Source organism: Lachnoclostridium sp. An14 (assembly GCF_002160755.1).
GTDB lineage: Bacteria > Bacillota > Clostridia > Lachnospirales > Lachnospiraceae > Lachnoclostridium_A.
Genome location: NZ_NFLE01000020.1, coordinates 1 through 57671, shown reverse-complemented (window position 1 = coordinate 57671; position 57671 = coordinate 1). Strand labels below are relative to the sequence as shown.

Annotated in this window: 49 protein-coding genes and 2 pseudogenes (1 of these 51 running past the window's edge); 39 read left to right on the top strand and 12 right to left on the bottom strand. The window is 56.1% G+C overall.

Annotation, left to right across the window (positions count from 1 at the left end):
* From B5E84_RS12210 to B5E84_RS12195, 4 genes are all read right to left on the bottom strand, one after another.
* Positions 1 to 1278, bottom strand: partial view of a recombinase family protein gene (locus B5E84_RS12210; RefSeq protein WP_087223127.1) — the 5' portion only. The gene continues 324 nt to the left of window position 1, outside the view; 1278 of the gene's 1602 nt are visible here — the first part of the coding sequence; it begins with the start codon at positions 1276 to 1278; the stop codon falls past the left edge of the window.
* Positions 1245 to 2855 (bottom strand): recombinase family protein, encoded by a 1611-nt coding sequence (locus tag B5E84_RS12205; protein WP_242963363.1) that lies wholly within the window; start codon positions 2853 to 2855, stop codon positions 1245 to 1247. The genes B5E84_RS12210 and B5E84_RS12205 overlap by 34 nt, the downstream gene beginning before the upstream one ends.
* Positions 2791 to 4599, bottom strand: coding sequence for a recombinase family protein (locus B5E84_RS12200; RefSeq protein ID WP_087223123.1), 1809 nt, complete (start codon positions 4597 to 4599; stop codon positions 2791 to 2793). Before B5E84_RS12200 ends, B5E84_RS12205 begins: the two co-directional genes overlap by 65 nt.
* 92 nt (positions 4600 to 4691) lie before the next feature.
* Positions 4692 to 4916, bottom strand: coding sequence for a DUF6870 family protein (locus B5E84_RS12195; protein ID WP_242963360.1), 225 nt, complete (start codon positions 4914 to 4916; stop codon positions 4692 to 4694).
* Positions 4917 to 5610: 694 nt separating this feature from the next.
* On the opposite strand from B5E84_RS12195, the gene B5E84_RS12190 reads away from it, so the two are divergent.
* The 14 genes and pseudogenes from B5E84_RS12190 (at position 5611) to B5E84_RS12125 (ending at position 20286) form a co-directional block, all read left to right on the top strand.
* Positions 5611 to 7191, top strand: a complete 1581-nt coding sequence (locus B5E84_RS12190) for an ABC transporter substrate-binding protein (protein WP_087223161.1) — start codon at positions 5611 to 5613, stop codon at positions 7189 to 7191.
* Positions 7192 to 7283: 92 nt separating this feature from the next.
* Positions 7284 to 8219 carry an ABC transporter permease gene (locus tag B5E84_RS12185; RefSeq protein ID WP_087223121.1) on the top strand — a complete coding sequence of 312 codons (936 nt, stop codon included), beginning with the start codon at positions 7284 to 7286 and terminating at the stop codon, positions 8217 to 8219.
* A gap of 4 nt (positions 8220 to 8223) precedes the next feature.
* Entirely contained in the window at positions 8224 to 9108 is an 885-nt protein-coding gene (locus B5E84_RS12180; RefSeq protein WP_087223119.1) for an ABC transporter permease, read from the top strand.
* A 16-nt stretch (positions 9109 to 9124) separates the two neighbouring features.
* The gene (locus B5E84_RS12175) at positions 9125 to 10135 is read left to right on the top strand and encodes an ABC transporter ATP-binding protein (RefSeq protein ID WP_087223116.1); all 1011 of its coding nucleotides are present in this window, start codon (positions 9125 to 9127) and stop codon (positions 10133 to 10135) included.
* Positions 10125 to 11078, top strand: coding sequence for an ABC transporter ATP-binding protein (locus B5E84_RS12170; RefSeq protein ID WP_087223114.1), 954 nt, complete (start codon positions 10125 to 10127; stop codon positions 11076 to 11078). The genes B5E84_RS12175 and B5E84_RS12170 overlap by 11 nt, the downstream gene beginning before the upstream one ends.
* Before the next feature lie 160 nt (positions 11079 to 11238).
* Positions 11239 to 11937: an MgtC/SapB family protein gene (locus B5E84_RS12165; protein WP_087223112.1), complete on the top strand. Its 699-nt coding sequence runs from the start codon at positions 11239 to 11241 to the stop codon at positions 11935 to 11937.
* Positions 11938 to 11989: 52 nt separating this feature from the next.
* Positions 11990 to 13426 (top strand): NAD(P)/FAD-dependent oxidoreductase, encoded by a 1437-nt coding sequence (locus tag B5E84_RS12160; protein WP_087223110.1) that lies wholly within the window; start codon positions 11990 to 11992, stop codon positions 13424 to 13426.
* 11 nt (positions 13427 to 13437) lie between these two features.
* Positions 13438 to 14709 carry an NAD(P)/FAD-dependent oxidoreductase gene (locus B5E84_RS12155; protein WP_087223108.1) on the top strand — a complete coding sequence of 424 codons (1272 nt, stop codon included), beginning with the start codon at positions 13438 to 13440 and terminating at the stop codon, positions 14707 to 14709.
* Position 14710: 1 nt separating this feature from the next.
* Positions 14711 to 15079 (top strand): DUF1667 domain-containing protein, encoded by a 369-nt coding sequence (locus B5E84_RS12150; protein WP_087223105.1) that lies wholly within the window; start codon positions 14711 to 14713, stop codon positions 15077 to 15079.
* A 122-nt stretch (positions 15080 to 15201) separates the two neighbouring features.
* Positions 15202 to 15930, top strand: coding sequence for a glycerophosphodiester phosphodiesterase (locus B5E84_RS12145; protein ID WP_087223103.1), 729 nt, complete (start codon positions 15202 to 15204; stop codon positions 15928 to 15930).
* A complete protein-coding gene (locus tag B5E84_RS12140; protein ID WP_330374244.1) occupies positions 15927 to 16490 on the top strand; it encodes a glycerol-3-phosphate responsive antiterminator in 564 nt (187 codons plus the stop codon). The genes B5E84_RS12145 and B5E84_RS12140 overlap by 4 nt, the downstream gene beginning before the upstream one ends.
* A gap of 429 nt (positions 16491 to 16919) precedes the next feature.
* On the top strand, positions 16920 to 18761 hold the full coding sequence (locus B5E84_RS12135) for a cation:proton antiporter (RefSeq protein WP_087223100.1): 1842 nt from the start codon (positions 16920 to 16922) through the stop codon (positions 18759 to 18761).
* 81 nt (positions 18762 to 18842) lie between these two features.
* Positions 18843 to 18962, top strand: a pseudogene (locus tag B5E84_RS21410) (N-acetylmuramoyl-L-alanine amidase); the annotation flags it as partial.
* Positions 18963 to 19161: 199 nt separating this feature from the next.
* Positions 19162 to 20286 carry a DUF4317 domain-containing protein gene (locus B5E84_RS12125; protein WP_087223099.1) on the top strand — a complete coding sequence of 375 codons (1125 nt, stop codon included), beginning with the start codon at positions 19162 to 19164 and terminating at the stop codon, positions 20284 to 20286.
* Here the strand turns inward: B5E84_RS12125 and B5E84_RS12120 are convergent.
* Positions 20283 to 21230, bottom strand: coding sequence for a diguanylate cyclase domain-containing protein (locus tag B5E84_RS12120; protein WP_087223097.1), 948 nt, complete (start codon positions 21228 to 21230; stop codon positions 20283 to 20285). The two genes, B5E84_RS12125 and B5E84_RS12120, sit on opposite strands and share 4 nt — an antisense overlap.
* Before the next feature lie 114 nt (positions 21231 to 21344).
* Positions 21345 to 22352, bottom strand: a complete 1008-nt coding sequence (asnA, locus tag B5E84_RS12115) for an aspartate--ammonia ligase (RefSeq protein WP_087223095.1) — start codon at positions 22350 to 22352, stop codon at positions 21345 to 21347.
* A 273-nt stretch (positions 22353 to 22625) separates the two neighbouring features.
* Here asnA and B5E84_RS12110 point away from each other — a divergent pair, with 273 nt between their 5' ends.
* The 12 genes and pseudogenes from B5E84_RS12110 to B5E84_RS12055 all read left to right on the top strand — a co-directional run bounded on the left by B5E84_RS12110 (position 22626) and on the right by B5E84_RS12055 (position 33754).
* The gene (locus B5E84_RS12110; protein ID WP_087223093.1) at positions 22626 to 23696 is read left to right on the top strand and encodes an L-threonylcarbamoyladenylate synthase; all 1071 of its coding nucleotides are present in this window, start codon (positions 22626 to 22628) and stop codon (positions 23694 to 23696) included.
* A gap of 46 nt (positions 23697 to 23742) precedes the next feature.
* Positions 23743 to 24237 carry a deoxycytidylate deaminase gene (locus tag B5E84_RS12105; RefSeq protein WP_087223091.1) on the top strand — a complete coding sequence of 165 codons (495 nt, stop codon included), beginning with the start codon at positions 23743 to 23745 and terminating at the stop codon, positions 24235 to 24237.
* A gap of 8 nt (positions 24238 to 24245) precedes the next feature.
* Positions 24246 to 25946 carry a B12-binding domain-containing radical SAM protein gene (locus B5E84_RS12100; protein ID WP_087223089.1) on the top strand — a complete coding sequence of 567 codons (1701 nt, stop codon included), beginning with the start codon at positions 24246 to 24248 and terminating at the stop codon, positions 25944 to 25946.
* A gap of 15 nt (positions 25947 to 25961) precedes the next feature.
* Positions 25962 to 26603, top strand: a pseudogene (gene nth, locus B5E84_RS12095) (endonuclease III); the annotation flags it as partial.
* A gap of 152 nt (positions 26604 to 26755) precedes the next feature.
* Positions 26756 to 27484, top strand: coding sequence for a 3'-5' exonuclease (locus tag B5E84_RS12090; protein WP_087223085.1), 729 nt, complete (start codon positions 26756 to 26758; stop codon positions 27482 to 27484).
* A gap of 145 nt (positions 27485 to 27629) precedes the next feature.
* Positions 27630 to 29306, top strand: coding sequence for a VanW family protein (locus B5E84_RS12085; protein WP_087223083.1), 1677 nt, complete (start codon positions 27630 to 27632; stop codon positions 29304 to 29306).
* A 19-nt stretch (positions 29307 to 29325) separates the two neighbouring features.
* Positions 29326 to 29910, top strand: a complete 585-nt coding sequence (locus B5E84_RS12080; protein WP_087223081.1) for an AIR synthase family protein — start codon at positions 29326 to 29328, stop codon at positions 29908 to 29910.
* Between the two features lie 117 nt (positions 29911 to 30027).
* Positions 30028 to 30510 (top strand): Lrp/AsnC family transcriptional regulator, encoded by a 483-nt coding sequence (locus B5E84_RS12075; RefSeq protein ID WP_087223079.1) that lies wholly within the window; start codon positions 30028 to 30030, stop codon positions 30508 to 30510.
* Positions 30507 to 31685 carry an aminotransferase class I/II-fold pyridoxal phosphate-dependent enzyme gene (locus B5E84_RS12070; protein WP_087223077.1) on the top strand — a complete coding sequence of 393 codons (1179 nt, stop codon included), beginning with the start codon at positions 30507 to 30509 and terminating at the stop codon, positions 31683 to 31685. The genes B5E84_RS12075 and B5E84_RS12070 overlap by 4 nt, the downstream gene beginning before the upstream one ends.
* A 6-nt stretch (positions 31686 to 31691) precedes the next feature.
* Entirely contained in the window at positions 31692 to 32183 is a 492-nt protein-coding gene (locus B5E84_RS12065; protein ID WP_087223075.1) for a tRNA (cytidine(34)-2'-O)-methyltransferase, read from the top strand.
* Between the two features lie 5 nt (positions 32184 to 32188).
* A complete protein-coding gene (gene fliB, locus B5E84_RS12060) occupies positions 32189 to 33262 on the top strand; it encodes a flagellin lysine-N-methylase (RefSeq protein ID WP_087223073.1) in 1074 nt (357 codons plus the stop codon).
* Between the two features lie 96 nt (positions 33263 to 33358).
* Positions 33359 to 33754: a pyridoxamine 5'-phosphate oxidase family protein gene (locus B5E84_RS12055; RefSeq protein ID WP_087223072.1), complete on the top strand. Its 396-nt coding sequence runs from the start codon at positions 33359 to 33361 to the stop codon at positions 33752 to 33754.
* Positions 33755 to 33803: 49 nt separating this feature from the next.
* Here B5E84_RS12055 and B5E84_RS12050 read toward each other — a convergent pair whose 3' ends face one another.
* The 5 genes from B5E84_RS12050 to B5E84_RS12030 all read right to left on the bottom strand — a co-directional run bounded on the left by B5E84_RS12050 (position 33804) and on the right by B5E84_RS12030 (position 40210).
* A complete protein-coding gene (locus B5E84_RS12050; RefSeq protein WP_162612858.1) occupies positions 33804 to 35159 on the bottom strand; it encodes a permease prefix domain 1-containing protein in 1356 nt (451 codons plus the stop codon).
* Positions 35146 to 35493, bottom strand: a complete 348-nt coding sequence (locus B5E84_RS12045; protein WP_087223068.1) for a PadR family transcriptional regulator — start codon at positions 35491 to 35493, stop codon at positions 35146 to 35148. Before B5E84_RS12045 ends, B5E84_RS12050 begins: the two co-directional genes overlap by 14 nt.
* A 200-nt stretch (positions 35494 to 35693) precedes the next feature.
* Entirely contained in the window at positions 35694 to 37100 is a 1407-nt protein-coding gene (locus B5E84_RS12040) for a HAMP domain-containing sensor histidine kinase (RefSeq protein ID WP_087223066.1), read from the bottom strand.
* Positions 37100 to 37810, bottom strand: coding sequence for a response regulator transcription factor (locus B5E84_RS12035; protein ID WP_087223064.1), 711 nt, complete (start codon positions 37808 to 37810; stop codon positions 37100 to 37102). The genes B5E84_RS12040 and B5E84_RS12035 overlap by 1 nt, the downstream gene beginning before the upstream one ends.
* A 24-nt stretch (positions 37811 to 37834) precedes the next feature.
* A complete protein-coding gene (locus tag B5E84_RS12030; protein ID WP_087223062.1) occupies positions 37835 to 40210 on the bottom strand; it encodes an endonuclease MutS2 in 2376 nt (791 codons plus the stop codon).
* Positions 40211 to 40499: 289 nt separating this feature from the next.
* On the opposite strand from B5E84_RS12030, the gene B5E84_RS12025 reads away from it, so the two are divergent.
* The 4 genes from B5E84_RS12025 (at position 40500) to B5E84_RS12010 (ending at position 45538) form a co-directional block, all read left to right on the top strand.
* Entirely contained in the window at positions 40500 to 41804 is a 1305-nt protein-coding gene (locus tag B5E84_RS12025; RefSeq protein ID WP_087223060.1) for a S1C family serine protease, read from the top strand.
* 81 nt (positions 41805 to 41885) lie between these two features.
* Complete coding sequence (locus B5E84_RS12020; protein ID WP_087223059.1) at positions 41886 to 42830, top strand: 3'-5' exoribonuclease YhaM family protein; 945 nt, start codon at positions 41886 to 41888, stop codon at positions 42828 to 42830.
* 13 nt (positions 42831 to 42843) lie between these two features.
* Positions 42844 to 44226, top strand: a complete 1383-nt coding sequence (rlmD, locus tag B5E84_RS12015; RefSeq protein ID WP_087223057.1) for a 23S rRNA (uracil(1939)-C(5))-methyltransferase RlmD — start codon at positions 42844 to 42846, stop codon at positions 44224 to 44226.
* 286 nt (positions 44227 to 44512) lie between these two features.
* Positions 44513 to 45538: a PDDEXK nuclease domain-containing protein gene (locus tag B5E84_RS12010; protein ID WP_087223055.1), complete on the top strand. Its 1026-nt coding sequence runs from the start codon at positions 44513 to 44515 to the stop codon at positions 45536 to 45538.
* Positions 45539 to 45989: 451 nt separating this feature from the next.
* Here B5E84_RS12010 and B5E84_RS12005 read toward each other — a convergent pair whose 3' ends face one another.
* Positions 45990 to 46361 carry a winged helix-turn-helix transcriptional regulator gene (locus B5E84_RS12005; RefSeq protein WP_087223053.1) on the bottom strand — a complete coding sequence of 124 codons (372 nt, stop codon included), beginning with the start codon at positions 46359 to 46361 and terminating at the stop codon, positions 45990 to 45992.
* 120 nt (positions 46362 to 46481) lie between these two features.
* On the opposite strand from B5E84_RS12005, the gene B5E84_RS12000 reads away from it, so the two are divergent.
* The 9 genes from B5E84_RS12000 to B5E84_RS11960 all read left to right on the top strand — a co-directional run bounded on the left by B5E84_RS12000 (position 46482) and on the right by B5E84_RS11960 (position 57494).
* Complete coding sequence (locus tag B5E84_RS12000; RefSeq protein ID WP_087223051.1) at positions 46482 to 47039, top strand: flavodoxin family protein; 558 nt, start codon at positions 46482 to 46484, stop codon at positions 47037 to 47039.
* A complete protein-coding gene (locus B5E84_RS11995) occupies positions 47036 to 47602 on the top strand; it encodes a flavodoxin family protein (RefSeq protein WP_087223049.1) in 567 nt (188 codons plus the stop codon). The genes B5E84_RS12000 and B5E84_RS11995 overlap by 4 nt, the downstream gene beginning before the upstream one ends.
* A gap of 18 nt (positions 47603 to 47620) precedes the next feature.
* Positions 47621 to 48208 carry a TIGR04076 family protein gene (locus B5E84_RS11990; protein ID WP_087223047.1) on the top strand — a complete coding sequence of 196 codons (588 nt, stop codon included), beginning with the start codon at positions 47621 to 47623 and terminating at the stop codon, positions 48206 to 48208.
* Positions 48209 to 48391: 183 nt separating this feature from the next.
* Complete coding sequence (locus tag B5E84_RS11985) at positions 48392 to 50080, top strand: HsdM family class I SAM-dependent methyltransferase (protein WP_143469216.1); 1689 nt, start codon at positions 48392 to 48394, stop codon at positions 50078 to 50080.
* A complete protein-coding gene (locus B5E84_RS11980) occupies positions 50067 to 51167 on the top strand; it encodes a DNA cytosine methyltransferase (protein WP_087223043.1) in 1101 nt (366 codons plus the stop codon). The genes B5E84_RS11985 and B5E84_RS11980 overlap by 14 nt, the downstream gene beginning before the upstream one ends.
* A 3-nt stretch (positions 51168 to 51170) precedes the next feature.
* Entirely contained in the window at positions 51171 to 53219 is a 2049-nt protein-coding gene (locus tag B5E84_RS11975) for an McrB family protein (protein ID WP_242963359.1), read from the top strand.
* A 13-nt stretch (positions 53220 to 53232) separates the two neighbouring features.
* Positions 53233 to 54531 carry an LlaJI family restriction endonuclease gene (locus tag B5E84_RS11970; protein ID WP_087223041.1) on the top strand — a complete coding sequence of 433 codons (1299 nt, stop codon included), beginning with the start codon at positions 53233 to 53235 and terminating at the stop codon, positions 54529 to 54531.
* A 3-nt stretch (positions 54532 to 54534) separates the two neighbouring features.
* The gene (locus tag B5E84_RS11965; protein ID WP_087223039.1) at positions 54535 to 55482 is read left to right on the top strand and encodes a glycosyltransferase family 2 protein; all 948 of its coding nucleotides are present in this window, start codon (positions 54535 to 54537) and stop codon (positions 55480 to 55482) included.
* Positions 55483 to 55787: 305 nt separating this feature from the next.
* Positions 55788 to 57494: a DUF5722 domain-containing protein gene (locus B5E84_RS11960; RefSeq protein WP_087223155.1), complete on the top strand. Its 1707-nt coding sequence runs from the start codon at positions 55788 to 55790 to the stop codon at positions 57492 to 57494.
* Positions 57495 to 57671: the final 177 nt, after the last annotated feature.

The following is a 57671-nucleotide window of genomic DNA, read 5'->3' as shown; positions in this document are numbered from 1 at the left end:
ATTTAGTTCCCCTTTCCATGCCTTAAGCCGGCGGGAAAGCTCTTTTTCGCGGTGTCGGGGGAATTCTGCCCCATTCCAGTCCGCCGCCAGCTGAAACTGGGCCTTTAAAACGGAGCAGACAATGGATTTTAACACATCCTCCTGTATGGATTTGGCGGCGCAGGACTGGTTTTTTGTCTGCCGTGCCCTGGGGCAGTAGTAGGAGGCCCTTTCCGGCTGTTTGGAGCGGCTTTCCCGGCGCAGCCGGTTTCCGCATTCTCCGCAGAAGATTTTACCGCTGAAGGCGGTTTCATTTCCGGCCCGCCCTTTTTTACGGGATGGGGCTCGGGCTTTGATGATCGCCCTGGTTTTCTGAAAGGTATCTGGATCCACCAGGGCCGTGTGGGTGTCCGCGACGATCACAAAATCCGTTTCCGCCTGCCGTTTGAACCGGCGGGAGCCGATGGAAGTCACCTGTACCCGGTTGTTGACGGTGCAGCCGCTCATGGTGGGATCCTTTATGATTTTCAACACGGTGGAACCTGTCCAGCGGCTGTTTTCCATGGTTTCCTCCCTGTACCAGCGGTCCCGGAACCCAAATTCCCGGAAATTGCGCTGGACGGGAGTGGGCACCTTTTTCTCGTTCAGAAAGCCCGCGATCTCAGAGGGCAGTTTCCCCTCCAGCGTCATTTCAAACATGGCGCGCACCCAGGGGGCCGTTTTGGGATCGGGAATCAGCTGATACCGGTTGTCCGGGGAGATCAGATAGCCGAAGGGCGGTTTCGCGGCCACAAATTTTCCCTCCGCTTGCTGCATCCGTTTGACGGACAGCACCTTTTTCGACAGATCCTTGCTGTAAAAGTCATACAGGATATTTTTAAATGCCATATCCAGTCCCGGCGTCTGTCCCGGCGTTTCCCGGCTGTCAAAATGGTCGTTGACGGAAATAAAGCGCACTCCGAGAAAGGGGAAAACCTGCTCGATGTAATTTCCGATTTCTATATAATTGCGGCCAAAACGGGATACGTCCTTCACAATGACGCAGTGGAGGCGGCCGTTTCGGGCCAGGGCGAGCATTTCCTGAAGGGCCGGACGGTTTAAAGTGGTGCCGGAGTATCCGTCGTCCAGAAATTCCCGCAGCCGGTACGCGCCCAGATCTGGGTGGGACTGGATGTAGCCGCGGATCAGCTGGCGCTGGGCGCTGATGCTGTTGCTCTCTGCTTTCTGATTCCCGCTTTTTAAATCCCGGTCTTCCAGGGAGATTCTCAAATATGAAGCGAGGACTCGTCTCTGTTCCATGGCCGGTCACCTCCTTTCTCCGTGGGAACGGGTGGGGGAAATTCGTTTTGGAAGGAAAAGCAGATCTCTATTTCTTTCGGGCCGGAGACCTGGATTTTGGTAATGAGAAGGGTTGCCAGCCGCCTGTTTAATTCTCCCGTTTCCAGAAAATGGCGGAGCGGGGAAATGGCCGGTTCCCGCTCCGGGGCGCCGCTGTGGGGCTCCTGCGGTTCCTGCCGGGTTTGGGGATGTGGGGAAATGGCTTGGGGAGAGGCCTCCCAAACAGGCTCCGGCTCCCGGCGCTGTCCGCGGCAGCGGGCTTTTTCCGCCTGGAACTGTTCCGGGGACAGCCGCCCGTCCGCGTAGTCCCGGTACAGGCTGGCCAGGGCCAGGCCGCGGGCGGTTTCCTGCCACGGCCGCCCTTCGGAATGGGGAGACTGTCCTGGGGCCGGCGTTTGGCCTGGGGAGAAGGCCTGTCTGTCCCCTTTGAGCTCCTCCGGCTCCAAAAACATTTCCGCCAGCTTTTTAAGGGCTGCCGCCGCGGAGGATGTCAGCCTCTCCTCCTGGACGGACACGGCGGGAAAGGGGCTGCCGTCCGGAGATCTTCCCGCCGCCGCGCGGTAGCGGTATCTCATTTCGCCGGTTTTGCTCCAATATCTGGCGCGGTACATGGGGATTCCCGCCTGCCGGCTGTACACCAGGCCGCGAAAGACGTCTTCCGGGGCGGCAGAATCTCCGTGGCTGCCGCACCGCCTTCGGTTTCGCTCCAGCTCCTGAACCTGAAAAAACAGTTCCCGGCTGACGATGGCTTCGTGGGTGTGTTCGCGGACGGTCCACTGGCCGGGGGGCAGCTTTTTCGCAGTTTTTTGGTTGGCGGAGAGATTCTGCCGTTTCTTCCCCTGGGCCAGGTCGCCGGTATAGGTGCGGTTTTGCAGGATGGTCTTGACGGTGGATCGCTGCCAGCTGCTGCGTTTCCACCGCTCATGTGTTACGAGCCCCAGCTCGTAAAGGTATTTCATGGGAGATAAAATTCCCTGACGGTTCAGGGCGTTGGCGATCTCTGTGTTGGAAAGCCCTTCGGCCTTCCAGCTAAAAATCCGCTGGACGGTGGGCGCCGTCTGGGGGTTGACCACCAGACGGCGCGGACAGTCCGGGTCCCGCAGATAGCCGTAGGGGGCCAGGTTTCCGCAGTAGTTTCCCGCGTCTCGCTGGATTTTTTTCGCGGTGGCGATCTTTTTGGAAATGTCCCTGGCGTAGGCGTCGTTGGCCAGGTTTTTCAGCCACAGCACCATGGGCTCAAAGTGGCCGGAGGGGGCGGCGCTGTCATAGAAATCGTTCACGGAGATGAAACGGACTCCATGGAGGGGAAAGACGGTCTCCAGATAGTCTCCGGTTTCAATGTAATTGCGCCCCAGCCGGGATAAGTCCTTTACCACAATGCAGCGGATCTGCCCGTTTTGAAGGTCGTGGATCAGCTCGCTCCACGCGGGGCGGCAGAAACTGGTGCCGCTGAAACCGTTGTCCCGGTAGACCTTAAAAAGGGTCAGCTCCGGCCTTGTCTTTAAGTAGTTTTTCAGGAGGTTCTCCTGGTTTTTCAGCTTTTCGCCGCTCTCGAACTCCTCCGCCGAGAGACGGAGGTAGAGGGCTGTGGGCAGAGGGGATGGGGAGCTGGAGGGCAGGGGTGATTTTGTTTGGGAAAACGGCATGGCCGTCTGCCTCCTTTCTGTCTGCCTGTTTCGGCGCGGGATCTGGATGCCCGTTCCATTCATCCCGGCACCGGAAGACGATTTCCACCTGTTTTTTCGGGAAGACCTTTATGCTGTCTGTGAGGGTCAGGAGCAGAGGGCGGTCCAGGGCCGGGAGGATTTCTCCGGCCTTTTCCTGGTTTGGAAACCCGTCCTGCCATGGCGGCGCCGGTGAGCTGTCCAGGGCATTCTGCCGTCTGGCGTTCAGGACGTCAAGCCGTTTTCTCAGCCCCTGTACGCGCGTTTCATAGGTTTGCCGGAGGGAGAGGTATTCCTCCCGGTCAAGGATTCCCTCCCGGAAGTCTTCGCGTAGGGAACTGCTCAGGCGCTGGTATGTCTCCAGTTTCTGCTTACAGGCATCCACCTGGGAATCCAGGGTTTTTAAGGAGCGCTCCCGTGGGCGGGCCGCCTTTAATTCCTCCTCCATTCCGCTTAGTTGCAGCAGGACGGCGGCGTGCTTCCGGATAATCTGCAGCGTCAGCTGGGAAAGGGCCGTTTCGTTGATGGCGGCGCCACGGCAGCGGGCGCTCCGGTCCCGGTTGTAGCAGCCCCAGTAATGATATTTCCCCACGGTTTTTCTGGAGAGATGGCGTCCGCACAGCCCGCAGACCGCCAGGCCGGAAAAGAGGAGGGCAAAGTCCCGGCCGGCGGGCTGCTGGATCCCGGAGCCCTCCAGCCGTTTTACGAGCCGCGCGCTCTCCGGGGACACGATCGCCTCATGGGTGTGTTCACAGCGGATCCACTGTTCCTTTGGGACGGGGATCTGCCGGCGGATCTTGTAGCTGATCCGGCGGCTTTTCCCCTGAATCAGATGCCCCAGATACTGCTCATCCCTTAAAATGCGGCGGACGGTATAGGTGTGCCACAAAAGTCTGGGGGATGTCTGGAAATGGCAGGAAACCCGCTCCCCGTGGGCCAGCTTGTAGGCGAGGGGAGATGGAATCTCCTCGCGGTTCAGCCATTGGGCGATGGCCCTGTCGCTTTTTCCGGCGATCCGCAGGCGGTAGATGCGGCGAATGATTTCGGCGGCCTCCTCGTCGATCTCCAGCCTGTTTTTGTCCGCGGCGCTTTTTTTATAACCGTAGGGGGCAAAGGCACCGAGGTAGTCCCCCCTTTTTCGCTTTACGTCAAGGCTGGTGATGGTTTTGATGGAAATATCCCGGCTGTAGGCGTCATTCAGCAGGTTTTTAAAGGGCAGAAACATACTGTCCGCGGGGGACAGAGGGGAATGGCTGTCGTAATTATCGTTGATGGCGATAAAGCGGACGTCCAGGTAGGGAAAGATCTGCTCGATATAACGCCCGGCCTCAATATAGTTTCGCCCGAACCGGGACAGGTCTTTTACGATCACGCAGTTGATTCTGCCGTCCTTTATGGCCTCTAACAGTTTCAAAAACCCGGGGCGGTCAAAGCTGACCCCGCTGCAGCCGTCGTCGATGAATGTTTCTTTGATAAAAAGGCCGTGGCTTTCCGCGTAGGAATTGATGTAGGCTCTCTGGTTGTGGATGCTGTCGCTCTCCCGCTTATCGCCGTCCTCCTGGGATACGCGCAGATAAGCGGCGCAGCGGCAGGCTGTTCCCTCATTTTCTGTATACATAGGCTGTTTTCCTGAGTGGGCAGCCGGGCTTTCGCAGGCGCCTGGTTTCCGGGACGGCCTGTGAGGCCGCCTGGAAACACAGGCGCGGCAGGCTAAAAGGCGGAGTTCTCCCGGAAGTATTCCGTCAGCTTCTCCTCAAGGGTGCCGCCGGTGCCGGTGAAGGAAATCCTCACTTTTATGCCGCGGCACAGAAAGCAGTAGGGGTCGTGGATCTGCGCGAGAAAGTCGTTTATCCGCTCCTCCCTGCTTTTTGACGGATCTATGATTACAGAATCAATGTCCACCAGCTCTGTCTGCCCATTTTTCATATCTGCCATGGCTGCCTCCGTTTTTTTCAAGATATGTGGGGCAGAGGTTGTCCTATCACCAAATGAGGTACATCCCTGGCGGCCGTTTCCGGCGTCTCAGGGGCGGGGCCTGGCAGTGGAAACGGGGATTTTGGACTGGGAGAAACAGGCGGCCGGGACGCCGCGGAGCCGACGGATGCCGGGAGGGCGCGGCGGGTGAAAGTGTTTCAGATATGGCGTCGTATTTTGAAAGAAAATGATATTTTTAAAATATTCAGGAAAATTTACAATCTTTGATGAATTTATAGGGAGAAAAGAAAAAAATAGGATTTCCCAGGAGTGATCTTCGGGGGAGTGTCTTCAGTTTGTAATTTGTGTGAAAAATATACAGAAATTTATGGGGAAATTAGTGCATTTGAGAGACAAAAAAGGATAAAAAACGGGGAGGTTTCCTTCGTCAAATGTTACAGAATTGACGATAATTTTACAAAAAAAGACTTGCCATGTTGTGAAAATGATGGTATACTCACATTAATTTGATAAGCGTATGTACACATTGCATAGAGAAGAAGAGCGGCGCAGTGGTGTAAACGTTTCAGGCGATGCTTGGGATGTTTCTCTAGGGCGCTATTTTTATGCCTGTTTTTGTCTGTATTGTATATACGTTTGCAAAAAATGCCTGCGGTCGATACGGCAGAGCAAAAAGAAGATGGAGGAAAACATCATGAAAAAAAGACTTGCATTGTTACTTAGCGTAGCTATGCTGGCCGCTTCCCTTGCAGGATGCGGCGGTGGATCCAGCAGCTCAGGCGGATCCTCTGACGGAGGAGCGACCGGATCCGGTCACAAGGAGTCTCTGATTATCGGTACGGACGCCGACATCAACAATCTGGATCTTCAGAAACAGCAGGACGCTACCAACAACATCATCCTGAAGAATACCCACCAGACCCTGGTATTCTTTAACAATGGTTCTCAGGGCGACGAGCGGTTCGGCCCGTGCCTGGCCACTTCCTGGGAGTTCAAGGATGACACTCACATTGAGATGAAGCTTCGCGACGACGTTCATTTCAACGACGAGGAGAAGACCCCCATGACCGCCGAGGACGTGAAGTTCACCCTGGATATGGCGATGGACAACATGGCGGCTTCCATTCTGACCGGCTACGTTCAGTGTAATGTCATTGATGACTATTCGATCGAGATTGAGATCGAGAGCTACAATAACGAGTTTATCCAGTCCTTATCCTCCGTTCCGTTATCCATTCAGTCCAAGAAGGCTTACGAGAGCGGCGTAGAGGATCCGTATTACATCGGTACCGGCCCCTACAAGTTCGACGAGTGGGTAGAGGGCGAGTACTGCCGTCTGGTAAAGGTAGAGGATTACTGGGGCAACGACATCCCCGAGGGTGAGAACCTGGCTCCCGGCGTGGCCGAGGTCATCGAGTTCCGTCCCTACATCGAGGCATCTTCCCGTGTTATGGCCCTGCAGGCAGGCGAGATCGACGTTTGCGTGAACCCGCCGATCAACGAGCTGCAGTACCTGGAGGAGGACGAGAACATCACCGTATACGAGCAGACCGGAACGCGCCTGTTCTACTTCGGTTTCAATGTGGAGAAGGAGCCGTGGAACAACGAGACCTTAAGACAGGCCGTTGCCTGCGCCATCGACAGAGACGCAGTACTTGAGGCGGCTGTGTACGGCAAGGGTACGCTGCAGACCACCATCTTAAACAGAGGTCTGTGGGGATTCTACGATGACATGGAGGGCTTTGACTACGACGTAGAGAGAGCGAAATCCCTGATGGCAGAGGCAGGATACGCCAACGGCGGCATCACCACCAGCCTTTCCTACGCTTCCGGCTCTCCCTACGAGCAGATCGCGACCATCATCCAGTCCAACTTAAAGGAGATCGGCATTGAGGTAACTCTGGAGCCGATGGAGACGGCGACCTTAAAGTCTGCCTGTGTGGACGGAAGTCATGAGCTGTTCCTCTGGAGATGGAACGAGGACTCCAAGGTTGACTTCGTATACCGCGACCTGTACTACACCGGTTCCGGTTCCAACTATCATCACTACTCTGATCCGAAGGCAGACGAGCTGATTGATACCGTAGCGACGGAGAAGGATCCGGAGCTGCGTCTGGCAGCTGCCCAGGAGCTTCAGGAGTACCTGGTAAACGCTTGTCCGCAGGTTCCGTTATACATCGCGAATCTGGTAGTGGCCTACAATAAGAACCTTCAGGGCCAGTACTTCTACGGCGGCGGAAACCACGATTGGCGTCACGCATACATTGCAGAATAAGCATTCACGAAACCTTGCGGGACACCTCAAACGGTCCCGCAAGTTTTATATGGTAGGTTGTTAATCAACACAGAAAAAGGAGTGGCAGGCAGATGATAAGATACATACTCAAACGACTGATAATGCTGATCCCCGTTATTCTGGTCACCTCATTTCTGATCTTCTGGGCCATGAGCCTGACTGGAGGAGACCCGGCTCTGATGCTGGCTGGTGACAACGCGAAACCAGAGCAGATCGAGGAGATTCGTGAGGAGCTTGGCTTAAATGATCCGTTTATCGTGCGCTACGGCAACTACATGAAGGGGATGCTGACCGGAGATATGGGTCAGTCCTATGTGACCAAGCGTGATGTATTTAAGACCTTTATGGAGCGCCTTCCCAATACCCTGATGTTAGGCGGGGCAGCCGTTTTTATCGCGGTGGTGGTTTCCATTCCCCTGGGCATCTATACGGCGATCCACCAAAATACATGGAAGGATACGGCGGGAATGATATTCGCCCTATTCGGCAACTCCATGCCAAACTTCTGGCTGGGGCTGATGCTAATTATTATATTCTCGCTGAAACTGGGGCTGTTCCCCACAGGCGGCAAAGGCGGGCTGGACAGCCTGGTGCTGCCGGCGGTGACCGTAGGCTTCGGCCTGGCGGCCCTGATCACCAGAACCACCCGCTCCTCCATGCTGGATGTACTGCGTCAGGACTACATGACCACGGCGCGGGCAAAGGGATGTTCTGAGAAACAGGTGATCACCGTTCACGGACTGAAAAACGCCCTGATCCCGATTATCACGGCTATCGGCCTGCAGATGTCCTTAGTAATCACCGGTTCCGTACTGGCGGAGACCGTATTCTCCTGGCCGGGAATCGGACGTCTGGTATATGACTCCATTTCCAAGCGTGATACGCCCATGGTTACCGGTTCTATCATCATGTGTTCCATCCTGATGTGTATCATCAACCTGGTGGTAGACCTGATTTACGCGTTCTTCGATCCGCGTATCAAGGCTCAGTACAGTAAGAAGGGGTGATAGAATGGCACAGGCAAACGAACTGAAAAAACAGTATAAGAAACGTACACTGGCACAGGAGACCTGGCGCCGTCTGGTGAAGAACCCTGGCGCCATGCTGGGACTGGGATTCCTGGGTCTGCTGATTATGGCTGCGGCGTTAAGCCCGTTTATCTTTGACTATGAAGTGGACGTAATCGGACAGAATATGTCGGAGCGCCTGATGGCTCCCGGTGCGGCTCACTGGTTCGGTACGGACGAGTACGGCCGTGACCTGTTCGCCCGCGTCATTTACGGAGCCCGTTATTCCCTGATCATCGGTGTGGGCTCTGTGCTCCTGGGCCTGGTTGTGGGCACCATCCTGGGTTCCCAGGCTGGTTTCCACGGCGGCGTGATCGACTCCATCATCATGCGCGGAATCGACATTTTCTACTCGATCCCCAACATTATGACGGCGGTTGTAATCGTGTCCCTGTTAGGACCCAGCACGGTAAACTTAATGATCGCCCTGGCCTTCTCCTGCGCTAGCAGCTTTGCCAGGATCGTGCGTGCGTCTGTTATGACCATCCGGGATCAGGAGTATGTGGAATCTTCCTATGCCATGGGACTTCCCACCTGGAAGATTATCGTAAAACACATTCTTCCCAACTGTCTGTCCCCGATCATCGTACAGATCACGCTGTTAATCGGTACCACGATCATTTCCGCGTCATCCCTCAGTTTCTTAGGGATCGGCGTTCCGGCTCCGGCTCCTGAGTGGGGTGCTCTGCTGAGCGCGGGACGGGGACACATCCGTGACGCCAGCTATATGTGTATCATTCCAGGTCTGGCTATCATGTTCACGGTGCTTGCCTTAAACCTTCTGGGTGACGGCCTGCGCGACGCACTGGATCCGAAGATGAAGAAATAATCAGGAGGGGAAAGGTATGGCTGAAGATTTAGTTCTTGATATAAAAAATCTGGTAGTACACTATGAGACGGAGGATGCGGATGTCCATGCGGTCAACGGCATTGACATTTCCATCGGAAAAAAGAGGACCTTAGGCCTGGTGGGAGAGACCGGCGCCGGAAAGACCACCACGGCGCTGTCCATCTTAAACCTGGTACCGAACCCGCCGGGAGTGATCAAAGAGGGAGAGATCTTCCTGGAGGGAAAGGATGTGCTGAAAATGTCATCGGCAGATCTGGAGAAAATGCGTGGAAACGATGTGGCCATGATTTTCCAGGATCCCATGACGGCGTTAAACCCGGTTATGACCGTGGGGGATCAGATCGGCGAGAGTATCGCCATCCACCAGAACCTGTCCAAGAAGGAGGCCTTTGAGAAGGCTAAAGAGATGTTAAAGATGGTTGGAATCGCGGAGTCCCGCGCCTACGACTATCCCCATCAGTTCTCCGGCGGTATGAAACAGCGCGTGGTTATCGCCATTGCCCTGGCCTGCAGCCCGCAGCTGCTCATCGCGGACGAGCCCACCACCGCTCTGGACGTGACCATCCAGGCGCAGGTGCTGGAGCTGATGAAAATGCTGATCCAGGAGCAGGAGATGTCCATGCTGCTGATCACCCATGATCTGGGCGTGGTAGCGGAAGTGTGCGAGGACGTGGCAGTAATGTATGCCGGAAGAATCGTGGAGAAAGGCACTGCGGACGACGTATTCAACCATATGCGTCATCCCTACACCGAGGGACTGTTTGACTCCCTGCCCAACTTAAAGCAGAGGGGCGAGGAGCTGGTTCCCATCAAGGGCCTGATGCCGGATCCGTCTGATCTGCCGCCGGGATGCGCGTTCGCTCCCAGATGTCCTTACGCGACGGAGGAGTGCTCCAAGGCGGTTCCGCAGCTTATGCCTGTGGACGGCAGCGAGACCCATTTCGTGGCCTGCAGCGCCTACAATCATCCGGAATTCAGGTTAAGGGGGAACAAAGATGGCAAATAAGACAATCCTTGAGGTTCAGAACCTTACAAAGTTTTTCAATACCCCGGGCGGACAGCTCCACGCCGTGGATGGCGTAAGCTTTAAGATTGAGGAAGGGAAGACCCTGGGAATCGTAGGAGAGTCCGGATGCGGAAAGTCCACTACGGGAAGAACCATTTTAAAGCTTTTGGAGCCCACAGGAGGAAAGATCCTGTTTGACGGCCAGGACATCACAGGCTACAGCCGGAAACAGATGCGTCCCCTGCGCCAGGAGATGCAGATGGTATTCCAGGATCCGTTTTCTTCTCTGGATCCCCGTCAGACGGTGATGCAGCTCATCAGCGAGCCGATCATCGAGCACAAGCTGTTAAAATCGAAAGCGGAGATCGAGGCCCGCACCCTGGAGCTGATGGAGACGGTAGGACTGGCAGAGCGCTATGTGAACACCTATCCTCACGAGCTGGACGGCGGCCGCCGCCAGCGTATCGGTATCGCCCGCGCCCTGGCTGTGCGCCCGAAACTGATCGTATGTGACGAGCCGGTTTCCGCCCTGGATGTGTCCATCCAGGCGCAGATCCTGAACCTTTTGAAAAAACTGCAGAAAGACCTGGGCCTGACCTACATTTTCATCACCCACGACCTTTCCGTAGTAAAATATTTCTCCGATGACATCGCGGTGATGTACCTTGGCCAGATGGTGGAGAAGGCGCCCTCGGACATCCTGTTCCAGAACCCGATCCACCCATACACAAAGGCCCTGCTCTCCGCCATTCCCCTTCCCATCGTGGGCGGGGATAAGCCGAAACGTCAGCTGATCAAGGGCGAGATCACTTCCCCGGTGAACCTGCCGGATGAGTGCCGTTTCATGAAACGCTGCGACTGCGTGCAGGAGTGCTGTAAGAACGGAAATCCCCAGCTTCGCGAGGTGGAGCCCAATCATTTTGTGGCCTGCAGCTGCGTATAGGAGACTGGGCGGGCTGACGTTAGTTGGATAGATAGGTAAGAACAGCCGAATATATTTACGTAAGAGTATGAGAGAAAAGCGTAACAGTGGTAGGCACAGAGCTGGTCTGTGCTCACTTCAGTTACGCTTTTTTTAGTAGCAAGGGGAGGAAAAGAATAGGATGATTGATTCAAGCGTGATTCTGGAACAGTTCCAGCTGCCTGGATTTCTGATGCAGATGGAGTTTGTATTCCGTATTCTTGTGGCCACACTTCTGGGGCTTGTGATTGGAAGTGAGCGGAAAAACAGAAATAAATCGGCGGGAATCCGCACCCACGCCATCGTGGCGCTGGGCTCCGCCCTGATCATGGTGGTTTCCAAATATGGATTTACCGACATGGGAGAACACGCCCAGGACGCGGCCCGTATCGCGGCACAGGTAGTGAGCGGCATCGGTTTCCTGGGAGCGGGAGTCATCTTCGTCCGCAATAACCTGATAAACGGACTTACCACCGCGGCAGGTATGTGGTCCACCGCCGGTGTCGGCCTGGCAGCCGGGGCGGGAATGTACGTGGTAAGCGTGAGCGTGACGGTCCTGATGCTGCTGGTTCAGCTCATTATGCACAAGATCGCCTACTTCGCCAATGTGGCCTCCGGAGGTCTTGTTAAGATGACGCTGATCAAGCGGGAAGGAATCGTACAGGATATGGAGAAGTTCCTGATCGGGGAAAAACTGAGCGTGATCTCTGTGAAGATCAATAAGACAAAGAAAGACGAAGTAAAGCTGGAGTATGACGTTGTGTTCCCGCCGGGGTATCAGAAATCCGAACTGCTGGCCAAGCTGGTGGAAATGGATGATGTGCTGGCTGTGACAGAGTAGACGGAGATGCCTGAAATACAGGTATTGTCAATACAGAGAAGGAGAAAGAAGCATGAGTGGAATGAATTATGATGTGGTGGTAATCGGCGGCGGAGTGATCGGCTGCGCAGTTGCCAGAGAACTTTCCAGATTTCAGTTAAAGACCTGCGTTCTGGAACGGGATGAGGACGTTTGTTCCGGAACCTCCAAAGCCAACAGCGCGATCGTGCACGGCGGTTTCGACGCGGAGCCCGGCTCCTTAAAGGCCCGGTTCAACGTGGAAGGAAACAGGATGATGGGCCAGCTGGCCGAGGAGCTGGATTTTGACTTCAAGCGCAACGGTTCCCTGGTGCTCTGCTTTGCGGAGGAGGACAGGCCGGCCCTTCAGAAACTGTATGACAAGGGCATCGCCAACGGTGTGGAAGGAATGTCCATCATCAGTGGGGACGAGGTGCGCAGCCTGGAGCCCAATGTGGAGGATACGGTGGTGGCTGCCCTTCAGGTTCCCAGCGGCGGCATCGTATGCCCCTTCGGCCTCACCATCGCCCTGGCGGAGAACGCCTGCGAGAACGGAGTGGAGTTCCGGTTCTTTACGGAGGTCCAGAATATCGGAAAGACAGAGGACGGCTACGTGCTGGAGACCAGCAAGGGCCAGATCACCGCGAAATACGTGGTGAACGCGGCCGGTGTTTACGCCGATAAATTCCACAACATGGTAAGTGAGAAGAAGATCCACATCACCGCCAGAAAGGGTGACTACTGCCTGCTGGACAAAGAGGCCGGCGGCATTGTGACCAGAACCATCTTTCAGCTGCCCACCAAGATGGGCAAGGGCGTGTTAGTGACTCCCACCGTTCACGGAAACCTGCTGACCGGCCCCACAGCTGCGGATGTGGAGGACAAGGAGAAGACGGCCACCACGGCGGAGGATCTGGATTCCCTGATGCGGAGAGCCTCCTTAAGCGTGAAGGACATCCCCTTCCGCCAGGTGATTACCTCCTTTGCGGGCCTGAGAGCCCATGAGGACGGGGATGATTTCATCATCGGCGAGGCGGAGGACGCGGAAGGGTTCTTTGACGCTGCCGGCATCGAGTCTCCTGGACTTTCCAGCGCGCCCGCCATCGGCGTTTATCTGGCCGAACTGATCGCGGAAAAGGCGGGAGCCGGGAAAAAGGCAGACTGGAACGGAAAGAGAAAGGGCATTGTGCGTCCGGAGCTTTTAAGCAAGGAGGAGCAGGCGGAGCTGATCCGTCAGAACCCGTCCTACGGCACCATCATCTGCCGCTGCGAGGGCGTCAGCGAGGGAGAGATCGTGGACGCCATCACCCGCACCCTGGGAGCGAAATCCCTGGACGGCGTAAAGCGCCGGGTGCGCCAGGGCATGGGACGCTGCCAGGCAGGATTCTGCACTCCCCGCACCATGGAGATCCTGTCCAGGGAGTTAGGCATTCCGATGGAAGAAATCTGTAAAAACGCACCCGGATCCGAGATGCTGACCGGTCAGAAATAGGAGGAATTCATATGCTGAAGGAAGTTCATGATATTGTAATTATCGGAGGAGGCCCCGCCGGACTGGCAGCAGCCGTTGCGGCGAGAAAGGCAGGGGTGCAGGATATTCTGATCCTGGAGCGGGACAGCAGCCTGGGCGGTATCTTAAACCAGTGTATTCACAACGGATTTGGCCTGCACACCTTTAAGGAGGAGCTGACCGGGCCGGAGTACGCCTCCCGCTACATCGCCATGGTGGAGGAGGAGAAGATTCCCTACCGCTTAAACACCATGGTCATTGACATCAATGAGAACAGGGAAGTGACCGTAATCAGCCGCGAGAACGGCATGGAGACCATCCAGGCAGGAGCGGTGATCCTGGCTATGGGATGCAGGGAGAGGCCGAGGGGCGCCTTAAACATTCCCGGCTACCGCCCGGCAGGCATTTACTCCGCCGGGACGGCGCAGCGCCTGATGAACATTGAAGGCCTGAGCGTGGGCAAAGAGGTGGTGATCTTAGGCTCCGGCGACATCGGCCTGATCATGGCCCGCCGTATGACCTTAGAGGGGGCGAAGGTAAAGGTAGTGGCAGAGCTGATGCCCTACTCCGGCGGCTTAAAGAGAAACATCGTGCAGTGCCTGAACGACTACGGCATCCCGCTGAAACTGAGCCATACCGTAGTGGACATCCAGGGCAAGGAGAGAGTGACCGGCATCACCCTGGCAGAGGTAGGCCCGGACCGCAAACCGATCCCCGGCACGGAGGAACATTACAGCTGTGACACCCTTCTGCTCTCCGTGGGCCTGATCCCGGAGAATGAGCTGACCAGAGGAGCCGGCGTGGAGATGAACCGCGTCACCTCCGGCCCCAACGTAAACGACCAGCTGGAGACCAGCGCGGAAGGCATTTTCGCCTGCGGCAACGTGCTTCACGTGCACGATCTGGTGGACTACGTTTCCGAGGAAGCCACCCTGGCCGGAACCAACGCCGCCGCTTACGTTCAGAACAGGCGGAGTGAGGGCGAGGCCCATCCGGTGACCTTAAAGGCGGAGAACGGTATCCGCTACACCGTACCGCAGACCATTGACATGGAGCATATGAACGACAAGGTAGTGGTGCGTTTCCGCGTGGCGGACGTCTATAAGGACCGGTATGTGAGCGTGTACTTTGACGGGGAGCGGGTCGCTCACAGAAAGAAAAAAGTGCTGGCGCCCGGTGAGATGGAGCAGGTGATCCTGAAGAAGGAAGAACTGCAGAAGTACCCGGATCTGAAGGAAATCGTGTTCTGTACGGAGGTGGAATAGGATGGAAAAGAGAGAACTGATCTGCATTGGCTGCCCGCTGGGCTGCCCGGTGACTGTGACCATGGACAAAGAGACGATCACCGTGACCGGAAATACCTGTAAACGGGGAGAGGACTACGCGAAGAAGGAAGTGACCAACCCCACCCGTATCGTGACCTCATCCGTCCGCGTAAACGGCGGAGAGCTGGCCATGGTTTCCGTAAAAACGAAGGAAGACATCCCGAAGGGAAAGATCTTCGACTGTATGGCGGAGATCCGCAGCGCGGCTGTGGAGGCGCCCGTTTGCATCGGCGACGTGATCATCGAGAACTGCGCGGGCACCGGAGTGAGCATTGTGGCCACGAAAAACGTGAACCGCGGGAAGGCTTAAGCGGAACTATTTGAAACAGACCCTGATTTATGATATGATGAACAGAAAGGAAGCTCCTGTGAACTGCCGCAGGGGCTTCCAAAATTCATGAGGGGAACCATGAGATAAAGGAGGATGTGGAGATGAAGGTATACGCGCACAGAGGGTACAGCGGAAAGTATCCGGAGAATACCATGCTGGCGTTTAAGAAGGCGGCGGAGACGGGATGCGATGGCATTGAGCTGGACGTGCAGCTCACCAGCGACGGCCAGGTGGTAATCATCCACGACGAGAAGATCGACCGCACCACGGACGGCACCGGAAATGTGAAGGATTATACCCTGGAGGAGTTAAAGAAGTTTAACGCCGCGGCGTCCTGGAACGGAAAATATGGATTTGAGCCGATTCCGACCTTGGAGGAGTATTTTCAGTGGGTAAAGGACACGGATCTGGTGACCAATATCGAGATCAAGTCCGGCGTTTACTACTATGAGGAGCTGGAGGAGAAGACCCTGGCTCTGGTGAGGAAGTACGGCCTGGAGAAGAAGATTATTTTTTCCTCCTTCCTCCATTCTTCCATCACGCTGCTGAGGAAACTGGCTCCGGAGATCCCCTGCGGCGCCCTGGTGGAGTACGAAAACCTGGGAAATCCTGGATATTACTGTGAAAAGTTTGATTTCCAGTATTACCATCCCGGTATGAAGGCCCTGACCGAGGAGATGGTACAAAGCTGCAAGGAGCACAACATTCCTCTGAACGTGTGGACCATCAACGATATGGGCGCGCTGGAGCAGCTGTATGAGTGGGGCTGCGAGGGCGTGATCAGCAACTTCCCCGGCGTATGCAGGGGATGGCTGGACAGCAAGCAATGATGAGGGCGGTAGACCTTCTGGAGCTGTCCCCGGTGATAGCTGCCATCAAAGATGACCGGGGGCTGAAACGGTGTTTTGATACGGAATGCCAGGTAGTATTTATTCTGTACGGGAATATTTGCAATATTAAGGAGATTGTGGCCGCCTTAAAGGCCCATGGAAAGTACGCCATGGTGCACGCGGACCTGGTTCAGGGGCTGGGCTCCAAGGAAGTGGCCATTGACTTTATCAAGGAGCAGACCCAGGCAGACGGGATCATCAGCACAAAGCCGATCTTAGTAAAGCACGCCATGGAGATCGGGATGATCGGCATTCTCCGGGCGTTTATTATCGACTCTATGGCGGCGAACAACACAAAGAAACTGTTGGAGAGCTACAAGCCGGATATGATAGAGATTATGCCGGGAGTGGCCACGAAACTCATCAGGGTAATCCGAGAGGGCACGGACATTCCCATTATCGCGGGCGGGCTGATCTCGGAGAAGAAGGAGATTCTGGACGTGTTCGCGGCGGGGGCAGACGCCATTTCCACCACCAATGAGGGGCTGTGGTTCGTTTAACTGGAAAGCCATGGATGGGTCATGGATAAATTGCACAAAAGGTTGACATTCTGAGGGAAAAGTGTTATGCTATCCTGACAAAACAGAAGATGTTGTATATTGCGGAACAGAGAGGGAGAGAGAGCAGTATAGGCACCGATTTTCGTGTGCCCATACTGCTTTTTGTATCATGGGAAAAGGGGTTTCCTGTGATATAAAAGCCTTTGGCGGAGCGGTTTGCCCAGGGGAGAATGGGCGGCCGGCGCGGCCGTGGAAACGGAACGGGAGCGCTGCTGCTGTCCGGCGGAAAATGGCGGCTGGCGCGGCGCGGAAATAGAGCGGGAGCGCTGCTGTCCGGCGGAAAATAACGGCTGGCGCGGACACGGTTCGCCAAAGGCACGGGGGGACGCAGGACGGTCTGTTTTAAAACGAAATAAGGGGGTATTACCAATGCAGAACTTTTTGACACAATTCAGCGAGAGCACGGAAATTCTGATGATTCTGTCAGTCATCCTGTTTGCCGGTTTCGTCATGACGAGGCTTACGAATACCTTGAACCTGCCGAAGGTGAGCGGCTATATTCTGGCGGGTATCCTGATCGGCCCGTGCTGTATGGATTTTATACCGAGCAACGTCATCACCCACATGGCCTTCGTCAGCGATCTGGCCCTGGCCTTCATCGCTTTCGGCGTCGGCAAGTTTTTTAAGAGAGAGGTGCTGATGCGCACAGGGCGCGACGTGGTGATCATCACGCTGTTTGAATCCCTGGTGGCGGGAGTTCTCGTCACTCTGCTTTTAAAATTCATGTTCCGGCTGGACTGGCCCTTTGCCCTGGTGCTGGGCTCCATCGCTACGGCGACGGCTCCCGCCAGCACCATGATGACCATTAACCAGTACAAAGCCAAGGGAGAGTTTGTGGACACCCTGCTTCAGATCGTGGCCCTGGACGACGTGGTCTGCCTTCTGGCCTTCAGCGTGGTGTCCGCCATCGCCAACGGTCTGGCGGGAGACGGGATCAGAGCCAACGACATCGTGATCCCCATTGTGCTGAACCTGTTGGCCATCCTGTTCGGATTTTTCTGCGGCTACTTCTTAAGCCAGCTGCTGATCCCCACCAGGAGCAAGGACAACCGTCTGATCCTGGCCATTGCCATGCTGTTAGGAATCTCCGGCATCTGCGCGGCGGTGGACATTTCCCCGCTGCTGTCCTGCATGGTGTTCGGAGCTACCTATATTAACCTGACAGAAGACAAAAAGCTGTTCCGCCAGATCAACAACTTTACGCCGCCGGTGATGTCCCTGTTTTTCATCGTTTCCGGCATGAATCTGGACGTGAAGGCGCTGGCGCACGTGGGAGTGATAGGAGTTGCCTATTTTGTAATCCGTATCATCGGAAAATATCTGGGAACCTACGTCAGCTGTCAGATGCTGGGCAAGGACGAGAAGATGCGAAACTACATGGGCCTAGCCCTTATTCCTCAGGCCGGAGTGGCCATCGGTCTGGCGTTTCTGGGGCAGCGGCTGCTCCCGGAGGAGACGGGCACCCTGATGCTCACCATTATTCTTTCTTCCTCTGTTTTATACGAGATGATTGGCCCCATCAGCGCGAAACTGGCGCTGATCTTCTCCGGCAGCATCAAGGGCGCCAGGATTTTGGAGGCGCCGCCGAAGGAGGAGACGCTGGACGCGAGAAAACGGCGCAAAGGCGGGGAGCACGCGGACGAGGATCACGGGGCGGACGTCCATGAGGAGGAGAGCCACCTGGAGGAGACGGAAGAAACGGAAGATGACGGCCACGGAGAGGGCGGCGAGCCTGCCGGAACCTGCGAAACCGGTGAAACCGGCGGGGAAGGCCGGGAGAGTGAGTCTCCAGAAGAAGACGGAGGGGCGGAAGACCAGGAAAGTGAGTCCTCGGAAGTAGATGGAGAGGCGGAAGACCAGGAAAGCGAGTCCCCGGAAGAAGACGGAGAGCCGGAAGACCAGGGAATTCTCGCGGAGGACGGCCAGGAGGAAACCGCTCTTGAGGAAACGCCCGCGGAACATGAGGAGGAACGGGAAACCGGGAATACCGTCGCTGACAGCCTGAAAAACGACAGAAAAAAGGCCGGAGGACATAAGAAAAAGAAATCGTCTGTTTCCGGTTCCGGAAAGGGCAAGGCCAAACCCATGCGGGATTTCGCCGATATTGTGAATGAGATGGCGGAAGGCGTGAACGAGATGGATGACCTGGATGTGGAGCGGTGTTTCCCGGAGGAGATGGAAAAGAAAAAGAAACGGAAAAAGAAAAAATAATGGCCGGAGCCATGATCCAGAGGGCAGCTGCGGCCGGTTTTCCCACAGCCGGCCGGTGTTAGTCGCGGATGCACATAAGGGGAATGCGGGTTCCTAAGCAACCGGGCCGAGGCGGAAAAGCTGGGGGACGAGGACTACCAGGACCGTCTGGCCTGGACGATTCATATGGGAATTATGGAGTATTTAAACGGCGTGAAATGAAAGGGCGGGCGGCGGATCCGGGAGATTCGGCCCGCCCTTCCCGCGCGCCCGTTCCCCCGCCGGATTCCCTTGCAATTTCCGCCGGAATGTTTTATCCTGTCAAAAGGAACCTGCGTTCCCCGCCACAGAAGGCCTTTAAGGTTTCCGGCGGGAGGCGCGTTTTCGCCCTATGTACACACAACTCAAAAGGAGACAAGCCATGATCAAAAAAGAAATTCTGGAGATAAAAAAGCTGTTCCGCATGGAGGACTGCTGCCTCACCCGCATCTGCGGCTGCTATGTGGATTATGAAAAGACGAAAAAGCTGGAGTTTAAGGAGACCTTCCTTGCCCTGCCGGAGGAAGAAGGGTTTAAATATCTGAAACTCTTTAAAAAAGCTCTCTCCGGCACCCTGGGAAGAAATCTGCAGAACGTGGATTTCCCCCTGGCGGAGGAGACGGAGGGAGGACGGCAGCACTTTTTATACCAGGTGCGGGAGTCCCAGCTAAAGGATGAGGAGCTGCTGGATCAGATGTACGACCGCATCATCGAGACTTATCCCTTCGGGGAGAATTACCTGATCCTGATGATCCACGGCCTTTACGACGTGCCGGGAAAGGCGACGGACGGCACCACCATGGAGGACGCCTCCGACATCGTCTATGAATTCGTGCTGGGCTGCGTCTGCCCCGTAGCCCTCTCAAAGCCCGGCCTCTGCTACAACGAGGAGAACAACCACATCGAGGACCGCTCCCGCGACTGGCTGGTGGGAGAGCCCATGACCGGTTTTCTGTTCCCCGCCTTCAACGGGCGCCAGGCGGATATACATAGTATGCTCTACTACTCCAAAAAGGCGGCGGACCTGCAGCCGGAGTTTGTGGAAAATATGTTTGGCTGTCCCGCCCCGGTGGACGCCGCCACCCAGAAGGAAATCTTCAACGCCGTCATCCAGGACACCCTGGGAGAGGACTGCAATTATGAGACGGTGCGGGTCATCCACGACAATTTGCAGGAGATGATCATCGCCCACGAGGACGATCCGGAGCCGCTGGAGCTGTCCGGCCGGGATGTGAAACGGCTGCTGGAGTTAAGCGGAGTGCCGGAGGAGAAAATGGAGCATTTTGACCGGGAATACGCGGAGACGGCAGGGGAGAAGACCTCCCTTCTGGCGGATAATCTCACGGATTCCCGGAAATTCAGCATCAAGACGCCGGACATCACCATCCAGGTGAGCCCGGAGTGCGCCGGGCTCATAGAAACCAGGGTGATTGACGGCAGGAAATGCCTGGTGATCGCGGTGGATGACCGCGTGGAAGTGAACGGGATGCCGGTGCAGGGCATCTAGGGGCAGAGAATTCTGTAGCCGTTTTTCGTGGTGTTTTTCACGGAATAGAGGGCTTTGTCCGCCCGGTTTATGGCGCTCTCCAGGGTCTCGCCTGGGAGGACGGCAGTTCCGCCTAAGGAGACCCCGGGCCAGCTGCCGTCCCCTGGGTCCGCCGCTCTCACGGTCTCCAGGATGCGGGCGGCCAGATGGGAGGCGTCTGTCTCGTCGCTTAAGCTGTCACAGAGAAGGAGAAATTCGTCCCCGCCCATCCGGCAGGCAATGTCGCCGGAGCGGATGTTGGAGAGCAGGATCCGGGCCATCTCTTTGAGCACGTGGTTGCCGGTGACGTGGCCGTAGGTGTCGTTGGTTTTCTTGAAATCGTCCAGGTCCAGGATAAAGAGCCAGCCGCCGTTTTCGCTCCATGCGGGCCATTTCCCCTCCAGGGTGGTGTAGTTGATCAGGCCGGTGAGGCTGTCCCGCTGGGCCAGCCAGGCCATTTCCTCCGCCGTCTTCTGGGCCTGCTTTACCTGCTCCGTCAGGGTTTTCGGGTAGAACTCCCCATCCATCTGCTCTTTGTTGGGAAGGGACTGATGGAGGTGCACCACCTTCCAGCCCTCGTCCGTTTGGCGGAAGATCAGGGAAAAGCGGCTGTCCATGTCGATGTGGATCTTCTGATCCTCGCTTTCCCACCAGATGTGGATGCCGCCGTACACAAAGCAGGCGTCAGGGCCCAGCTCCTTCTGCTCGCACCAGAAATCTTTAATCTGAAAGGAAATATCCTGTCTCTCGGAGATTTCTTCCCCCAGGGCCAGGGCAAAATCTTCCATGTTCGTATAAAATTCGTGTTTGCCGGTTCCGATGATCACACAGTCCGGCGCCAGGATGCCAAGGGCCTCCCGGTTTTCCTTCCTTCCGGCTGTGAGGTAAACTCTCCACAGTTCCTCCGTAACTTTGCAAAAATCCATTTCCGATCCCCCATTTCCCCAAATGATTGTGCTGAATGACTGTGAGTATAGAAAAAGTACCCCGTAGGCGCGGATTCTGCCGTCCTCACAGGGTACTATGTATGTGTTCTGCCCTTACAGAAGGAAAATATCGTGGGACGCGCATTCCTCACGCATTCCCTCCGGCCAGATGCTGGCCTGCACCTCACCGATGTGGGCGCGGCATAAGAGCAGCATACAGAGACGGGACTGGCCGATGCCGCCGCCGATGGTGTAGGGCAGCTCGCCGTCCAAAAGCATTCGGTGATAAGGCAGTTTCTCCCGCTCCAGGCAGCCGGCCTTCACAAGCTGCTCATGAAGGGAGGTCTCATCTACGCGGATTCCCATGCTGGAAATCTCCAGGGCGCGCTGCAGAGGCTCAAACCAGAACAGGATGTCTCCGTTTAAAGCCCAGTCGTCGTAGTCCGGGGCGCGGCCGTCGTGGCGCTCTCCGCTGGCCAGCTTGTCGCCGATCTGCATGAGGAATACGCAGCCGTGCTCCCGGCAGATCAGATCCTCTCTCTCCTTGGGAGTCTTATCCGGCCAGCGGTCCTCCAGCTCCTGGGTGGTCACAAAGGTGATGTCCTTGGGCAGATGGTTTACCGCGTCCGGGTATTTGTACCAGACCTCGTGCTGCATATGCTTGATGATCTTGAAAATGTTGCGCACCGTGTCCTGTAAGGTCTCTAAGTTCCGGTCCTCCTTGCGGATTACCTTCTCCCAGTCCCACTGATCCACGTAGACGGAGTGGAGATTGTCCAGCTCCTCATCCCTGCGGATGGCGTTCATGTTGGTGTAAAGGCCTTCGCCTACCTGAAATCCGTACTCTTTTAATGCCATACGTTTCCACTTTGCCAGGGATTGAACCACCTCCACGGTCTCTGCCGGGATGGCGGCCATATCAAAGGCAACGGGCCGCTCCACGCCGTTTAAGTCGTCGTTTAAGCCGCTGCTTTTCGGGACGAAAAGGGGAGCGGAAATTCTCTCCAGGTTCATCTCTTTTCCAAATTCCTTCTGGAACGTATCGCGGATGTATTTGATGGCTTCCTGCGTCTGGCGGATGCTCAGCTTCGGATCATAGTCTTTTGGAAATATCAGTGCCATATCGCTACCTCCTTAAAATCATGTTTTTTACGTCATAGGAAATGGTACTCTCTATGACATAAAAGCCTCCGGTGGGAGGCGCACACTTTCTTATATTATCAGAGAGCGCTGGAGAATGCAAGGAATTTCGCGTGAAGCCGTTGCGGGCGGGCCGGAAAATGTGGTATGGTATGAAATAGACGCCTGGAAAGGAGCAGGTGCGGGAAAAAACGGCAGAAACCGCGTCCCGCCTGCGTTTTCGCCCAGGCAGAGGAAAAGAGGCACAAAGAGAAAATGGAAACGAAACGAATCACCATAAAAGACAGAGAACATCCCCAGGACGGGGAGCTGCGGGAGGCGGCTGAGATTTTAAGAACGGGCGGCCTGGTGGCCTTCCCCACGGAGACGGTCTACGGCCTGGGGGCAAACGCCTTAGACGAGGAGGCGGCAAAGCGGATCTACGCCGCCAAGGGACGTCCCTCGGACAACCCGCTGATCGCCCACATCGCCGGCGAGAGCGGGCTGGCGCCTTTGGTGTCCAGGATCCCGGAGGCGGCAAAAAAGCTGATGGAGGCCTTCTGGCCGGGGCCTCTGACGATGATATTTCCAAAGAGTGAGGCGGTGCCCTACGGCACCACCGGCGGCCTGGAGACGGTGGCGGTGCGGATGCCAAGCGACCCGGTGGCAAACCGGCTGATCGCCCTGGCAGGCGTGCCTGTGGCAGCCCCCAGTGCCAACACCTCCGGACGGCCAAGCCCCACCACGGCGGATCACGTCTGGGAGGACATGAACGGAAGGATTGAGATGGTGGTGGACGGCGGCCCGGTGGGAATCGGCGTGGAGTCCACCATTGTGGATGTGACCGGGGAGGTGCCCATGGTGCTGCGGCCAGGAGCCATCACCATGGAGATGTTGAGAGACCTTCTGGGAGAGGTGGAGATAGACCCGGCCATTATTGGCCCCATGAGCCCGGACGCCCATCCCAAGGCGCCGGGGATGAAATACCGCCACTATGCCCCGAAAGCGGATATGACCCTGGTGGAAGGCGAGCCGGAGGCCATGGCGGAGACCATCTGTCTTCTGGCTGGAGAGAGCCTGGCCCAGGGAAAAAGGGTGGGGGTGATCTGCACGGAGGAGACCAGGCATTTCTACCCGGAATCCCTGATGGAGAAGACGGTGGTCCGCAGCATGGGCCAGCGGGCGAAGGAGGAGACCATCGCCCACAACCTCTACGCCGTGCTCCGGGAGTTTGACGAGCTGGACGTGGACTGCATTTACTGCGAGGGCTTTCCCAGGACAGAGCTGGGGCAGGCCATTATGAACCGCCTTACCAAGGCGGCAGGCCACAAAATCATACAGGCGTAAATAACGCTATACAGGCAGAACGATCACAAATAGGAGGAGAGATTTCATGTCACAGAAACGGATGGATTATATTTCATGGGACGAGTATTTTATGGGGGTCGCCATGCTGGCGGCAAAGCGCTCCAAGGATCCCAGCACGCAGGTGGGGGCCTGCATCGTGAGCCAGGACAACAAGATCCTGTCCATCGGCTACAACGGATTTCCCAAGGGCTGTTCCGACGATGAATTTCCCTGGGGCAAGGAGCATGAACAGGACGATCCCTACAATGCCAAATATTTTTACACCACCCACAGCGAGTTAAACGCCATTTTAAACTACCGGGGCGGCAGCCTGGAGGGCAGCAAGCTTTACGTCACCCTCTTTCCCTGCAACGAGTGCGCTAAGGCCATCATCCAGGCGGGCATCAAGACCCTGATTTACCGGGAGGACAAGTACGCGGCCACCCCCTCCGTCCGTGCCTCCAAGCGGATGCTAAACGCCGCCGGGGTGCGCTACTACCAGTACGAGGCCACAGGCAGGAAAATCCTGCTGGAAATGTAGGGGCCGGAATGCGGTGCCTGCTGGCGGCGTTAAACGCCAAATACATCCATTCCAACCTGGGGGTTTACAGCCTGAAGGCCTACGGGGAAAAACAGGTTCCCGGCCTTTTGGTGGAAATCGGGGAATACACCATCAACCATCAGATGGATCAGGTGCTGCAGGATCTGTACCTGCGCAGGCCGGATTTTCTCGGTTTCTCCTGCTATATCTGGAATATTTCATATGTGCTGGAGCTGGGGCGGGATCTTTCCCGCCTTTTGCCCCATACGGCCATCTGGCTGGGCGGGCCAGAGGTGTCCTGGAGGGCTGAGGAGCTGATGGCCGAGGAGCCTTGGATCGCGGGGGTGATGGCCGGCGAGGGCGAGGCCACCTTCGCGGAGCTGATGAAGGTCCTGACGGAGGAAAAAGGCGGGCTGAAGGACGTGGACGGCATCGTCTGGCGGCGGGGGGATACCATTGTGAGAAACCGGCCGCGGGCGCCCATATCCATGGACGAGCTGCCCTTTTGCTACGACCGGCTGGAGGATTTTAAAAACCGCATCATCTACTACGAGAGCAGCCGCGGCTGTCCATTTTCCTGCAGCTACTGCCTTTCATCCATCGACAAATCCGTGCGGTTCCGCAGCCTGGAGACGGTGAAACGGGAGCTGGATTTCTTTCTGGATCACGGTGTCCCCCAGGTAAAATTCATCGACCGCACCTTCAACTGCAAAAAGAGCCACTCCATGGCCATCTGGAACCACATTTTGCGCCATGACAACGGGGTGACCAACTTCCACTTTGAAATCTCCGCCGACCTGCTGGACGAGGAGGAGCTGGAGCTTTTGGGGAAAATGCGTCCCGGCCTGGTGCAGTTTGAGATCGGCGTCCAGAGCACCAATCCAAAGACTCTGGCGGCGATCCGCAGAAAGACAGATTTAAAACGGCTGGAAAACGCTGTGGCAGCCATTAACCGCGCCCACAACATCCACCAGCACCTGGATCTCATCGCCGGTCTGCCCCACGAGGATTACGAGAGTTTCCGCCGCTCCTTCGACGGCGTGTACCGGATGAGGCCGGAGCAGCTGCAGCTGGGATTTCTGAAGGTGCTAAGCGGCTCCTACATGATGGAGGCGGCCGAGGAGTACGGTCTGGTGTACCGCGGCTGCCCGCCCTATGAGGTGCTGCGTACCCGCTGGCTCTCCTACGACGAGGTCATCCGCTTAAAAGGGGTGGAGGAAATGGTGGAGGTCTATTACAACAGCCGCCAGTTCACGGAGACCATAGAGGCCCTGACGGAGGAGTTTGACGGGCCGTTTCGCTGCTTTGAGGCGTTGGCGGATTATTATGGAAGGAAGGGGCTTTCGGGGATGAGCCACAGCCGCCTGGCCCGGTACGAGATTTTGTACCGGTTTGTCCAGGAGCAGGGGTTTGACGGAGCCAAATACCGGGATCTGCTGATAACGGACCTGTATTTGCGGGAAAATGCCAAAAGCCGCCCCTTTTTCGCCCCGGATCTGCGGGAGCATAAGGAGGAGCTGCGCCGTTTTTACAGCGGCAGGAAGACGCGGCAGAGCATCCACGCGGAGCCGCTGGAGGACGGGCGAATCCTGGTATTTGACTACAACTGCCGGGATCCCCTGACGGGAAACGCCGCGGTGCGGGAGGAGAGACGGGAAAACGGTTCCCGGCCGCCTCACAAATTGGAATCACAAGGAATAGAAGGGTAAAAAAGGACAGACAATATGGCAAAACGAGAGACAAAGGCGGAGCGCTCCGCCAGGGCGGCGGAGGTGTTAAGGCGGCTGGACGAGCAGTATGGGACGGAGTTTCGCTGCTATCTGGAGTATGAGACGCCGTGGCAGCTGCTGATCGCGGTCATTTTAAGCGCCCAGTGCACCGATGCCAGGGTCAACATCGTCACCAGGGATTTGTTTAAAAAGTACGACACCCTGGAAAAATTCGCCTGGGCCAGCCAGGAGGAGCTGGAGCGGGACATTCACTCCATCGGATTTTATCACATGAAGGCGAAAAATATCATTTCCTGCTGCCGCACCCTGGTGACGGAGTACGGAGGCCAGGTGCCGGAGACGGTGGAGGAGCTCACCTCCCTAGCCGGAGTGGGCCGGAAAACCGCCAACGTGATCCGGGGAAACATCTACCATCAGCCAAGCGTTGTGGTGGATACCCACGTAAAGCGGATTTCCAGGAAACTGGGTTTCGCGAAAGAGGAAGATCCGGAAAAAATCGAGTATGAGCTGATGAAACTTCTGCCGGAGGATCATTGGATTCTGTGGAATATCCACATCATCACCCTGGGGCGCACCATCTGCACCGCCAGAAGTCCCAGGTGCGGGGACTGCTTTCTCCAGGATCTCTGCCCCGGGGCAGGCGGAAAGAGCGGCGTTTCCGGGAAGGCGGCCATAGGAACGCCCTCCGCTGGCCAGCGATCCCCCAGAAAGGCATCTGCCGGAAAACCGTCCGTTTCCAAAACCGCCCGCCGGTCTGTCGCGGAACAGACGGAACAGGGAGAGACCCCATGACCGCCGCGGAGCGCTCCTACATCGCCGTAGACTTAGAGACCACCGGCCTGAATCCAAAGGAGGAGCGGATCCTGGAAATCGGCGCGGTGCGGGTGGAGCAGGGGCGGGAGACGGCTGTGTTCTCCCAGCTCATAAACCCCAGGCGGGAGATTTCCCCGCGGATCGTGGAGCTTACGGGAATCACGGAGGAAATGGTGAAAGACTGCCCGGAAATCGGCGGCGTGCTGGGGGATTTCCTGGAATTCTGCGGCGACCTGCCCCTTTTGGGGCACCGGGTGATCTTCGACTACAGCTTTTTAAAACGGGCGGCGGTAAACCGGGGCCTTTCCTTTGAGAGAAACGGCATCGACACCCTGACCCTCTGCCGCCGTTTCATGCCGGAGGAGGAAAAAAAGAACCTGGGGGCCGCCTGCCAGTATTTCGGCATCCCGCTGGAGAACGCCCACCGGGCCGTTTCCGACGCCGCGGCCGCCCATCAGCTCTATCAGAAACTGGCCGGCCTCTACGAAAACGGCCAGGAACAGGCATTTTTTCCCAGACCCCTGGAATATAAGGTAAAAAGGGAACAGCCGGCCTCAAAAAGGCAAAAAGAAGTATTGCGTGATTTATTAAAATATCATAAAATAACACTATCTGCGCAAATTGACGACTTAAGTCGCAACGAGATTTCGCGGATCACGGACAAGATTATTTTGAAATATGGAAGGATCCTGCAAAAGAGGTGATAAAAATGGATAAGAAAAAGAGAAAGATTGTGTCCACGATCGTAGTGATCATTTTGATCCTGGCGATGGTGCTTCCCATGGCATCCGCCATCTGGTCTGTATTTTAATTTTTAACGGCTGTGGGAACGGCTGATTGAGGAGAACTATGAAAAATCGGATTTGGAAAACAGGACTTCTGACGGCCTGCCTGGCCGGCGGCCTGATGTTTGGCTTTGGGGCGGACGCCCAGGCGGCGGGACTTCCCGACGGCCTGCGGGCCGGAGGCCAGGAATTAGGCGGCTTGAGCAGACAGGAGGCCGATGAGAAGATTGAGGAATATGTAAGCGGACTTCAGGACAGGAGCGTCACCATCCAGGCCGGGGACAGGACCTTAGAGACCACGTCCGGAGAGCTGGGGCTTTCCTGGAGCAACCGGGACGTGGTGGAGGAGACGGTGGCCAGCCTGACGGAGGGCAACCTTTTAAAGCGCTACATGGCCCTTACGGACCTGGAGCAGGAGGGGGCGGAGATCCCCGTGGAGACCGCCGTGGACGAGGCAAAGCTGGCAGCCCTGGTGGAGACCACCTTTGACGGCATGGACGGCAGCGCCAAAAACGCCTCCATCACCAGAGAAAACGGGGAGTTTGTCATCACTCCTTCAGAAAAAGGAATTGCCGTGGATACGGCGGCGACGGCTCAGGTGGTAAACGCCGCCCTGGCGGAGGCCGGGGACGGCCCCCTGACGGTGGAGGCCGTGGTCAGCGAGCAGGAGCCGGAGATCACCACGGAGATGCTCTCCACCATTCAGGACGTGCTGGGAACCTTTACCACGGATTTCAGCAGCAGCGGCTCCGCCCGGGCGAAGAACCTGGAGGTGGGAGCGCAGAAGTTAAACGGCCACGTGCTCATGCCGGGAGAGACCATTTCCGGCTACGAGTGCCTGCAGCCCTTTACCAGGGCAAACGGCTACGAGCCTGCGGCCTCCTATGAAAACGGCCAGGTGGTAGACAGCATTGGCGGCGGCGTCTGCCAGATTTCCACCACCATGTACAATATGGCTCTGGCGGCGGAGCTGGAGATCACCCAGCGCCAGAACCATTCCATGATCGTGACCTACGTAAAGCCGTCTATGGACGCGGCTATCGCGGGCACCTACAAGGATTTGAAGGTTACCAATAATTACAGCACGCCCATCTACATCGAGGCGTATACATCGGGAAGAAAGCTCACCTTCACCTGCTACGGCCAGGAGACCCGGCCGGAGAACCGGAAGGTGGAGTACGTGTCGGAGACTATCAGCCGCACCGATCCCGGCGCTCCCATCGAGCGGGTGAACAACGCTCTCGCTCCCGGAACCAGGAGAAAGGTTTCCTCCGGCCACACGGGAATCCGTTCCAGACTCTGGAAGGTGGTGACCGTGGACGGCGTGGAGACGGAGCGCACCCTGTTAAACAATGACACCTACAACGCGTCAAAGGCGGTCTACGAGGTAGGCCCGGCGGCTCCCGCGGAGACCCCGGCCCCGGTGGAGGAGACTCCCGCTCAGGATACCCCGCCGGCTACGGAGCCCCAGCCCTCTGAGGGCCTGGACGGCGGCCCCGGCGTGGGCCTTGGCCAGGGCGGCAGCAGCCAGCCCGCTCCCACTCCGGAAACTCCGGCTCCTGCGCCGGAGACCCCGGCCCCGCCGGCGGATCCCGCTCCTGTGACGCCCTCTCCGGAAACTCCGGCCCCGACCGGCGACCCGGCTCCCGTGGATCCGGTTCCCACCGCCTGGGCAGTTCCGGAACATGGCGAACGGCAGGGGAGCTTTTCACCGGCAGCCGTTTCCGCTTACGTGGCGTGACGGCCGGACGGAAACGCCAATGAGAAAGATTGAGAGAGAAAACACCGGCCTTATGGAGCCGGGGCAGGATCTGGTGGCGGTGGGATACGCAGGAGCGGAAGGCTCGGCGGCCATCGTCAGGGCAAGGCGGGAAGAACTGATTTCCCGGTTTTCTGAGGCTTATCTGGAGCAGGCCGCAGGCGGCTTTGACTGGGAGCTGCCGGATCAAATCCGGTACTGGGAGAGCCTGGGGGCATCGGAGTACGAGCCAGCGGGAGAAGGCGGCATACTGGCGGCCCTCTGGCGGCTGTCCGGGGCTTACAGCCTGGGAATCGAGTTTTCCTTAAGGGCCATTCCCCTGCGCCAGGATACGGTGGAAATCTGTGAGGAATACGGCTTAAACCCATACCGGCTGTTATCCGGCGGCTGCGGGGTGGCGGCCGCGGCAAACGGCGGACGCCTGGCGGAATCCCTTCGGAGAGAAGGAATCCCGGCGGCAGTGATCGGCCGGGTCAAAAGGGGAATCGCCAGGGAGATCACCGGAGGAGAGACCGTAGGCTATCTGGAACGGCCCCAGGAGGACGAACTGAAAAAAGTGCTCCCCCACTGGTTTGACGGGGAGTGAAAAAGTGAAACGGGCATTTTCACTGCCCGGAATGGAGTATGACGCCGTGCGCGGGCAGGAATTTTCTGCTTTCGCACGGCTTATCATCAATAGGAAGAAAATAAGGAGGCATGAGCGATGAGAGAAAAAATCTTAGCGGTAATTGAGAAAAACAGCAGAATTAATCTGAAGGATCTGGCGGTCCTGTTAGGGGAGAGCGAGGCAGCGGTGGCAAATGAGATCGCGGATATGGAGAAGGAGCACATCATCTGCGGATACCACACCCTGATCGACTGGGACAAGACCGGTGAGGAAAAGGTGACTGCCCTGATCGAGGTAAAGGTGACTCCTCAGCGGGATATGGGCTTTGACAAGATCGCGGAGCGCATTTACCAGTACAACGAGGTAGAGGCGGTGTACTTAATGTCCGGCTCCTTTGACTTCACCATCATTCTGGAGGGAAAGACCATGCGCCAGGTGGCCCTGTTCGTGTCGGAGAAACTCTCTCCCATCGACTCCGTGCTCAGCACCTCCACCCATTTTATTTTGAAGAAATATAAAGACCACGGCACCATTATGCAGAAACCAGACAAGGACGAAAGGATGTTGATCAGCTTATGAGGAACCCATTATCAGAACGAATTGTAACCATTCCGCCGTCCGGGATCCGGAAATTTTTCGACATTGTGAGCGAGATGGAGGATGCCATTTCCCTGGGCGTGGGCGAGCCGGATTTTGACACTCCGTGGCACATCCGGGAGGAAGGCATTTACTCCCTGGAAAAGGGCCGCACCTTCTACACCTCCAACGCCGGTTTAAAGGAGCTGAAGGTGGAGATTGCCAACTACCTGAAACGGCGCCAGGAGCTGCTCTATGATCCGGATAAGGAGATCATGGTGACCGTCGGCGGCAGTGAGGCCATCGACGTTGCCCTGCGGGCCATGCTGGATCCGGGAGACGAGGTGCTGATTCCCCAGCCCAGCTACGTGTCCTACGTGCCCTGCACCATTCTGGCAAACGGCGTGCCGGTGCCCATCGAGCTGGAGGAGAAGGACGAGTTTCGCCTGACCCCGGAAAAGCTCCTGGAAAAGATCACCCCGAAGACGAAAATCCTCATCATGCCCTTCCCCAACAACCCCACCGGGGCCATTATGGAGAAGGAGGACCTGGAGAAGGTGGCAGAGATTGTCATAGAGAAGGACCTGTTTGTAATCTCCGACGAGATATACAGCGAGCTTACATACAAGGGACAGCACGTTTCCATCGCCTCCATTCCCGGAATGCGGGAGCGGACGGTGCTGATCAACGGATTTTCCAAGTCCTACGCCATGACCGGCTGGCGCCTGGGATACGCGGCGGCGCCGAAGGAGATCCTGGGCCAGATGTTAAAAATCCACCAGTTTGCCATCATGTGCGCCCCCACCACCAGCCAGTACGCGGCGGTTTCCGCCCTGCGAAACGGCGATGAGGATGTGGAAATGATGCGGGAGTCCTACAATCAGAGACGGCGCTACCTGGTGAACGCCCTGCGGGAGATGGGGCTGGAGTGCTTTGAGCCTTACGGCGCCTTCTACGTGTTCCCCAGCATTAAGAAATTTGGCATGACCTCCGACGAGTTCGCCGTCCGCCTGCTGAACGCGGAGAAGGTGGCGGTGGTGCCGGGTACGGCCTTCGGCGACAGCGGAGAGGGATTCCTGCGCCTGTCCTACGCCTATTCCCTGGAGAGCCTGAAGGTGGCTCTGGACCGCATCCGCCGGTTTGTGGAGCAGCTGGAGAAAGAGCAGGGGCTGAGGTAAAACGACATGAATATTGTGCTTTACGAGCCGGAAATGCCGGCCAACACCGGAAACATCGGCCGCACCTGCGTCGCCACGGACACCAGGCTCCACCTGATCGAGCCTCTGGGCTTTAAGCTGAACGAGAAGGCCATCAAGCGGGCTGGCCTGGACTACTGGCCGAAACTGGACGTGACGGTTTACAGCGATTTCCAGGATTTCCTGGACCGGAATCCAGGGGCGAAGATCTACATGGCCACCACCAAGGCGCCGAAAACCTACACGGAGGTGGAGTACGAGCCGGACTGCTTTATCATGTTCGGGCCGGAGAGCCGTGGGATTCCGGAGGAGATCCTTCTGGAAAACCAGGAAACCTGCGTGCGCATCCCCATGTGGGGAGACATCCGTTCCCTGAACCTGTCCAATTCCGTGGCCATTATCCTCTATGAGGCCCTGCGGCAGAACGGTTTCGAGAACATGAAACTGGAAGGAAAGCTGACGAAATACGATTGGAAATGAGTGTCATGGAGCTGATAAAACCGTCCTATTATGATGAGTTTCACTGCATTGCCTCCGCCTGCCGGGATAGCTGCTGCATCGGATGGGAGATCGACATTGACAGGGAAAGCTTAGAGCGGTATAAGCAGGTGGATGGCCCCCTGGGAGAACGGCTGCGCCGGGCGGTGACGGAGGATGGCTGTTTCCGGCTGACGGGAGAGGAGGAGCGGTGCCCCTTTCTGAACGGAGAAGGGCTCTGCGACCTGATCCTGGAGCTGGGAGAGGCATCCCTCTGTGAAATCTGCCGGGAGCATCCCAGATACTATGAGTGGTACGGCTCCCTGAGAAAGGAGGCCGGCATCGGACTCTGCTGCGAGGCGGCGGCCCGGCTGATCCTAAAGGGCGGCAGCCTGGAGCGGACAGCCCCGGAAACACCGGAGCCGGGAGACGAGGTGGACGGGGAGCTGTTTTCCCTGCTGGACGGCGCCAGAGACAGAATGCTCGCCGTTTTGGCGGAGGAAAGGCTGTCTTTGGAGGAAAAGGAGCGGGAGATTTGCCGCATGGCGGAGGAGACGCAGCGGGCGGTGGATGAGGGATGGAGATGGGACGATATGGAGACTGTGCCAGCGGCTGGGGCAGAGGTTCCGCGGCCGGACCTTTCCTGGACGGAAAGGCTGTGCCGGGAGCTGCTGACCGTCTTATCCCGCCTGGAGCCCATGGATCCCGCCTGGCCCGGCCAGTTGGCGGCCATGGAAGGACGGCTGCCGGAGCTTTTGGCGGCGGTTCCGGAATTTCTCTCCCGCCACCCCCAGAGGGAGAGAGAATACGCCAATCTGCTGTCCTATTTCCTGTTCCGCCATTTTCTGAAAGCGGCCTTTGACGGAGAGGCACTTCCCCGGGCCCTGGCAGCCCTGGCGGGGGTACAGGTGGTTTGCCTGCGGGATGTATTCCTTTGGCTGACGAAGGGCAGCTTTTCCTTTGAGGACGGCGTGGAGAGCGCCAGGCGCTACTCCAAGGAGCTGGAATACTGTGAGGAAAACCTGGAGGCCCTGGAGCGCTGGTGCGGGGAGCGGTGGAACGGCCGCTATGAAACGAATTAGTGACTCACAAACTTCTTAATATCTTGTTTTTCCCCCGCAGCTGTCCTACACTGAGTGCAGTTTAAAAACAAAGAAAACACTCAGGAGGTAAGTGCCATGTTAAACGAGAATGTGAGAAAGGTATTAAAGGAAAGCCTGTGGGATCTGGCCACCTGCGCCGGAAATGAGCCGAATGTGGTTCCGGTGGCGTTTAAGGATGTGACGGAGGACGGAAAGCTGCTGGTAGGCGACGTGTTCCTGGAGACCACGTTAAACAACCTTCAGGCAAACGACGGCCGCATCGCCATTTCTGCCTACAACCCCCAGAACCTGGAAGGCTATCAGATCAAAGGCCGGGCGGAGTACGTCACCGAAGGCGAGGTGGTGAACGCGTTTAAGGCCATGGTGGAGGAAATGTTTCACGGAGCCGCCACGGCGAAAGGCGCATTGATTATTACGCCGGAGAAGGTGATTGTGACGACGCCGGGGGGAGAGAATAAGAAGGAGCTGTAAAAAAGACAGCAGATGCGAACACCCAAAAGGGCAACGCATCTGCTGTTTTTCATTCCTCCTCTTTCTCCACTTCCAACTTCACCTTCACCCGCACTTTTGTCTTAAACTCCGGAAACTTTCGCACCTCCCCCACCACGTCCTTATACCGGTAAATGCTCAAAAGCAGGCCGGAAAAGCTGTAAGTGAGGATGGACGCCCGCAGCCCGTAGGAGAAAAACGGGAGATAGGTCTGGGCGAAGATGAGGATGCCGAAGTTGGTCAGGATGTAGTGGAGGGTTTCGATGCCGAACACGCAGCCGCAGCCAAAGCTGATCATCCATCCCAGCTCGTTGGTGAGGCGGGAGGAGAGGCGGAAAATGCGGGCCACGCCGCCTAAGAGGGCCAGCACCACGGCGGCTCCCGCCAGATAGCCGTAGCAGGAGACCACGTACGTGAAAATGTAATCCGTGAAGATATAGGGCAGGCGCTCCGCGATGGAACTGCCGGAGTTCCCCAGAGGCTTTGCGGCGGAGAGCAGCTCTTGGGCCGCGTGGGCGACATAATTGAAGGTGGTGTCTCCACGGCCGGAGAACATGGAAATCATGGCCATCAGCCGGTCATACTGGTACGCCGCCAGACCCCCAAGGCAGATAAAGAGAATGGGTGCCAGGCAGACCGCCGCCCACAAAAGCCCGATCGTCCGTTTTATTGGAACGCCAAACCACCCCCGGTGCACCGCCGCCGTGATCATAATGAGGATGGTCAGGGACAGGAAGGCGGTTACGTTGTATAAGCCGGTGCACCGGATGCCGAGGAGAGCGGTGAACACAAACAGCAGCAGGCATTTGCAGAGCCCTCTCCAGCCCTGCATCCGGTAGCGGTAGAGCAGTCCCGCGAAAACCGGCACGTACAGGTAAAGGGTGAGCTGGATGTAGCCATGGCTGCCGTTTCGCAGCGGCGCGAACAGGCCGGCCCACAAAAAATAGACGGTGAGCAGCCCCCAGAAACGGAGGGCGTATTTCCCCACGATGGTGTAGTCCAGAAAATACAGAACCGCCATCACAATCAGTCCCACGACGGTATAAACACAGTGTCTTGGGAAATAGTCAACGTATGTGTAATCTATGGACAGCTGGTTCATCTCATACTGCAAAAACAGGCCGATGACGCTGAAAACAGCGATGAAAATGAGAAATTTCCAGTCAGGGCGCGGCCGGTGGATCCGGTCCATCTCCATGCCCACGGTCACCGGGTCTCCCATCTGGCGGATGCTTTCCTTCAGCGCCGCATCCTCGTCCATCCCGCCGGCCATAAACGCCTCTTTCTGGTCTAAAATGTGGGCGGAAATCTCCTCCGCCACCAGAGACCTGGCCTTTTTGCAGCGCATCTGAGCCGTCAGGGTATTCAGGTAATCAGACAGTCCCATAGGCATTTCCTCCAAAGCTCAGCACCCGTGCCACGGCCCCGGCGTACTCGTTCCACTCCTCCGTCTTCTGCCGGAGAAACCGGCGCCCCTCCTTGGTGATGCGGTAATATTTCCGGATTTTGCCGGAACAGTCCAGCTCCCGGCAGGTGAGATGGCCCTGGGAAACCAGGGTGTGGAGCAGGGGATAGAGGGTGCCGGCCTTCAGCTCAAACACGTTTTCAGACCGCTTGGCCAGAGTGTCGATCATCTCGTAGCCGTACATTTCCTTTTCGGACAACAGTTTTAGAATGAGCAGCGTGGTACTGCCGGATATGAGACTTTTGTCAACTGCCATAAAACGTCCTCCTTTCACCGGCGCGAATAGTTACATATAGAGTTCATATGTAGAACACCGATATACTGTGAAATTAATTATATATTGATTATCTATATATGTCAATCGAAAAATGCGCCGCGGCGTACGCATTTTCACAATGTTTGTCCCATTGTCTGTGTACCGCGGCGCGTATTCATTTTCACTGTGCCGGTTCTTCCCTACAGATTCCCCGCCTTCGGCAGGCTGAAAATAAACTCCGTCCCCACGCCCTCCGTGCTGATCACGTCGATATTTTCTCCGTGGGCCTGGACGATCTCCTTCACGATGGAGAGGCCCAGCCCCGTGCCCTTTTTATCCTTTCCCCGGGACAGATCGGATTTGTAAAACCGCTCCCAGATCTTTTTCAGGCTGTCTTTCGGAATGCCGATGCCGGTGTCCTTTACGGACACAAACACCTTCTCGTGGCGGACCGATTCCTGGATGTAGATCACGGAATTGTCGTGGCTGAACTTGATGGCGTTGTCGATCAGGTTGTAGAGCACCTGCTGGATTTTTCCAAGGTCGGCGTAAACCATCTCCGTGGGGGCGGAAAAGGTCAGGTCGAAGGTGATCCCCCGGGCGTTGCAGGTGACCTCGAAGGAGGCGGCTGTGTCCTTGATGACCCGGTTGATGTCAAAGTTGGAGCGGGAGAGATAGCCCTTGCTGTCCAGGGAATTGAGGGTCAGCATACTCTGGGTCAGCTTGTTCAGCCGCTCCGTCTCGGAAATCACCCGTTTCAGGTACTTTTCCTGCATTTCCGGGGGGATGGTGCCGTCGATAATGGCCTCCAGATACCCCTTGATGGAGGTCAGGGGAGAACGGAAGTCGTGGGAGACGTTGGCCACAAAGGTGCGCTGGTACTCCTCCATCTTGTTCAGCTCCCCAGACATATAGTTTAAGGTGGCGGACAGATAGCCCATCTCGTCCTGGGAATCCACGTTGATTTTGTAGTTTAAGTTTCCGGCGGCGTACTCGTTCGCCCCCTCGCGGATCTTTACTAAGGGCAGGTACACCACCTTGGTAAAGAGCAGAAGGATGATCAGGGACAGGCCGTAGAGCACCGCCGCCGTGATGTAGGTCAGGTTCAAAATCCCCGTCCTCGTGTCCTGGATCTCGCTGAGAGGCAGGTGAATGATCACGTAGCCGTAGGTGTTGTAGTTGCCGGTGATGGGGGCGGAGACGGTGAGCATTTCCTGATTATACATCCCGTAATAAGTTCCGATGGCGTAGGGATCCTTCTCCGCTGCCGGGTCAAAGCCGGGGATGGAAACGCCGGCCCCGTACCGGTTTCCCGTGTCCAGGATCAGCACGCCCTGACGGTCCACCACCCAGATGTCGGAGCTTAGGAAAGAGGCGATGGTGGCAATGTTGGAATTTGCCTCCTCCGCGTTCCTGTTTCCGCCCCGGTAGATCTCACTGTAGCGGGAGGCGATTTCATTGGCCTCGGCGTACAGGGAGGCGGACTGCCGCTCCAGGAGATAGTCGTAGATCATCCCGGAGGAAAAGGTGGAAATGGCGATAAACCCCAGCAGCCCGAACAGCAGGTAGCCCAGGAGGAACTTGGCGTACAGAGAGTGAAGGCGCATTATTTTTTCACCTCGAATTTATAGCCGATGCCCCACACCGTGGATAAGGACCAGTTGGCGTGATCCTTGATTTTTTCCCGCAGCCGCTTGATGTGTACGTCCACGGTCCTGGTGTCGCCCACGTACTCATAGCCCCAGATGTGATCCAAAAGCTGTTCCCTGGTAAATACCTGGTTCGGTGAGGACGCCAGGAAATAGAGGAGTTCCAGCTCCTTGGGGGGCATTTCCACGGAATGGCCCTTGTAGAGCACGGAATAGTTTGTCAGGTTTACGATTAGGTCCGGGTACTCCACGTACTCTCCCTGCTGATCGGAAACGGCGGCAGGCTGGATCACAGGGGGCTGATAGCGGCGCAGCACCGCCTTCACCCGGGCCACCAGCTCCTTGGAGTCAAAGGGCTTGATCATATAGTCGTCGGCCCCCAGCTCCAGCCCCAGCACCTTGTCAAAGATCTCTCCCTTGGCGGAGAGCATGATGATGGGCACCTGGGAAGTGGCCCGCAGCTCCCGGCAGACCTGGTAGCCGTCGATGCCCGGCAGCATCAGGTCCAGCAGGATGATGTTCGGTTTAAACAGGGGAAATTCCCGCAGGGCGGCCTCCCCGTCCGTTACGATCTTGGTCTCATAGCATTCCTTCATCAGATAGAGAGAAACCAGTTCGGCGATGTTCTCGTCATCGTCTACGATCAGCACTTTTTGTTTCTCGGCCATACAGATCCTCCTTAGCATTGGTGTCTATTTGAATGTCACAATGGTCACGCCTGAGTCGCCTTCCCCAAATTCGCCCAGACGGAAATCCTTTACGTATTTTAATTTCTTTAAATGTTTGTGCACCCCGGCTTTTAAGGCGCCGGTGCCGCGGCCGTGTACGACGCGCACCTGGTTTAAATGGGACAGGTAGGCGTCATCTAAATATTTGTCCAGTACAGGGAGCGCCTCGTCCACCGTCATGCCGATCAGGTTCACCTCCGGGGAGATGGTGCTGGATTTGGACATTTTGATCTTGCCGCTGCCGGTCTTTGACAGGGTGGGGCCGGTGACTGCCGGCTCATCCAAAAGCTCGATGTCCTTGATGTTGACCAGGGAGCGGAGAATGCCCATCTGCACGTATAAGTCGCCCTTGGCGTTTGGCAGGGTGCTCACGGTGCCGTTTAAATTCATGGTCAGAACCCGCACGCCGTCCCCCACCTTGAGGGATTTGGGGGAAACGGCCTTTTTCGGCTTTTTGGCATTGGCGCCGATGGAGAGATCCTTTTCCACGCCTTGGAGCTGCTCCCGCAGGCGGGTGCGCTCCGCCTCCAGCTGTTTGGTGAGGCCGGCGGCATCTCCCAGCTTGTTGATGTTGCGGATGGTCTTGTCCGCGGTTTCCTTGGCGTCCCGGAGAATGCGCTGGGCCTCCTCCTTGGCGTTTTGGATCAGGGCGTCGGTGCGCTCGTCCAGCCGCTCCGTTTTCTGGCGCAGCTTTTGGCGCAGGCCCTCGATTTCCTTTTTGTAGGCCTCGATCTCCTCCCGCTCCTTCTCGATGGTCACCCGGTTTTCCTCCAGATGGGCCAGCAGGTCCTCAAAGGTCTCGTCCTTGGCCTCCAGGTGGGTCTTCGCGTCGTCGATGATGTAGTCGGGAAGTCCCAGCTTTTTCGAGATGGCGAAGGCGTTGCTCTTTCCGGGGATGCCGATGAGCAGGCGGTAGGTGGGCCGCAGGGTCTCCACGTTGAACTCGCAGCAGGCGTTTTCCACACCGGGGGTGGTGAGGGCGAACACCTTCAGCTCGCTGTAATGGGTGGTGGCCATGGTGCGGCACTGCATATTGTGGAGGAAGGAGAGGATGGAAATGGCCAGGGCCGCTCCCTCCGTGGGATCCGTTCCCGCCCCCAGCTCGTCAAAGAGACAGAGGGAATTGGAATCCGCTTTCTCCAAAATCTGCACAATATTGGTCATGTGAGAGGAAAAGGTACTCAGGCTCTGCTCGATGCTCTGCTCGTCCCCGATGTCCGCGAACACGTCCTCAAACACGGCCAGCTCCGAGCCGTCAAAGGCCGGGATGTGCAGGCCGGCCTGTCCCATAAGGGTAAAGAGGCCCACCGTCTTTAAGGAAACGGTTTTGCCGCCGGTATTGGGGCCGGTGACGATGAGCAGGTCAAAATCCTTTCCCAGATTGATATTGATGGGAACCACCTTCGTGGGGTCTAACAGGGGATGGCGTCCGTCCTTGATATTGATGCGCCGTTCCCGGTTGAAAATGGGGGCGCTGCACTTATAATGCCTGGAAAGAGCCGCCTTGGCGAACACGAAGTCCAGGTGGGTTAAAATGTCCAGATCTGTCCGCAGCTCCTCCTGATAGGGGGCCAGCTGGTTGCTTAAGTCCGCCAGCACCGCCTCGATCTCCTTCTGCTCCTGGATCTCCAGGGTGCGCAGGTCGTTGTTCAGCTTGATGATGGCCATGGGCTCGATAAAGAGGGTGGAGCCGGTGGAGGACTGGTCGTGGACCATACCGGACACCTGGTTTTTGTACTCCGCCTTCACCGGGAGGCAGTAGCGGCCGTCCCTCATGGTGATCACCGCGTCCTGGAGATAGGAGCGGCTGCTGTTTAAAATGGAGTTTAACTGGGTGTGGATCCGGTCCTGGATGGCCTTCATGGAGCGGCGCACATGGCGCAGTCCCGGGCTGGCGTCATCGCTCACCTCATCCTCGGAAAGGATGCAGCGCTTAATTTCGTTGTTGACGGGAGTCAAAGGCTCCAGGCCGCGAAACAGCTCCTCTAAGGAGTCGTCCGGCAGCTCGCTGTCCTCGTGACGGCCGTAGGCCTTTACCCGGGCGGCCGCCGTCATCAGGGAGCTGGCGGCCAAAAGCTCCAGGATCCCTAAGGAGCTGCCGATGTCCAGCCGCTTTAAGGAATCTCTGATGTCCCGGATGCCGGAAAAGGAAACGCTCCCTTTCTGGCGGATCCTGGTGACGGCGTCGGTGGTCTCCGCCTGGTTTTTCACAATCTCGCTGTAGTCGGCGGAAGGAACCAGATTGCGGCACAGCTCTTTGGCCGGCTCCGACGCCGCGTAGCCGGTCAGGGTTTCTATGATTTTATCGTATTCCAGTGTTCGTAATGCTTTTCGATTCATATTTCTATTCTCACCTGTCTGCCTAGTTTAACGATTAGATGTTGGGGCCAAAAGGTCAAAAATCCTCTTGCAAGCAAGCTTGCATCGGATTTCCGACCTTTTGACCCTGGTATCACAATTAGAGTATAACAAAAAACAATTTGAATTCCTAGAGGTTTTCACCAGCAATTTTCTTACGTTTCCGTGAGGGTTTCCGCGGGCGTGGGCGACGGAGAAATCCTGTCTTGCATAAATGGGAGAAGCTACGTATAATAAAGTTAGGATTTTGCCCTTTCCGAGGAGGTGTTTTATGCCAGAGATGAACGGGCCGGAGAAAGAGCCTGCAGAAAAACGCCAGTTTATAAAAGAGAAAATCGTAAAGCAGCCGATGACCAGGCGGGAGATCGCCGGGCGGGCGGCCATGGCCGGAGGATTGGCCGTGGTGTTCGGCGTGGTGGCGGCAGCTACGTTCGCGTTTACCAGTCCGCTGTTTAAAGGCTTTGTGGAAACGGAGAGCCAGGGAGACGACTCCACGGTGTGCATCCCAAGGGACGAGCTGACGGCAGCAGTGACGGAGGCGGAGGTTTCCACAGAACCGTCGGAGCCCATCGAGCAGCAGGTGGAGGACGCTGTGTCCAGCTACCGTTTTACCATGGAAGATTTCAGCCGGATTCTGTCGCCTTTAAAGGAGCTGGCGCAGAAGGCGGACAAGGGGATCGTGACGGTTCACTCCGTCCGGCACGAGACGGACTGGTTTAATAATCCTGTGGAGAATACGGGATTTTTCGCCGGCGCCCTGATCGCGGAGACGCCTACGGAGCTTTTGATCCTTACCACGGAGGAGGCCGTGGAGGATGCGGACGCCATCCGGGTGACGTTTCACGACGGCGCGGAGGCGGTGGGGACAAAAAAGCAGACGGACCGGGTCAGCGGCATGGCTGTGGTGAGTGTGAACCGCACGGACGTGAGCGAGGAGACGGCGCAGAAAATGGAGATTCTCACCCTGGGAAATTCCTATCAGATGAAGATCGGGGATATGGTGATCGCCGTGGGCAGCCCGGTGGGTGTGGTTCATTCCGTGGACTACGGTGGGATTGGCTACGTAGCGAAATCTGTCCCTGTCACCGATGGCAGCATCCGGGTCATGTATTCGGACATCAGCGGAAACGCGCCCATGGGGACGTTTCTGATGAATGTGTCCGGGGAGGTGATCGGCTGGGTCACAGACCAGTATAAAAATGAAAATACCCAGAACGTCACCGCCGTGGCGGGGATTTCCGATTACAAGGGAATCATCGAGCGGATGAGCAACGGGCTTTCTACCGCCTACCTGGGGATCCAGGGCCAGGACATCACCGCGGAGATGGAAGAAGGTGGACTGCCAGCCGGCGTTTACATCACCGCTGTGGCGGCGGAGAGCCCGGCCTACGAGGCGGGCATCCAGAACGGCGACATTCTGGTGAGAATCGGCACGGGAGAGGTGCGCACCGTGAGGGAGCTGCAGAACCGGATTGAAAATTTGCAGGCCGGTTCTTCCACAGTCATCACGGTGAAACGAAAAGGGATCGACGAATATAAGGAATTGGAATATCAGGTAACCATCGGAGCCAGGTAACAGCCTGGCTTCCGTTATCCATGCCGGACTGCGGCGAACACGTATAAAACAGAAAACCAGAATCAGAAGGAGAACAGACTTATGAAGTATATCGGAACTTTCAGAGAAGGAATGCACGTATCTGACGTTTATTTGTGCAAGACGAAACAGATCGCCCTCACAAAGGCGGGCAAAGAGTACGGCAGCCTGATTTTGCAGGATAAGACAGGCGTGGTGGACGCCAAGATCTGGGATCTGGGCTCTCCGGGAGTGGGGAATTTTGAGGCGCTGGACTACGTTTACGTGGACGCTGACGTGACGGTGTTCCAGGGGACGAACCAGCTGAACGTGAAACGGATCCGCCGGGCGGAGGATGTGGAGTACATACCGGAGGACTACCTGCCGGTTTCCGCAAAGAGCATCGACGGGATGTATGACCAGCTTTTGGAGTATATCCGCTCCCTGAAGAACAAGTATTTAAAGGAGCTGGCCTCCAGCTTTTTTGTGGAGGATAAGCGGTTTGTGAAGGAGTTTAAGGCCCATTCCGCGGCAAAGAGCGTGCATCACGGCTTTGTGGGCGGGCTTTTGGAGCACACCCTGAGCGTGGTGCAGCTCTGTGATTTTTACGCCGGGCACTACCCGGCCCTGAACCGGGACCTGCTTTTGACGGCGGCCATGTTTCACGACATCGGAAAGACGAAGGAGCTGTCGGAGTTCCCGGAAAACGACTACACGGACGCGGGCCAGCTGTTGGGCCACATTATGATCGGCTCCCAGATGGTCATGTCCCGGATTGAGAAAATCCCCGGGTTTCCCCAGAAACTGGCGGCGGAGCTGGTGCACTGCATCCTGTCCCACCACGGCGAGCTGGAGTATGGCTCCCCGAAGAAACCGGCCCTTTTGGAGGCCCTGGCTTTAAGCTTCGCGGACAATACGGACGCGAAGATGGAGACCATGCTGGAGGCGTTAAAGGGCGCAGGAGACAACAAGGGATGGCTTGGGTTTAACCGGTTTTTAGACAGCAACATCAGAAAGACGGAGGGCTGAAAAACAGGTGGAAATGAAGAAGAATGAGGTGTTTACCACCGTCATCCAGGATATGAGCGAGGACGGGGCGGGAATCGGCAGAACGGACGGCTACACCTGGTTTATCAAGGATACGGTCATCGGCGACGTGGTGGAGGCCAGCGCCATGAAGATGAAAAAGCATTACGGTTTCGCCCGGCTGGTGCGCATTTTAACGCCTTCTCCCCACCGGGTGGAGGCTAAGTGCCCTGTGGCCAGGCAGTGCGGCGGGTGCCAGCTCCAGGCCATGAGCTATGAGGAGCAGCTGGCGTTTAAGGAGCGGAAGATCCGCAGCCATTTAAGCCGGCTGGGAGGCATTCCGGAGGAAGAAATCCCCATGGAGCCGGTGATGGGCATGGAGGATCCCTGGAGATACCGCAACAAGGCCCAGTTCCCCTTTGGAAGAAATAAGGCCGGGGAGATCATCACCGGTTTCTACGCGGGCAGGACCCATGCCATCATTGAGCATGAGGACTGTTTCCTTGGCGTGGAGGAAAATAAAGAAATTCTTGAAATAATCAAGAAATTCATGAATGAATACAAAATAGATCCATATGATGAGACGGCCCATCGGGGGCTCGTCCGCCACGCCCTGATCCGGAAAGGCTTTGTCACGGGAGAGCTGATGGTGTGCCTGGTGATCAACGGAGACCGCCTGCCTCACAGCCAGGAGCTCGTAAACCGCCTGCGGGAGATGCCGGGGATGACCAGCGTGTCCATTTCCATCAATAAAGAGAAAACCAACGTGATCATGGGAAAAGAGGTGGTAAACCTCTACGGCCCCGGCTACATCACCGACTGGATCGGCGAGGTGAAATACCGCATTTCCCCTCTTTCCTTCTACCAGGTGAATCCGGTTCAGACGCGGAAACTGTACGAGACGGCCCTGGAATTCGCCGGCCTGGAGGGCGGGGAGACGGTGTGGGATCTGTACTGCGGGATCGGCACCATTTCCCTGTTTCTGGCGCAGAAGGCGGGGAAGGTCTACGGGGTGGAGATCGTGCCCCAGGCCATCGAGGACGCCAGGGAAAACGCCAGACTGAACGGGATGGAGAACGTGGAGTTTTTCGTGGGAAAGGCGGAGGAGGTGCTGCCGGAGCAGTACGAGAAAAACCACGTCCGCGCCGACGTCATCGTCGTGGACCCGCCCCGCAAAGGCTGCGACGCCAAATGCCTGGAAACCATCGTGAAAATGCAGCCGAAACGGCTGGTATACGTCAGCTGCGACTCCGCGACTCTGGGACGGGACGTGAAGTATTTGCGGGAGAACGGGTTTGAGGTGGAACGGGTGCGGGGGTGCGATATGTTTCCGGGGGGGACTCATGTGGAGACGGTAGTATTGATGTCCCACAAAAGCCAGGCAGCACAAACAGCGTAAAAGTAGAGTTCGGCGAAGGAGAGGGCAAGGTGCTGTTAAAGGTTATTTCTGAAAGAGCAGAAACTTACAAGCGCTGAAAGAGCGAGTGATATATAAGGTGATAAAGAAGTATATAGAAGCAAAATACGGGTTTCAAAGTACATACCGCTTATATGGCAGAGGGAAACGATATTGAAGGGCGGGAAAGAGCGGATACTTTTACGAAAATTGCTGTTGCAGAAGTGCCGTAACAATCGAAAAGTAGAACTAAGAATTAATCTGTAAATGGAAGGATGGCGTTGATAAGATGAATGCGTCTTTTTATAACGAAATCAAAGAAATTTTAAGTTCGGCAAGAAATAAAGTTTATCAAACAGCTAATTTTGCGATGGTTGAAGCCTACTGGAATATTGGAAAATCAATCATTGAAGAACAAGGCGGAAATGAGAAAGCGGAGTATGGTACAGGCTTGCTAAAAGAGTTGTCAAAACAAATGACACAAGATTTTGGGAAAGGATTTACTGTTGCTAATTTGAAAAATATGAGGCAGTTTTATTTGACGTTTCCAAATGGCTACGCACTGCGTAGCGAATTAAGTTGGACTCATTATCGGCTTTTGATGCGAGTTGAGAATGATAATGCACGAGAATTTTATATGCAGGAAGCTGTAAAGTCTCAATGGAGTACAAGACAGCTTGAACGTCAGATAAATTCCTTCTTTTATGAAAGATTATTATCCAGTAAAAATAAGGAGCAAGTTGCACAGGAAATACAGACGTTAGAGCCGATGAAGAAACCCGAAGATGTCATCCGTGACCCATATGTATTAGAATTTCTTGGACTGACACCGAATGATGATTTTTATGAAAGTGATTTAGAACAAGCGCTAATTACACATTTACAGAAATTTCTTTTGGAACTTGGCAGAGGATTTTCTTTTGTCGCAAGGCAGAAAAGAATAACATTTGATGGACGCCATTTTAGAATTGACCTTGTATTTTATAATTACATTTTAAAGTGTTTTGTTTTGATAGATTTAAAGGTTGGGGACTTAACACATCAGGATTTAGGACAGATGCAGATGTATGTTCATTATTATGAGCGAGAACTTATGAATGAAGGAGACAATCCGCCGATTGGTATTGTTTTGTGTGCAGATAAAAGTGAGTCTGTAGTTAAGTATACGTTACCTGAAAATGAAACACAGATTTTTGCATCAAAATACAAATTGTATTTACCAAGCGAGGAAGAATTGCTGCGGGAATTAAAACAGGAATATCAAGCCCTGGAATCTATTAAGACAGTGGAAGAAAATATTGGTAATGAGGAGTAGATTTTGCATCAAGGTGGTGCAAAATTGAGAGCTTATATTTTGTGGGAAAAGGGATGCACGAGCAGTATTAGTAATGTATAAATATTACCGGTATTTCCGTAGTTTTGTGAGGATAGGTTTTAATTTGGCACTCACATCGCAACGGTATGCCGTTTCATCCGCACTCCCTAAACTCCCCAATTTCTACCCTCTCAACAACCCAACCAATATTCATCTATCCGCAAACATGAACCGAAAAATAGAACCGATAATATAAATATGCCGGCTCCTCCCGTGAGCCGGCACCTTTCCCTTATTCCTCCATCTCACTGGAATTTGCAGAAGAAATGACTTCTCCGCTCCCGTCCTCATTTAAGGTGATGGACGGATAGCCGGACTCCTGGCAGGCGGCGTCCAGTTCTTCCTGTAGGATAAGTATTATAAAAATATATGTAAAAGCGTTTTGCCTGCGTTAATCCATAGGAACCGCATCCTCCCGATGCTCCTGTCCCCAAAGGCAAAAAGCATCCAGCACCGGCTCCAGGGAGCGGCTGCGCTCGGAGAGGCTGTACTCTACTCGGGGGGGGGGGATTTCCCCGTAGTCCTTGCGGATGATGAGCCCGTCCGCCTCCAGTTCCTTCAAGGCTTTCGTCAGAGAACGAAAGGTGGCTGTTTCCATTTTCCTCAGCAACTCGTTGCATCGGGTGGGACCATCCAGCTGAAGGCAGTAGAGGATGGGAAGTTTATACTTTCCCTGGATCAGAGATTTGGTGTAGTAAAAACCGGTGTTTTTGATCCCGTTTGCCGCGAACACCTTCTTTTCTTCTTTTAAATTCCCGTTCATTCATTTCTCCATTTCTATACTAAAGTATAGTACAGGTATAAAAATACCGTACTTGCTGCGTGTATAGGATCATGATACAATTTTTGCTATAAAAAAGCAAGCTCATGGGAGGAACTGCGTATGAAGATTGTGATGATAACGGGAAGTCCCCACAAAAACGGAACTTCCGTGTGGATGGCGGAGCGGTTCGCGGAAGGCGCGGAGATGGCGGGGCATACGGTTTACCGGTTTGACGCGGCGTTTAAGACCGTTCACCCCTGTATCGGATGCGACCGGTGTGAGTGCGGGACGCGGCCGTGCGTGTTTTCAGATGACGGGCCGGAGCTGCTGGAGAAGTTAATCGAGGCGGACGTGGTTGTCTTTGTCTCCCCGCTGTATTATCACGGCATTTCGGCTCAGCTGAAGGCGGTCATCGACCGGTTTCACGGGATTGATGATTTGATTCGGGGAACGGGAAAATATTTGTTTACCATAATTACGGCCGCTTATCCGGAGGACTGGGTATTTGACGGGGTGAAGGCCACCATGAAAACCACTGCCAGATATTTGGGATGGAGAGACTGCGGAGGAATCTACGCATACGGCTGCTACAGGCGGGCCGATATGGAGCGGACGGACTATCCGCGGCAGGCGTTTGAGCTGGGGAAACATCTGGAGAGGATGGTGAGTCAGAAATGAGAATCGCAGTCGTATGGTCAAGTCCCAACCTCCACGGTTTGACGGCGGCGGCCAAGGATCGTTTCTGCTGCGGGCTGAGGAAGGCGGGAGCGGAAATCGAGGAAATCCATATGAACAAGCTGCGTTTGGAGCACTGTCAGGCCTGTGGAAACGGCTGGGGCACCTGCGCCAGCAAAGGAACGTGCTGGAAAAAAGACGATTTTCAGGAGACGTATGAGAAACTGGTGAACGCGGATGGAATCGTATTTGTTTCCGCGGTGTATTGGCACGATATTACGGAGTGCATGAAGGCGTTTCTCGACCGGCTGCGCAGGTGTGAAACCGCCCGCAACCATTTTCTGGCGGGAAAGCGCTGTTTTCTCATCGCCTGCGCCGGAGGGACGGGGCTGGGGGCCATCGAATGCCTGCACAATATGGAGGAAACGCTGAAACATATGGAAATGCGGGCATACGACCGCATTCCCGTGATCCGGTACAATAAAGAATACATCCTCCCGGCCCTGGAAACGGCTGGGGCGGTGTACGCGGATCGGATGGAACACGGATTTGATATGCAGTATTAGGATAAGGGGGATTTGATCATGCAGCACAAAGTGAAGGTCACAGTTATTGATAAAAAGTTATATCCGGAGCTTCAGGCCCAGTACTGTTCCGACCCGAATTCCGGGGCCTGTTCCTGCTATCACGTGGGGGATGAGTTTATATTTGAGCGGTATGGGACGGCCGATGATTTCTGGCATATGGGGTTAAATACGCTGAAACAGACGGTTCACAGGGCGGAGGCCACAGCCGGCGGCACGGCGTTTCCCCACTGTTCCGAGGCGTGGGATGCCATTTCCCGGTATATTTACACCGGTTTGCAGGGCGGTTCCATTATGCGGGGATGGATGCGGGATGAGAGAGTTATGATCGCCTGCTGTTCCGACGGAACCAGGCCCGTTATTTTTAAGATTGAGAGAATGGATTATAAAGCGGTGTATGTGGAGGGACTTTGCGGCCCTGATTGGGAAAGCAGGGTGGCAGAGGCGTTAAAGGGGATCGGCGCGGTGGAGACGGTGATCTTTCGGGAGGATTACGCGGAGGTGTATCTGACGGCGGATGTGGCGGATGAGGTGCTGAAGGAGACGGTGGAAGGCTGCGGGGGAGTGAAGGTTTTGAAGGTGGAGTAGGAAAGAGTGGGAGAAATCCCCTCTTTTTTCATTTATACACAGTTTTCCCACAAAAACCCACCCCGAAAAATTGATTTTCAAAAAAACCCATGGTATGATTTTGATGTATTTTACACCACACCGCGCCCCTGCGGCGCGAAACAGAAGGAGTGCCGTCTACAGAACGGCTTAGACAGAGATACAATGGCAAACGAGATGTTAAAAAATGCTTGGAATATGATAGACAGTTACCTGGAAGGGCACTACAGCGGCGGTGACCGGGAACGGATCCGCGGGGAAATCCGCGGGATGGCGAACGGCCTGGCGGATCAGGCGGGAACCGAAAATAAGGCCCGCACCTACGAGGAGCTGCAGGAGGCCCTTTCTTCTCTCAACGAGAAAGAGAAGATCCGCAAAAACAAGGGCGTCTACTACACCCCTGCGGACGTGGTCGGGTTTATCCTGGGAAACAGCGTGAAAATGGCCTGCGGCCTTCTGCGGCCGGACAACCTCCGGGAGACGGGGCTGGAGGAGATCCCATACAGGGAGGTCTGTTTTCAAAAGACGGTGTACGATCCCACCTGCGGGTCGGGAGTATTTTTGCTGGCGGCGCTGGAGCTGAAACTAAACCTGCTGGATTATTGTTTCAACCAAAATTTCAACCAAAATCTCAACCAGAATCCCCAGGGGCAGGAACGTCCCATTCTCCCCGCAAAGCCCGACCTTCAAGCCGTCGTTTCCACCATCCGCGGAAACGACGTAAACCGGGATTCCATCGCCATCACGAAACTTCGCCTGTTCCTCTGCGTCCTGCACCGGTACGGCGTGGAGATGGCGGAGGGCCTGGGGGATGTGTTGAACGGCTGTTTCACAGACTATGACTACGTGGAGCGAAGTCCCAAGGCGGGTGAAACCTACGACATTATCATAGGAAATCCCCCCTACGTGGAGGACGGGAAAAGCGATTCCAGGCCGGACAAAAAATTTGGAAATATTTATGCCAACGTGCTGGAGCACGCGGTGCGGCAGCTAAGCCCCGGGGGCGTGATGGGATTTGTGATCCCCCTGTCCTACGTTTCCACCCCGCGGATGAAGAAAATCCGGGAGGCCCTCTATGGCACGGTGCCGGAACAGTACATTTTAAGCTATTCCGACCGGCCGGACTGCCTGTTCACCTCCGTCCACCAGAAACTCTGCATCCTATTCGGACGGAAACGGCCGGGGCCGCGGGAGATTTTCACGGGAAATTACCGCTACTGGTACCGGGAGGAGCGGCAGAACCTGTTTTCCACGGCCCAGGCGGTGAGAAACGACTGCGTGGAGGAGGGCTACATCCCGAAACTGGGGACGGAGCTGGACCGGGCCATTTACGGAAAAGTGAACGGTTTTGAGACGCCTCTTTCCAAATTGCTGGAGGGCGGCGGCGAGCCGTTATACCTGAATATGAGGGCTGCCTTCTGGATCAAGGCCTTCCGGCAGGAGCACACCGGCGCGGAGTATAAGACGTTCCTCTGCCGGAATCAAAACGAGGCCGACTACGGGATGTGCCTGCTCAATTCCTCCCTGTTCTGGTGGTACTGGATCTGTGTGTCAGACTGCTGGCACATCACCAGAAAAGAGCTGTCCGGGTTCCGGGTGCCGCGGATTTCCGATTTTTCAGAGGCAAACCGTCTGGCGAGGGCCCTGGAGGACCGCTTGGAGGAGACGAAACGGTACGTGGGCACCAAACAGACGGAATATGAGTATAAACACAGGGACTGCGTGGACGTGATCCATCAGATCGACGGGTTTATCCACGGCCTGTACGGCCTGACAGAGGAAGAAGGGCAGTATATTAAAAATTTTGCCTATCGGTACAGAATCAGCGGAGGTGTTGGAGATGGACGTAATTGACCTGTTTTCCGGGTGCGGCGGCCTGTCCCTGGGATTTATCCAGGACGGATACCAGGTGCGGCGGGCAGTGGAGTTTGACCCCGGCATCGCGGAAACGTATAAAAAGAACCACCCGGAGGTGGACGTGATCGTGGACGACATCCGAAACATCGACCAGTCCGGCGCGTTCCATCAGGGGGACGCCGACGTCATCATCGGAGGCCCGCCCTGCCAGGGCTTTTCCATGGCCGGCGCCAGGATCCGGGGCGGATTTATCGACGACCCCCGCAACTATTTGTTTAAACACTATTTCAACGTGGTGAGAACGGTAAAACCCCAGGTGTTCGTCATGGAGAACGTGAAAGGCATTCTGACCATGCAGGGCGGCGGGATTTTTAAGGAAATCCTCCGGATCTTCTCCGACGGGGAACTGCTTGGGGGAACGCCCTACGACCTCCACTACCGGGTGGTAAAGGCGGCGGAATTCGGCGTGCCCCAGAAACGGGAGCGGATGATCCTCATCGGTTCCCTGCGGCCGGTGAAGGACTTCGACGTCCTCTGGGACGCGGTGCGGGAGGAGATCCGGCGGGAAATGCCTCACTATTTCGACGCCGTCACCGTGCGGGACGCCATCGGAAATCTGGGAGAGACCTCTGCCGACGGCGTGGTAAAAAACCCCCTTCCGGCCACGGAATACGAGGCCTATCTGGCATCAGAGGGAGAGCGGATCACGAACCACACCCGGACGAACCACTCCCGGCTGGCGGTGGATCGCATGAGCCGGGTGGCAAACGGCGAAAATTTCACGGCGCTTAAGGAAACGATCCGCTCTGTCCACAGCGGGGCCTACGGAAGGCTTTGCTGGGACGAGCCGGCGCCCACCGTCACCACCAGGTTTGACACCCCGGCGGGGGGGAGGTTTATTCACCCGGAAAAGGACCGCACCCTTTCGCCCAGGGAAGCGGCGAGAATCCAGAGCTTTCCCGATAATTTTGTCTTTTATGGAACGAAAACGTCAATCTGCAAACAGATCGGAAACGCGGTGCCCCCAAAGGTTTCCTACTTTTTGGCCCGGCTGGTGCGGACGATCATAGAATCGGAGGGATGACATATGAATCCGGTCTTGGAAACGAAACTGGAAGAACTGAAAAACGCGAAGGACTACGAGTGCTGGTATCTGGTCAAGCAGCCCACGGCATTTGACAATCTCTGCTACCTGGTTTCCTTTTTAAAGGAGTTTCAGGAGGCCGGCAGGCCCGGCAACCTTCAGAGCTTTATCAGCCGCCGGATCGGGGAGGTCAACAGCCGCAAACCGGAGGTGGAGATCTCCGACAACTACCGGGCCCTGCGGGTGGCCGCCTTTTTCGGGCTGATCACCATGAACTCGGCAAAATACGACGAGGCGTCCATCACAGAGGCCTTTGAGGAAATCTGCGCCCGCTGCGGAGGGGAATTTGAGAAAAAAGAGTTGTATCAGGACATCATCCAAAGGCAGATCGAGAAAATGTACATCAGCTCTAAAGTGGACGAGGAGTATAACGGCGTCCGCAGGCAGTACCGTCTCTATCCGGTGATGCTCCTGTACAAGGTCCTCCTGGAGCTGGGGCGGGCCACAGGAGCCTACAGACTGTTTATGACGGAGTACCGGTATCTGGTGGCCACCACAAAGAAATATGAGGACTATCTGGACACCCTGTTTCAGATCCGGCTGCTGCGGCAGGACGGCACTGGCGGGACGAGCGCCCAGTTTGAGCAGTACAAGGCTAAATTTGACAATCGCCTGATTCAGGCCTTAAAGCAGCTGCCCACCTTGTACATAGACAAAAATATCATCGCCCTTCAGGCGGACGCGCTGGACGAGGTGGCAGAGACGGTGTTCCGGTTTGAAAACGGCAGGGGCGCCTTTCCGGAGGATCCGGATGCCTACTTGGAATTTTTAGGCTCCGGCCGCCCGCTGTTTGATGCGGACGAGCCCCAGGACGCGGATGTGCCCCAGGATACGGACGGACCTTGGGATATGGACGAATCCCATAGCGCGGATGGATTCCAGGATGCGGACAGCCCCTGGGAGGACGACGAAGAAACGGAATCCGCTGCGCCTTCGGACTACGACCACAGGCCTCGCCTGGAAGGCGGGACGAACGTCCTCCTCTACGGCGTCCCCGGCTCCGGAAAAAGCTGGACCATCGAGCACGAATACCGGAAAAAGGACACGAAGGTGGAACGGCTGGTATTCCATCCTGACTACACCCACTCCGACTTTGTGGGCCAGATTCTGCCTGCGGTGGGGGCAGACGGCCAGGTGAGCTATGAGTTTACCCCAGGCCCCTTCACCAGGATCCTGCGGGAGGCCTACACCCACCCCATGGAGGAATACCTCCTGATTATCGAGGAGATCAACCGTGGAAACGCTCCGGCAATTTTCGGGGATATTTTCCAGCTTTTAGACAGGAAAGCAGAGGCGGATGAATTTCCCGCCGGCACCAGCGAGTACGGCATCACCGACGCTGATATTGCCAGAATCGTCTATGAGGACGGGAAACACGAGGTGCGCATTCCCAGCAACCTCTCCATCATCGGTACCATGAACACCTCGGATCAAAACGTCTTTACCTTGGATACGGCTTTCCAGCGCAGATGGGAAATGCGGCTGGTGGAAAATAGCCTTGAGTACGTGGACAGAAAACTGGCGGACGCCCCCATTCTGGATACCGGCGTCACCTGGAAAACCTTCTGCACGAAGATGAATGACATCATTGCGGAGAACCTTGCGGGAATGATTTCCTCGGAGGACAAGCGCCTGGGGGCGTATTTCGTAAATCCGGGAGAGCTGCGGTACGCCCCGGCCATGGAAGACCGTTTCCCTGGGGAGTACAAGGAATTGTGTGGAAAAGAGCAGGCGGGGACGCTGGACAGCCAGGGACAGGAGCGCCTGGCGGAGATTCGGGCCGCCATGCGGCAAAACCGCCGGTTCCCGGAAAAGGTGATCAAATATCTGTGGGACGACGCCTTCCGGCTGAACCGGGATCTGGTCTTTGACACGGATCAGTACCGCAGCCTGGAACAGGTGATCCGGGCGTTTCTTGACGGAGAGAAGGCGGGACGCTTCCGCGTTTTCAAGGAGAGCGTGAAACAAGGGCTTATAGGCCGGGGAGAATAGGTGGTGATTCCATATGGTTTCAGAAACGTCACTGCGGGAAACGGAGGCAGAGGGCGTCCGGGCACACTGCCATGTGAATACGAATGAAGGCGGAGACCGTTTCGTCGGCATCAAGGCCGGTCCGGAAGGGGGAATGGCATTTTTCCCCATCGGGTACGGGCTGCCGGAGACGGAGGATGAGCTGCGGGCAGACATCCGCAACCTGATTCAGGTGCTGTCAGAGTTGACCACCAGGGAAGAACGGGTGCTGGCCGGCCGGGGATCTTCGGCGGCCCGCCAGGCGGAATTTCCCGTAAATGCTTACCGAACGGTGATCGAGACCTATCTTGCCGCCGGAGGGGCTTATTATGTGGAGCGAGAACCTGTCTACCGCACCGCCGTTTCCGGAAACATCCACTGGCCCAGGACGGTGCGCCGCCAAAGGCCGCTGGTGCAGCAGAAAGGGGGCGTCAGCTCCTTTGTCTACACGGAATTTTCCGTGCGGGCGTCGGAGCCGGACGAGGCCAAGCTGATCACCAGGATCCACCGTTTCTGCGTGTACGAGGCATTCCGGCGACTGGGATGGCTCTACGTTTCCCATATGCCGGAACCGCCCGGCCCCCATCCGGACGTGAAAACGTCTCTGGCCGTCCTAAACGGAAAGCTGGCCGCCACCAACGACGACCGGAAACGGACCCTGTTTCAGGCCATGAGGGATATGCTCCTGTCCCTGGACGAGGAACATCCGGAGATGGAGGTTTCCTTCGGCACAGAGAACTTCGAGCGGGTGTGGGAAAAGCTGGTGAACCGGGCCTTTGGGGTGCGGGACAAGAGCCGCTATTTTCCCCAAGCCAGGTGGTATTTAAAATATAATAAAAACGGGGAAAGGCGGCCGCTTTTGCCGGACACGGTCATGGTCTGGGACGGCAAAACCTACGTGCTGGACGCGAAGTGCTACCGCTACGGCTGCACCGGCAATCCTGACCATCTGCCCGGCAGCTCCTCCATTCACAAGCAGATCACCTACGGCGAGTACATCGAGCGGGCCTGCGGGGTAGATCCGGACACCCTGTTTAACGCCTTTATCATGCCCTACAACTGTGCCAGGAACCCCTTTGGCCTGAAGGGGGAGATGGAGGTAATCGGCGAGGCTGTGGGAGACTGGCGGGAAAATCGGAAATATTACGAGAGGATCCAGGGAATCCTGGTGGATACCAGGCATTTGATGCGCCACTACGCCGGAAATACAGAAGAAGAAAAACAGAAACTGGCCGATTGTATTGAAACCGGGCTGGCGGCCGGGCCGGCGCGGGGATCCGCCTCAGGAGAATAGACTATGCTTACATCATTGATCATACCCTGCTACAACGAGGAGCAGGCGCTCCCCATCCTCTACCGCAGCCTGTGGGAAGTGGCGGAGGAATTGGGGAAAACGAGCGAATTTGAATTTATTTTTGTGGATGACGGCTCCCGGGACGGGACGCTGAGGCTCTTAAAGGAGCTGGCGGACCAGGATGAGCGGGTGGCTTACCTGGCGTTTTCCAGGAATTTCGGAAAGGAAGCGGCCATGTACGCCGGGCTGAAAAATGCCCGCGGGGACTATGTGGCCATTATGGACGCGGATATGCAGGACCCGCCGTCCTTGCTGCCGGAAATGTTCCGGCTCATGGAAGAAGGTTATGACAGCGTGGCCACCAGGCGGGTGTCGCGGGCGGGAGAGCCCAGGCTGCGCTCCCTGGGAGCCAGGATGTTTTACCGGGTGATCAACCGGATCTCCGACGCGGACATCGTGGACGGAGCCAGGGATTTCCGGCTGATGAAACGGGAGATGGTGGACGCGGTGGTGGCCATGAGCGAATACCATCGGTTTTCCAAAGGAATTTTCGGCTGGGTGGGGTTCCGTACCTGCTGGCTGCCCTTTGAGAACGTGGAGCGGGCGGCGGGGGAGACGAAGTGGAGCTTTTGGGGGCTGTTAAAATACTCTGTGGAAGGGATTATCAATTTCTCCCAGGCCCCTCTTTCCATCGCTTCCTGGTGCGGCATCGGGCTCACGGGAGTGTCCTTTCTCATGGTGCTGTTTATCGTGGTGAGAAAGCTCCTCTTTGGCGACCCGGTAGCCGGATGGCCGTCCTTAGCCTGCATTATCGTGTTTTTAGGGGGGATTCAGCTCCTCTGCATGGGCATCATGGGCCAGTATATCGCCAAAACCTACATGGAAGTAAAGGGCCGCCCCCACTATATCATCGGGGAGACGAACCGGGATGGTGTGAAAAAAATATCGTAAGATTCTTTAAAAATCCGTAATGTTTTTGTTATTGAATGCGTCTGCTGAAACCGTTATGATAGGAGGGTAAACGGACATGACCGCTGGCGCGGTCATCACGAATTATGAAAGCCAGATGGCTCCACACCTACGGCGTTCCCGCCATCTGCCGATGGTATTCGAAATCCGGGCTACCGCCCTACTTTCTCATACCATCTAGCCCGTCTGATGCCGATATATCTGTGCGCGCGAGCGCGCCCATCTATATCGCCGCCATCCGGGGCTTTCAGAGTAATAATTTGACAGAATTGGAGGCAGAAGCAATGATGAAAAAGCGTTGGATCAAAGGAACGGCAGCCCTTTTGTGCGCGGCTTTCCTCTGCGCGGCGGGCGGGGCCACGGCCCTGGCGGAAAACGGCGCCGCGGCGGAGACGGAGACAGAGGCGGCGGAGGAGCTGACGGTGAATACGGACGCGGCGATTACGTCCTGTGTGATCGCCGGCGATAAAAATACCATCCAGGTGACGGCCGAAGGCAACGGCGACATGGCAAACACCGACGGATATTTATACCTGTTTGAGTTAAAGCCCTACGAGAGTGAAATCGGCAGCCGGACGGACTACGCCGCCTGGGCAAACGGTGGGACGTCGGCGTCCTTTAACCTGTCCTTAAACCGGGGGACGGCGTCAGACCGCCTCTACAGCCGGTTTGTGGTGGCGGTGCTGACGAAGGACGGCTATCAGGAGATCAGCAAGCCCCACTACATCACCAACCCGGAGCTGGTGGCGCCAAACCAGAATCCCTACAAGGCCCCTCTGTCCAAAAAGGGGCTGCAGATGGAGATCAGCCAGATCGGGGACGCCTTCCAGCTGGGAGTGAAACACAGCAGCGTCAATATCGCCTTTCACCAGATCCTGGGGAGCGGCATTGACTACGAGTACGACGGCAAGGTGTACCATTTCAGCAAGCCGGTGATTGAGAGCTATGACGCCACCATCAGCGCCATGTCCAACAAGGACATCACGGTGACCGCCATCATTTTAAACGGATGGAATCCGGCCACCCCCGACCTGATCGTGCCGGGCACCACCCAGAAGTCCAATGTGTTTTACTATATGCCGAACGTGACCACCCAGGCCGGTTTCGAGCAGACCAGGGCCATCGCCGCCTTCCTGGCGGAGCGCTATGACGGCTCCAATCCGGACTACGGCAAGGTTTCCAACTGGATCATCGGAAACGAGATCAACAACCAGCAGTGGAACCACATGGGCGCCACCAGTATTTCCAATTACGTGCAGACGTACCAGGACGCGTTCCGGGTATTCTACACCGCTATCAAGAGTACCAGCGCCAATGACCGGGTATTTTTCTCCCTGGATTACAACTGGCACAACGAGGCCGACGGGCAGTTGAAGTACGGCGGCAAGGACATCATCGACTATTTCAATTCCATCGCCAACGTGCAGGGCCAGATGGACTGGGGCGTGGCCTACCATCCCTATCCCTGCCCCATGACGGACGCGGTGTTCTGGGATGACGCCAAAACCGGGCTGATTACCAATGATTTAAACTCCCCGGTGGTGAACTTTATTAACTTAAACGTGCTCACGGATTACCTGGCCACCCCGGCCTTCCAGAAACCCAATGGCCAGGTGAGAAATATCATGCTCACAGAGGAAGGCTTTACGGCCACCAACGCCAAGGGGGACGATCTGTCCCTGGTGCAGGCGGCGGCGTACGCCTATTCCTACTATCTGGTGGACAGCAATCCCTACATTGACGCCTACATTTTAAGCCGCCAGGTGGATGCCCCGTCGGAGGTAAATATGGGGCTGGCCTTTGGGCTTTGGAGCTGTGACATGAGCCAGCCGAATCAGATTATTCCCCAGAAACGGCGGAAACTCTGGGAGGTATTCCGGGACATCGACAATTCAAAAAAGACCCTGGAGACCACGGAATTTGCCAAATCCATCATTGGAATTGACAAGTGGAGCGATGTGGTGCCGAACTTTAAATGGAGATCCCAGGAGTAGGCAGACGGAGACGAGGAGAGTCCCGGCGCGGCGGAGATGGCCGTGCCGGGATTTTTTGTAGTAGGAAACTGCGTTCCCTATGACACAAAAGCCTCCGGCGGGAGGCGCACTCCGCGCAGAGGAATATGGCTGCTGACGCAGCCGCGCTCCGGCGCGAGTGTGCGCCAAGCGCACACT

What these genes read in the sequence shown, in the direction of transcription:
- B5E84_RS12200 (WP_087223123.1), bottom strand. Translation starts at nt 4,599, where the DNA reads ATGTATACAGAAAATGAGGGAACAGCCTGCCGCTGCGCCGCTTATCTG.
- B5E84_RS12195 (WP_242963360.1), bottom strand. Translation starts at nt 4,916, where the DNA reads ATGGCAGATATGAAAAATGGGCAGACAGAGCTGGTGGACATTGATTCT.
- B5E84_RS12190 (WP_087223161.1), top strand. Translation starts at nt 5,611, where the DNA reads ATGAAAAAAAGACTTGCATTGTTACTTAGCGTAGCTATGCTGGCCGCT.
- B5E84_RS12185 (WP_087223121.1), top strand. Translation starts at nt 7,284, where the DNA reads ATGATAAGATACATACTCAAACGACTGATAATGCTGATCCCCGTTATT.
- B5E84_RS12180 (WP_087223119.1), top strand. Translation starts at nt 8,224, where the DNA reads ATGGCACAGGCAAACGAACTGAAAAAACAGTATAAGAAACGTACACTG.
- B5E84_RS12175 (WP_087223116.1), top strand. Translation starts at nt 9,125, where the DNA reads ATGGCTGAAGATTTAGTTCTTGATATAAAAAATCTGGTAGTACACTAT.
- B5E84_RS12170 (WP_087223114.1), top strand. Translation starts at nt 10,125, where the DNA reads ATGGCAAATAAGACAATCCTTGAGGTTCAGAACCTTACAAAGTTTTTC.
- B5E84_RS12165 (WP_087223112.1), top strand. Translation starts at nt 11,239, where the DNA reads ATGATTGATTCAAGCGTGATTCTGGAACAGTTCCAGCTGCCTGGATTT.
- B5E84_RS12160 (WP_087223110.1), top strand. Translation starts at nt 11,990, where the DNA reads ATGAGTGGAATGAATTATGATGTGGTGGTAATCGGCGGCGGAGTGATC.
- B5E84_RS12155 (WP_087223108.1), top strand. Translation starts at nt 13,438, where the DNA reads ATGCTGAAGGAAGTTCATGATATTGTAATTATCGGAGGAGGCCCCGCC.
- B5E84_RS12150 (WP_087223105.1), top strand. Translation starts at nt 14,711, where the DNA reads ATGGAAAAGAGAGAACTGATCTGCATTGGCTGCCCGCTGGGCTGCCCG.
- B5E84_RS12145 (WP_087223103.1), top strand. Translation starts at nt 15,202, where the DNA reads ATGAAGGTATACGCGCACAGAGGGTACAGCGGAAAGTATCCGGAGAAT.
- B5E84_RS12140 (WP_330374244.1), top strand. Translation starts at nt 15,927, where the DNA reads ATGATGAGGGCGGTAGACCTTCTGGAGCTGTCCCCGGTGATAGCTGCC.
- B5E84_RS12135 (WP_087223100.1), top strand. Translation starts at nt 16,920, where the DNA reads ATGCAGAACTTTTTGACACAATTCAGCGAGAGCACGGAAATTCTGATG.
- B5E84_RS12125 (WP_087223099.1), top strand. Translation starts at nt 19,162, where the DNA reads ATGATCAAAAAAGAAATTCTGGAGATAAAAAAGCTGTTCCGCATGGAG.
- B5E84_RS12120 (WP_087223097.1), bottom strand. Translation starts at nt 21,230, where the DNA reads ATGGATTTTTGCAAAGTTACGGAGGAACTGTGGAGAGTTTACCTCACA.
- asnA (WP_087223095.1), bottom strand. Translation starts at nt 22,352, where the DNA reads ATGGCACTGATATTTCCAAAAGACTATGATCCGAAGCTGAGCATCCGC.
- B5E84_RS12110 (WP_087223093.1), top strand. Translation starts at nt 22,626, where the DNA reads ATGGAAACGAAACGAATCACCATAAAAGACAGAGAACATCCCCAGGAC.
- B5E84_RS12105 (WP_087223091.1), top strand. Translation starts at nt 23,743, where the DNA reads ATGTCACAGAAACGGATGGATTATATTTCATGGGACGAGTATTTTATG.
- B5E84_RS12100 (WP_087223089.1), top strand. Translation starts at nt 24,246, where the DNA reads ATGCGGTGCCTGCTGGCGGCGTTAAACGCCAAATACATCCATTCCAAC.
- B5E84_RS12090 (WP_087223085.1), top strand. Translation starts at nt 26,756, where the DNA reads ATGACCGCCGCGGAGCGCTCCTACATCGCCGTAGACTTAGAGACCACC.
- B5E84_RS12085 (WP_087223083.1), top strand. Translation starts at nt 27,630, where the DNA reads ATGAAAAATCGGATTTGGAAAACAGGACTTCTGACGGCCTGCCTGGCC.
- B5E84_RS12080 (WP_087223081.1), top strand. Translation starts at nt 29,326, where the DNA reads ATGAGAAAGATTGAGAGAGAAAACACCGGCCTTATGGAGCCGGGGCAG.
- B5E84_RS12075 (WP_087223079.1), top strand. Translation starts at nt 30,028, where the DNA reads ATGAGAGAAAAAATCTTAGCGGTAATTGAGAAAAACAGCAGAATTAAT.
- B5E84_RS12070 (WP_087223077.1), top strand. Translation starts at nt 30,507, where the DNA reads ATGAGGAACCCATTATCAGAACGAATTGTAACCATTCCGCCGTCCGGG.
- B5E84_RS12065 (WP_087223075.1), top strand. Translation starts at nt 31,692, where the DNA reads ATGAATATTGTGCTTTACGAGCCGGAAATGCCGGCCAACACCGGAAAC.
- fliB (WP_087223073.1), top strand. Translation starts at nt 32,189, where the DNA reads ATGGAGCTGATAAAACCGTCCTATTATGATGAGTTTCACTGCATTGCC.
- B5E84_RS12055 (WP_087223072.1), top strand. Translation starts at nt 33,359, where the DNA reads ATGTTAAACGAGAATGTGAGAAAGGTATTAAAGGAAAGCCTGTGGGAT.
- B5E84_RS12050 (WP_162612858.1), bottom strand. Translation starts at nt 35,159, where the DNA reads ATGGGACTGTCTGATTACCTGAATACCCTGACGGCTCAGATGCGCTGC.
- B5E84_RS12045 (WP_087223068.1), bottom strand. Translation starts at nt 35,493, where the DNA reads ATGGCAGTTGACAAAAGTCTCATATCCGGCAGTACCACGCTGCTCATT.
- B5E84_RS12040 (WP_087223066.1), bottom strand. Translation starts at nt 37,100, where the DNA reads ATGCGCCTTCACTCTCTGTACGCCAAGTTCCTCCTGGGCTACCTGCTG.
- B5E84_RS12035 (WP_087223064.1), bottom strand. Translation starts at nt 37,810, where the DNA reads ATGGCCGAGAAACAAAAAGTGCTGATCGTAGACGATGACGAGAACATC.
- B5E84_RS12030 (WP_087223062.1), bottom strand. Translation starts at nt 40,210, where the DNA reads ATGAATCGAAAAGCATTACGAACACTGGAATACGATAAAATCATAGAA.
- B5E84_RS12025 (WP_087223060.1), top strand. Translation starts at nt 40,500, where the DNA reads ATGCCAGAGATGAACGGGCCGGAGAAAGAGCCTGCAGAAAAACGCCAG.
- B5E84_RS12020 (WP_087223059.1), top strand. Translation starts at nt 41,886, where the DNA reads ATGAAGTATATCGGAACTTTCAGAGAAGGAATGCACGTATCTGACGTT.
- rlmD (WP_087223057.1), top strand. Translation starts at nt 42,844, where the DNA reads ATGAAGAAGAATGAGGTGTTTACCACCGTCATCCAGGATATGAGCGAG.
- B5E84_RS12010 (WP_087223055.1), top strand. Translation starts at nt 44,513, where the DNA reads ATGAATGCGTCTTTTTATAACGAAATCAAAGAAATTTTAAGTTCGGCA.
- B5E84_RS12005 (WP_087223053.1), bottom strand. Translation starts at nt 46,361, where the DNA reads ATGAACGGGAATTTAAAAGAAGAAAAGAAGGTGTTCGCGGCAAACGGG.
- B5E84_RS12000 (WP_087223051.1), top strand. Translation starts at nt 46,482, where the DNA reads ATGAAGATTGTGATGATAACGGGAAGTCCCCACAAAAACGGAACTTCC.
- B5E84_RS11995 (WP_087223049.1), top strand. Translation starts at nt 47,036, where the DNA reads ATGAGAATCGCAGTCGTATGGTCAAGTCCCAACCTCCACGGTTTGACG.
- B5E84_RS11990 (WP_087223047.1), top strand. Translation starts at nt 47,621, where the DNA reads ATGCAGCACAAAGTGAAGGTCACAGTTATTGATAAAAAGTTATATCCG.
- B5E84_RS11985 (WP_143469216.1), top strand. Translation starts at nt 48,392, where the DNA reads ATGGCAAACGAGATGTTAAAAAATGCTTGGAATATGATAGACAGTTAC.
- B5E84_RS11980 (WP_087223043.1), top strand. Translation starts at nt 50,067, where the DNA reads ATGGACGTAATTGACCTGTTTTCCGGGTGCGGCGGCCTGTCCCTGGGA.
- B5E84_RS11975 (WP_242963359.1), top strand. Translation starts at nt 51,171, where the DNA reads ATGAATCCGGTCTTGGAAACGAAACTGGAAGAACTGAAAAACGCGAAG.
- B5E84_RS11970 (WP_087223041.1), top strand. Translation starts at nt 53,233, where the DNA reads ATGGTTTCAGAAACGTCACTGCGGGAAACGGAGGCAGAGGGCGTCCGG.
- B5E84_RS11965 (WP_087223039.1), top strand. Translation starts at nt 54,535, where the DNA reads ATGCTTACATCATTGATCATACCCTGCTACAACGAGGAGCAGGCGCTC.
- B5E84_RS11960 (WP_087223155.1), top strand. Translation starts at nt 55,788, where the DNA reads ATGAAAAAGCGTTGGATCAAAGGAACGGCAGCCCTTTTGTGCGCGGCT.